Origin of the sequence: Streptomyces sp. NPDC001410 (assembly GCF_042895235.1) — a bacterium.
GTDB lineage: Bacteria > Actinomycetota > Actinomycetes > Streptomycetales > Streptomycetaceae > Streptomyces.
Map to the genome: position 1 here is coordinate 1 of NZ_JBIAWE010000013.1, position 54,859 is coordinate 54,859.

Here is a 54,859-nt window from a genome sequence, read left to right on the forward strand (position 1 = left end):
ATCAACATATCTGGCGTTGATTTTTGGCACGCTGTTGAGTTCTCAAGGAACGGTCGCTTCCTTTGTACTCACCCTCTCGGGCTTTCCTCCGGGCTTCCCTTCGGTGTTTCCGACTCTATCAGATCCTTTCGGCGTCCGATTCCCGGTCGGCGGGTTTGTCTTCCCGGCTGTTGGGCCGTTCCGACGAGTGAGACTTTAGCGGATTCCCGGCTCCCGAGCTAATCGGGGGCTGCGTCCTTTCGAACGCGGATTCCTCATTTCGCAAATATGCACGCCGAAGCACACGACGACGGGTCGCCGATTGCTGGCTGATACTTGCGGAATGGCTGTCCGGGGACCGACCGGAGTCGGCGCTCACGTCGGACAACCCGGAGAACATTACGGATCGGGGAACCCCGTGTCAACTTTGGTCCTGGGGCTTACCCACCGAGCACGTCGGCACGGACGAAGGGGCCGGCTCCCGAGGAGCCGGCCCCTTCTGACCTGCGCGCTTGTTACACGTTGAAGCGGAACTCCACCACGTCCCCGTCCTGCATCACATACTCCTTGCCCTCCATGCGGGCCTTGCCCTTGGCGCGGGCCTCGGCGACCGAGCCCGCTTCGAGCAGGTCGGCGATGGAGATGACCTCGGCCTTGATGAAGCCCTTCTGGAAGTCGGTGTGGATCACACCGGCCGCCTCGGGGGCCGTGGCGCCCTTCTTGATCGTCCAGGCGCGGGACTCCTTGGGGCCGGCCGTCAGGTAGGTCTGCAGGCCGAGGGTGTCGAAGCCGACGCGGGCGAGGGTGGCCAGGCCCGGCTCGTGCTGGCCGACGGACTCCAGCAGCTCAAGGGCCTCCTCCTCGTCCAGCTCGGCGAGGTCGGCCTCCAGCTTGGCGTTCAGGAAGATCGCCTCGGCCGGGGCGACCAGGGCGCGCTGCTCGTTCTTGAAGTCCTCGTCGATCAGCTCGTCCTCGTCGACGTTGAAGACGTAGAGGAAGGGCTTCGTCGTGAGCAGGTGCAGGTCGTGGAGGAGTTCGTTGCGCTCGGTGCCCTGGACGATGCCGTGCGCGAAGAGCGTGTCGCCCTTCTCCAGGATCTCCTTGGCCTCCTCGACGGCCTTGACCTTGGGCGCGACGTCCTTCTTGATCCGCGACTCCTTCTGCAGGCGCGGCAGGACCTTCTCGATGGTCTGGAGGTCGGCGAGGATCAGCTCGGTGTTGATCGTCTCGATGTCCTCCTTGGGCGAGACCCTGCCGTCGACGTGCACGACGTTCTCGTCCTTGAAGGCGCGGATGACCTGGCAGATCGCGTCGGACTCGCGGATGTGCGCGAGGAACTTGTTGCCCAGGCCCTCGCCCTCGGAGGCGCCGCGCACGATGCCGGCGATGTCGACGAAGTCGACCGTGGCCGGAAGGAGTCGCTCGGAGCCGAAGACCGACGCCAGCTGGGCGAGGCGGGGGTCGGGGACGCCGACCACGCCGACGTTCGGCTCGATCGTGGCGAATGGGTAGTTGGCCGCCAGCACGTCGTTCTTGGTCAGGGCGTTGAACAGGGTCGACTTGCCGACATTCGGCAGGCCGACGATTCCGATCGTGAGCGACACGTTGCGACTTCCCGTAGATGAGAGGGGCCAGGGGCTGCCAGGGGCCAGAGACACTGACCGATCCACCAGTCTACGGCGTCGGCGGTGGTGGGCTCACGGGAGCGTCGAACGCCTGGCCAAGCTCTCCTCATCGGCGTGTCTGAGGGGCGATTCGGCACATTAACCGACCTAGGTTGGTCCAGTGGAGTATCACAGGACGCGACCCCCGAACCACGGACCACGCCGCGGCACACCCCGCCCGCCGCTGCCGCCGCAGGCACGGCGGCCGGCTGGTGAGCGCAGGCCCGCGCCGGGTGCGCAGCGGGGGGCGCGGCCGGTACGGACCGCCCGGCCGGTGCCCCCCGGTCCGGTGCCGGGCCCCCGGCTCACCGGGCTCGGCGGGGGGCTGTTCTGCACGGTCGTGATGTTCCTGCTCGGCTTACTGGACCAGCTGCTGTTCGGTTCGTCGCTGACGCTGTACGGGGTGCTGTTCCTGCCGGTGTGCGTGCTGACCGCCCTGTGGGTGCGGGGCAGTGATGTGCTCACCGCGCCCGTTGTCGTACCGATCGCCTTCGCGGTGGGGCTCTTCCCCGCCGTCGACGGCAGCGGGGGTCTGCTCGGCCGGCTGGTGGGGCTGGTCACCGGGCTCGCCACGCAGGCTGGCTGGCTGTACGGGGGGACGCTGATCTCGGGAGTGATCGTGCTCGTGCGCCGGGTGCTGTGGGTGCGGGCCCGCAGGCGCCGCACCTGAGCACCGCTCCGCTATCCCGCGTGGTCGTGCGCCGCGCGCATCGCCGCTCCGACGATCCCCGCGTTGTTCTGCAGCTGGGCGGGCACGATCTCGGCCTGGACGCCGTCGATGAGGTGCAGGAATCTGTCCGCCTTGCGGCTCACCCCGCCGCCGAGGATGAACAGCTCGGGCGAGAAGAGCATCTCGACGTGCGCGAGGTACTTCTGTACGCGGCGGGCCCAGCGCTCCCAGCTCAGCTCGCCGTCCTCCTTGGCCTTGCTGGAGGCCCGCGTCTCGGCGTCGTGGCCGTTCAGCTCCAGGTGGCCCAGTTCGGTGTTGGGCACGAGGGTGCCGTCCATGAAGACGGCGCTGCCGATGCCGGTGCCGAAGGTGAGCAGGATGACGGTGCCCTTGCGGCCCTGGCCGGCGCCGAACTGCATCTCGGCGACGCCCGCCGCGTCCGCGTCGTTGACCACGGTCACCGGCAGGCCGCCCAGCCGGTCGCTGAACAGGGCGCGCGCGTCCGTGTCGATCCAGCTCTTGTCGACGTTGGCCGCCGTACGGACCGTGGCGCCGCCGGTGACCACTCCGGGGAAGGTCAGGCCCACCGGGCCCGTCCAGCCGAAGTGGTCGACGACCTGCTTCACCCCGTCGGCCACGCTCTCGGGCGTCGCCGGGCGCGGGGTGAGCACCTTGCACCGCTCCTGGGCCAGGTCGCCCTTGTCCAGGTCCACGGGAGCGCCCTTGATCCCGGATCCGCCGATGTCCACGCCGAAGATCTGCATGGCTCCACGTTACGTCGGGCGACTGACAGTCACGCCCCGGATGTACGGACGGTCACGCGTCCGACGTACCCGATCCGCCGCGCTCGGCGACCAGGGCGGCCGCCTCGTCGCGCAGCTCACGGCGGAGTTCCTTGGGCAGCGAGAAGGTGATCGACTCCTCGGCCGCCTTGACGATCTCGACGTCGCCGTAGCCCCGCTCGGCGAGCCACTCAAGGACCTCCTCGACCAGGACCTCCGGGACGGAGGCGCCGGAGGTGACGCCGACCGTGGTGACGCCCTCCAGCCAGGCCTCGTCGATCTCGCTGGCGAAGTCCACCAGGAAGGCTTCGCGGGAGCCGGCGAGCTTGGCGACCTCGACGAGCCGCTTGGAGTTGGAGGAGTTGCGCGAGCCGACCACGATGACCAGCTCGGCCTCGGCGCCCATCTGCTTCACGGCGAGCTGGCGGTTCTGGGTGGCGTAGCAGATGTCGTCGCTGGGCGGGGAGACGAGTCCCGGGAACTTCGTCTTCAGGGCGTCGACGGTCTCCATGGTCTCGTCCACGGAGAGGGTGGTCTGGGACAGCCAGACGACCTTTGACTCGTCGCGGACCGTGACCTTGGCGACGTCCTCGGGGCCGTCGACCAGCTGGATGTGGTCGGGGGCCTCGCCGGAGGTGCCGATGACCTCTTCGTGGCCCTCGTGGCCGATCAGGAGGATGTCGTAGTCCTCGCCCGCATAGCGGAGGGCTTCCTTGTGGACCTTGGTGACCAGCGGGCAGGTCGCGTCGATGGTGGTGAGGCGGCCCTGCCTGGCTTCCTCGTGCACGACCGGGGCGACGCCGTGCGCCGAGAACATCACGATGTTGCCCGGCGGCACCTCCTCCGTCCGCTCGACGAAGATGGCGCCCTTCTTCTCCAGGGTCTGCACGACGTACTTGTTGTGGACGATCTCGTGCCGGACGTAGATCGGGGCCCCGTACTGTTCCAGGGCCTTCTCGACGGCGATCACGGCACGGTCCACACCGGCGCAGTAGCCCCGGGGGGCGGCGAGCAGGACACGGCGGCCAGGCGAAGCGGTCATGGGACCCATCGTAAGGGTGCGTTCGGCGGGCCCGAGATCGCGTGCCCGTCCCCTTCAGGGGAAACCGGTCACTATGTCCGACACCGGCACGGCGGTATGTCAGTACCGGCCACTACGCTCGCCGCATGGCTGTGAACACGTCGCCCGAAGCGCCGCTCCCCGTCGGTGAGGTCTCGCGGCTGATCGGGGGCTGGATCGAGCGGCTCGGGGCCGTGTGGGTCGAGGGGCAGATCACGCAGTTGTCGCGGCGGCCGGGTGCCGGGGTCGTGTTCCTGACCCTGCGGGATCCGTCGCACGACATCTCCGTGAGCGTGACCTGCTACCGACAGGTGTTCGACGCGGTCGCCGACGTCGTCGGTGAGGGCGCCCGCGTGGTCGTCCTGGCGAAGCCGGAGTGGTACGCGCCGCGCGGGCAGCTCTCGCTGCGGGCCGCCGAGATAAGGCCCGTGGGCGTCGGTGAACTGCTGGCCCGCCTTGAGCAGCTGAAGAAGACGCTCGCGGCCGAGGGGCTGTTCGCGCCGGAGCGGAAGAAGCCGCTGCCGTTTCTGCCTCAGCTGATCGGGCTGGTCTGCGGACGCGCCTCCGCCGCGGAGCGGGACGTGCTGGAGAACGCCCGCCATCGCTGGCCCGCCGTCCGCTTCGAGGTGCGCAACGTCCCCGTACAGGGCGTGCACGCCGTCCCGCAGGTCGTGCAGGCCGTGAAGGAGCTGGACGCGATCGAGGACGTGGACGTGATCATCGTCGCGCGGGGCGGCGGCAGCGTGGAGGACCTGCTGCCGTTCTCCGACGAGCAGCTCGTACGGGCGGTGGCTCAGTGCCGTACGCCCGTCGTGTCGGCCATCGGGCACGAGCCGGACAACCCGCTGCTCGACCACGTCGCCGACCTGCGCGCCTCCACGCCGACCGACGCGGCCAAGAAGGTCGTACCGGACGTCGGTGAGGAGTTCGAGCGGGTGCGGATGCTGCGGGACCGGGCCCGGCGGTGCGTGGAGGCGTTGGTGGAGCGGGAGCAGCGGGGCCTGGCGCACGCCCTGGCGCGGCCCTCGATAGAGGATCCGCACCGGATGATCGATGAGCGCGCCGACCACGTGGCCTCCCTGCTGGACCGCGGCCGGCGCACCCTCGGCCACCTCCTGGACCGCGCCGACTCGGAGCTGACGCACACGCACGCGCGCGTGGTGGCCCTCTCCCCCGCCGCCACCCTCAAGCGCGGCTACGCGGTGCTGCAGAAGGCCGACGGTCATGTGGTGCGCGACCCGGAGGAGGTCGCGGAGGGCGAGGCGCTGCGGGCGCGGGTCGCCGAGGGTGAGTTCACGGTACGTGTCGATGTCTGATGTCTGATGTCTAGGGATGGGTGGATGACCGGCAAGGTGGATGAGGCGCTCTCGTACGAGCAGGCGCGGGACGAGTTGATCGAGGTCGTGCGGCGGCTGGAGGCGGGCGGCACGACGCTGGAGGAGTCCCTGGCGCTGTGGGAGCGCGGCGAGGAGCTGGCCAAGGTGTGTCGGCGCTGGCTGGAGGGCGCACGGGCCCGGCTGGACGCGGCGCTCGCCGAGGAAGAGGCCCAGGAAGAGGGCGAGTAGGCAAGAGCGGGGTGCTGTGAAGCGGATCACCACACCCCGCTTTTTGTTGAACGTTGAACTTCGCTTGCGTAAGGTCGGGTCCGTCAGCCGGTCACACCCCCGGACCGGACGCGCACCTGAGGAAGTCACGCATGTCTCTCGTTCTTGACCCCACCGCCCAGGACCTGCTGTTCCGCGAGGCCCGTACCGCGAACACCTTCACCGACGAGCCGGTGACCGAGGAGCAGGTCCAGGCGATCTACGACCTGGTCAAGTACGGCCCCACCGCCTTCAACCAGAGCCCGCTGCGCATCACCCTGGTCCGCTCCGCCGAAGCCCGCGAGCGCCTGGTGCAGCACATGGCCGAGGGCAACCAGGCCAAGACCGCCACCGCCCCGCTGGTCGCGATCCTCTCCGCGGACAACGAGTTCCACGAGGAGCTGCCGGCCCTCTTCCCGCACTTCCCGCAGGCCAAGGACGTGTTCTTCAGCGAGCGCCCCGCCCGTGAGGGCGCCGCCGCGCTGAACGCCTCCCTGCAGGCCGCGTACTTCATCATCGGCGTCCGCGCCGCCGGCCTCGCCGCCGGCCCGATGACCGGCCTCGACTTCGAGGGCGTCCGCAAGGAGTTCCTGGACGACGACCACACCCCGCTGATGGTCGTCAACATCGGCCGCCCGGGCCCGGACGCCTGGTTCCCGCGCTCGCCGCGCCTGGCGTACGAGGACGTCGTCACGACCGTCTGAGTCGCCCGAGTACGGCAGGAGGCCCCCAGCAGCGTCGCTGGGGGCCTCCTGCGTGTGCGCTCACGGGCGCGCTCACCGCACCTTCCGCGCGGGCGCGCTCACTGCATCTTCAGCGCCGCCGCCATCTTCGTCAGCTGGTCGAAGGAGGCCGTACCGGCGACCACCGTCGTGGAGCCGGGGGTGCCCTCCAGAACCAGGGCGTCGTAGCGGCCGCCGGTGTAGCGGGTCCAGGTGCGGTCGCCGATCTTCTCGGTCCGCTTGGTCGCCTTGGCGCCCTGCCCTGCCTGGTCGATGAAGTCGGCACGCTTCTTCTGCGTGGACTGCTCGACCTGCACGTACTGCCCGTCGGGGGTCTGGAAGCCGAGGTGCCAGCGGTCGGACTCCTCGCCCTGGTAGCGCACCGAGGTCGCCTTCCAGGTCCCCGGCAGCCCTTCCGGCGCGGCCACCGGGTAGCTCGCCGCGCGGCGCGCCGTGAGCAGCTCGACCCGGTAGTCGACCCGCTTCAGCTCGGGCGCGTGATCGTCGTGCGGGACGAAGAGGTAGATGACCGCCGCCGCGATCCCGATGAGGCCCAGGGAGAGAATCATGTCCCGGACCGTCTTCTGCTTGCCGTTCGAACCTGCCACGCCCCCTATCGTCGCAGGTGCCCGGAGCGCTCATCCGTGGGGTCCCCTGCTCATTTTGTCTACCTAACGATAGAGTCTGAGGCACACCCTCATCCGGCCGTCGTCGTATCAGAAAGGTGCGCTCCGATGACCGAGAATCATCATCTGCCGTCCGAGCTGGACGTTCCCTCCGAAGCCCCCGACCGCAACCTCGCCCTGGAACTCGTCCGGGTGACCGAGGCCGCAGCGATGGCCGCGGGCCGCTGGGTCGGACGCGGCGACAAGAACGGCGCCGACGGCGCCGCGGTGCGCGCCATGCGAACCCTCGTCTCCACCGTGTCGATGAACGGCGTCGTCGTCATCGGCGAGGGTGAGAAGGACGAGGCGCCGATGCTCTTCAACGGCGAACGCGTCGGCGACGGCACCGGACCCGAAGTCGACATCGCCGTCGACCCGATCGACGGCACCACGCTGACGGCGAAGGGCATGCCGAACGCGATCGCCGTCCTCGCGGCCACCGAGCGCGGCGCCATGTTCGACCCGTCCGCCGTCTTCTACATGGACAAGCTGGTCACGGGCCCCGAGGCCGCCGACTTCGTCGACATCGACGCGCCCGTGGCCGTGAACATCCGCCGGATCGCCAAGGCGAAGCGGTCCGCGCCCGAGGACGTCACCGTCGTCATCCTGGACCGGCCGCGGCACGAGGGCATCATCAAGGAGGTCCGGGAGGCCGGCGCGCGCATCAAGCTGATCTCCGACGGCGATGTGGCCGGCTCCATCCTGGCGCTGCGCGAGGGCACGGGCATCGACCTGCTGCTCGGCATCGGCGGCACGCCGGAGGGCATCATCTCGGCCTGTGCCGTGAAGTGCCTGGGCGGCACGATCCAGGGCAAGCTGTGGCCCAAGGACGACGAGGAGCGTGCGCGGGCGATCGACGCCGGGCACGATCTGGACCGGGTGCTGACCACCGAGGACCTGGTGCAGGGAGAGAACGTCTTCTTCGTCGCCACCGGCATCACCGACGGTGAGCTGCTGCGCGGGGTTCGCTACCGGTCCGAGACCGCCACCACCGACTCGATCGTGATGCGGTCGAAGTCCGGGACCGTGCGGCGGATCGACTCCGAGCACCGGCTGAGCAAGCTGCGTGCCTACAGCGCGATCGACTTCGATCGGGCGAAGTAGCACCCGAAGCCTGCAGCAGCAGGCAGAGTCTTGGGCGCCCTCGGTGCGGAGAGGGCGCCCTTGCTCATGCCTGGCCCGCTGTGCGGTTGCCTAGCCCGCTATGCGGTTCGCCGTCGCGCGTGCCGCCTTCTTCAGTTCCACCTCGCGCCTGCGCCGCCTGGCCAGGACCACTCGGCGTTCCGCTGCCGTCAGGCCGCCCCAGACGCCGTACGGTTCGGGCTGGAGGAGGGCGTGTTCGCGGCACTCGACCATGACCGGACAGCGCGCGCAGACGCGCTTGGCCGCCTCCTCGCGGGACAGTCGGGCGGCCGTCGGCTCCTTGGACGGGGCGAAGAAGAGACCGGCCTCGTCCCGCCGGCACACCGCCTCGGTGTGCCAGGGTGCGTCTTGGTCCCGGTCGCGCACGGGCACCCGCTGGGCCGGAACGGCAGCGACCTGCAAGGACGAATGCGGCGGTTGCAGCACGGTCTACTCCTGACGACGGCTTCGCGAGTGAGCGACGATGCAGCAAGGCCTACCCGCTGTGCGCGAGCCTATGCACAGCGTTTCCAACCGCAGGCGCACGGCGGCTTGTTCACGCCCCCGGGCACCTCAGCGGCAGTTCCGCGCCCCTCTGGTCACCGGCGGATTCGCGACCGTCAACGGTCCAGGTGTTTGCGCAGCTTCCTGTCGACCTTGCCCTGGACCCGGTCGAGGATGTCCGCCACGCGCCGGCCGCGCTTGGGCCGCGCCTCGACGTTGCCGAGCACGGCCCACCCGTCGACGTAGACCACGGGCGCGTCGGAGTCGACCGAATCCAGGGTGTCCACCTCGAAGTTGCCCAGTACACCGCCGCCCGTGCCGCGCAGCGAGACGTTCTCGGGGACGCGGATCTGGATGTCACCGAAGACCGAGACGGCCTTGATCACGACCTGCTGGTACTCGAAGATCGCCTCGCTCAGGTCGATCTCGACCGAGCCGAAGACCGAGTACGCGTGCAGCCGGCGGCCCGCGCGCCAGCGGCCCCGGCGCACCGCACTGCTGAAGACGGCCACCACGTTGGCGTCGGCCTCGGCGGGTATCGCGCCCGGTGCGGGGCGCGGCGGGACGGGCGTGTAGGCCGGGGGCGCGGGCTGCTGGTGGGCGGCCGGGAGGTCGCGGATGAAGACCTCCAGCTCGCCGACCGTCTTGGCGTGCAGCACCCCGTCCACGCGCTCGGCGTGCTCGTCCGCGGTCAGCCGGCCCTCGGCCAGGGCCTCGCGGAGGATGTCGGCGACACGGTCACGGTCGGCGTCGGAGGCGCGCAGTTCGGACACGAGCGGCGCGCTGTCCTGGGGCTGGGCGTGCTTCTGAAGGTCCACGACTGCAGCGTACCGAAACGCGATAGATCGCGACTAGGGGGCCGAGGCGACCCGCGTGTCCCGGAACTGAGCCTTACCTCACAGGTTCCGTGTCGGCGGCAGGTTCTACGCTGGGGAGGCCCGCCAGCGTCGGCGGGCAGCCGTCCGTCAGAGTGAGGAATGGGCTGAGATGCCTGAGTTCGCGTACACCGATCTGCTCCCCCAGGGCGAGGACACCACCCCGTACCGGCTGGTGACCTCGGAGGGCGTGTCCACCGTCGAGGGACCGGACGGGCGGACGTTCCTCAAGGTGGAGCCGGAGGCGCTGCGCAAGCTGGCCGAGGAGGCCGTCCACGACATCCAGCACTACCTGCGCCCGGCCCACCTGGCGCAGCTGCGCCGCATCATCGACGACCCGGAGGCGTCGAGCAACGACAAGTTCGTCGCGCTCGACCTGCTGAAGAACGCGAACATCGCGGCGGCGGGCGTACTGCCGATGTGCCAGGACACCGGCACGGCGATCGTCATGGGCAAGCGCGGCCAGAACGTCCTCACCGAAGGTGCGGACGAGAAGCACCTGTCGCACGGCATCTACGACGCCTACACCAAGCTGAACCTGCGCTACTCGCAGATGGCTCCGCTCACCATGTGGGAGGAGAAGAACACCGGCTCCAACCTGCCGGCCCAGATCGAGCTGTACGCGACCGACGGCGGCGCCTACAAGTTCCTGTTCATGGCCAAGGGCGGCGGCTCGGCCAACAAGTCCTTCCTGTACCAGGAGACGAAGGCCGTCCTGAACGAGGCCTCCATGATGAAGTTCCTGGAGGAGAAGATCCGTTCGCTCGGTACGGCCGCCTGCCCGCCGTACCACCTGGCGATCGTCGTCGGCGGTACGAGCGCCGAGTACGCGCTGAAGACCGCGAAGTACGCCTCCGCGCACTACCTGGACGAGATCCCGGCCGAGGGCTCGGAGCTGGGCCACGGCTTCCGGGACAAGGAGCTGGAGCAGAAGGTCTTCGAGCTGACGCAGAAGATCGGCATCGGCGCGCAGTTCGGCGGCAAGTACTTCTGCCACGACGTCCGGGTGGTCCGCCTGCCCCGCCACGGCGCCTCCTGCCCGGTCGCGATCGCCGTCTCCTGCTCGGCCGACCGCCAGGCCGTCGCGAAGATCACCGCCGAGGGCGTGTTCCTGGAGCAGCTGGAGACGGACCCGGCGCGCTTCCTGCCGGAGACCACGGACGAGCACCTCGAGTCGGATGGCGACGTCGTCAAGATCGACCTCAACCAGCCGATGGACACGATCCTCGCCGAGCTGACCAGGTACCCGGTCAAGACCCGCCTCTCCCTCACCGGCCCGCTGGTCGTGGCCCGCGACATCGCGCACGCCAAGATCAAGGAGCGCCTGGACGCGGGCGAGGAGATGCCGCAGTACCTGAAGGACCACCCGGTCTACTACGCGGGCCCGGCCAAGACCCCCGAGGGTTACGCGTCCGGTTCCTTCGGCCCGACCACGGCCGGTCGTATGGACTCCTACGTCGAGCAGTTCCAGGCGGCGGGCGGCTCCAAGGTGATGCTCGCCAAGGGCAACCGCAGCAAGCAGGTCACCGACGCCTGTGGCACGCACGGCGGCTTCTATCTCGGCTCGATCGGCGGCCCGGCCGCCCGGCTCGCCCAGGACTGCATCAAGAAGGTCGAGGTCCTCGAGTACGAGGAGCTGGGCATGGAGGCCGTCTGGAAGATCGAGGTCGAGGACTTCCCGGCGTTCATCGTCGTGGACGACAAGGGCAACGACTTCTTCCAGGACCCGGCGCCCCAGCCGACGTTCACCTCGATTCCGGTGCGGGGGCCGGGGCTGGCCTGATCGGTGGGCCGAGGCCGGACCGGCCTCGGCCCCTGTGTCAGTGGGGTACGCAGCCGAACCAGTTCACCGTGTCGCCTCTGGTGGTGTAGCCCATGCACCTGATGGTTCTGTCGTGCAGCGTCTCGGTCCGGTCGACCGGTCCGTTCAGATAGTCCGTCTTGTGGTGGGGCTGTACGAGGGTGTCGATCTCGACGGTGTACCAGCGGCGCCCGTTGGACGGCATGCTGCAGCCGTGGCCGGTCACGTTGCGGCTGGGATCACCGCTCCAGACGGGCCGTTCGGCGCGGTCGCAGTAGGCCCTGCCTCGGGCGTCGGCGGTGCCGGCGCCCGCACCCAGCAGGGCCGTCGCGCCTATGGATACCGCCGCGGTGGCGCCGAGCAGGCGCTTCGGAGTGAGGTTCATCGATCGGTCCTCCTGCCAGCCGTGGTGACGGCGGGGAGTCGCCATGTCACCTTGGGGTGATAGTCACATTTATCCGTGATGTTCGGCCCGGCAGCCGGTGGAGCTGTCCCCCGACCCGGTGACGTCGGTGGTGCCAATGCAGCAGGCGGCGCTCACCCCAGCCCCATGCGGCCCACGGTCCGGAACAACCGCCGTGCCCCGATCGCTGACACCGGCATGAGCGAATACCGCATCGAGCACGACTCCATGGGTGAGGTCCGGGTCCCCGCCCACGCCAAGTGGCGGGCGCAGACCCAGCGCGCCGTCGAGAACTTCCCCGTCTCCGGGCAGCGGATCGAGCGGGCGCACATCGAGGCGCTGGCCCGGATCAAGGCGGCTGCGGCGCAGGTGAACGCCGAGCTGGGGGTGCTGGACAAGGACGTCGCGGAGGCGATCCAGGAGGCGGCCGCCGAGGTCGCCGGCGGGAAGTGGGACGAGCACTTTCCCGTCGACGTGTTCCAGACCGGGTCCGGGACCTCGTCCAACATGAACACCAACGAGGTGATCGCCACCCTGGCCACCGAGCGGCTCGGCCGGGACGTGCACCCGAACGACCACGTCAACGCCTCGCAGTCGTCCAACGACGTGTTCCCGTCGTCCCTCCACATCGCCGCCACCGGCGCCGTCACCCACGACCTGATCCCGGCGCTGGAGCACCTCGCCGACTCCCTGACCCGCAAGTCCGAGGAGTTCGCGGACGTCGTGAAGTCCGGGCGGACGCATCTGATGGACGCGACGCCGGTGACGCTGGGGCAGGAGTTCGGCGGGTACGCGGCCCAGGTGCGGTACGGCGTCGAGCGGCTGCGCGCCTCGCTGCCCCGGCTGGCCGAACTGCCGCTGGGCGGCACGGCCGTCGGGACCGGGATCAACACGCCGCCCGGGTTCTCCGCCGCGGTGATCAGGGAGGTCGCGCGGGCCACCGGGCTGCCGCTCACCGAGGCCCGGGATCACTTCGAGGCACAGGGTGCCCGGGACGGGATCGTGGAGACCAGCGGGCAGCTGCGCACCATCGCGGTCGGGCTGACGAAGATCGCCAACGATCTGCGGTGGATGGCGTCCGGGCCGCGCACCGGGCTCGCCGAGATCCGGCTGCCCGACCTGCAGCCAGGCTCCTCGATCATGCCGGGCAAGGTCAACCCGGTGATCCCGGAGGCCGTGCTCATGGTCGCGGCCCAGGTGATCGGCAACGACGCGACCATCGCCACCGCCGGCGCCTCCGGGAACTTCGAGCTGAACGTCATGCTCCCGGTCATCGCGAAGAACGTCCTCGAATCCGTGCGGCTGCTCGCCAATGTCTCGCGGCTGCTGGCCGACCGCACCGTCGACGGCATCGTCGCCGACCGCGAACGGGCCCGCGAGTACGCCGAGTCGTCGCCCTCCGTGGTGACCCCGCTGAACAAGTACATCGGCTACGAGGAGGCCGCGAAGGTCGCCAAGAAGTCCCTGGCCGAGCGGAAGACCATCCGCGAGGTCGTGCTGGAGAGCGGTTACGTGGAGCGCGGCGACCTCACCCTGGAGCAGCTGGACGAGGCGCTGGATGTCCTGCGGATGACGCACCCGTAACAAGTGGTGCCGACCCGTTGAACCGTGACGCCCGCCGCAGCGTCGTATGCCTGCGGCACCTAATATCTGTGCATGACGGACGACGGAGCGGTGAGGCGAGTGGCGGCGGGGCCTGCGACGTACTGGACCCCCGGGACCCAGATCCTGTGGCGGTACCGGGAGAACGCCGGTGAGCGCTTCCACATCGCGCGGCCCGTCACCGTCGCCCGGGACGACGAGGAGCTGCTCGCGGTGTGGCTGGCGCCCGGCACCGAGTGCGTCAAGCCGGTGCTGGCCGACGGCACGCCCGTCCATCAGGAGCCGCTGGAGACCCGCTACACCAAGCCGCGTTCGGTGCAGCGGGACCGGTGGTTCGGCACGGGCGTGCTGAAGCTGGCCCGGCCCGGCGAGCCGTGGTCGGTGTGGCTGTTCTGGGAACCGGGCTGGCGCTTCAAGAACTGGTACGTCAACCTGGAGCAGCCGCTGGCCCGTTGGGCGGGCGGTGTGGACTCCGTGGACTACTTCCTGGACATCTCGGTGCACCCGGACCGCAGTTGGCACTGGCGCGACGAGGACGAGTTCGCGCAGGCCCAGCGGGACGGGCTGATGGACGAGGCGACCGCCGAGCGGGTACGGGCGGCCGGCCGGGCCGCGGTGGAGGCCATCGGCGCCTGGGGCCCGCCGTTCCCGGACGGCTGGCAGCACTGGCGCCCGGACCCCTCCTGGGCGGTACCGTCACTCCCCGAGGACTGGGACCGTACGCCCGCGCACGTGTCCTCATGAGACCCTTGATGCGCCCCCGGTCCACAACCGTAGGATCGTCCTCCGCAAGGGGGCGCGACAGTAACTACCGGAGCATGCACCGGGCCTGACCAAACGTCACCGAGGGGCGGCAGGACGTGAGCAAGGGGTACGAGGGCAACACCACCGGGGCCTGCCCTGGCCCGGGCGGGTTCGCCGACGGCACAGGAACGACCTCTGACCACGCCGGAATTCCGTTCCTGGGGCACGTATTCCGGGTATCGGGACTTCGGCGGGACCATCTGCGCGCCCGGCGCGCAGCCCCGGACGGATGGATTCGACACGCGTGACGGAGCACCCCACCTCCTACGAGCGCCCGCAGCCGGGCGCCGACCCCGCGGAGGCCCGCGGGGCGCTCTTGCGTACCCCGAAGCCGCACGGCACCTCGGCCTTACCGGCACAGGCCCGGGCGGACGGACCGCCCTCCGGCCCGGGGACGACCGCGCCCTGCGGCAAGGGGAACAAGGGGAAGGAGCCCCCAGTCAACGGCCCGGAGCACTCCCAGCCCGCCACCGCGGAACCGGACACCCACCGCCCGCGCCCCGCGCCGGAAGCCATTCCGCCGCAGCCGGGCGCCGAGGAGGAGCGGGCGCCGGGCGGCCAGGATCGCCGTACCGGGCGGGGACTACCGCCGGGGCGGCCGATGCCGATGCGGCGCGACGGGGACCGGCTCAGGTTCGTGGGCGCGGCGACCCGGCGGATCGCCCGTGGCATCGATCTGGACGAGATCGTGATGGGGCTGTGCCGCGCCACCGTGCCGACGTTCTCGGACGCGATCCTGGTCTATCTGCGCGACCCGCTGCCGGTCGGTGACGAGCGGCCCACCGGCCCGGTGGTGCTGCGGCTGCGCCGTACCGACCGGATACCGGACGAACGGGACACCGAGGGCCTGCTGCTCCCGCCGTTCCCGGAGCCGGAGCCCGAGTCGTCGGCGCTCTCCGAACTGTCGTCGCTGACGAGCGAGCTGTGCGAGGTGCGCCCGGGCGGCGCCCTGAACGAGGTGCTGCGCGGGGTGCGGCCGGTGTTCGCCGACGCGCCCGCCGCCCGGGCCGCGCTGCCCGAGCTGCTCGGCGAGGGCGGCGAGGCGGTCGTACCGAGCGGACAGCACGCGATCCTCGCGCCGCTGCGCGGCCGGCGCCGGGTGATCGGCGCGGCGCTGTTCCTGCGCCGCCCGGAGCGGCCGGCGTTCGAGGCGGACGACCTGCTGGTGGCCGCCCAGCTCGCCACGCACAGCGCGCTCGGCATCGACAAGGCGGTGCTGTACGGCCGGGAGGCCTACATCGCCGACGAGCTGCAGCGCACCATGCTGCCCGAGACCCTGCCCCGCCCGACCGGGGTGCGGCTGGCCTCGCGCTATCTGCCGGCCGCGGAGACCGCCCGGGTGGGCGGCGACTGGTACGACGCGATCCCGCTGCCCGGCAGCCGGGTCGCGCTGGTGGTCGGCGACGTCATGGGCCACTCCATGACCTCGGCGGCGATCATGGGCCAGCTGCGCACCACGGCCCAGACCCTGGCCGGGCTCGACCTGCCCCCGCAGGAGGTGCTGCACCACCTGGACGAGCAGGCGCAGCGGCTGGGCACGGACCGCATGGCGACCTGCCTGTACGCCGTCTACGACCCGGTCACGCATCGCATCACCATCGCCAACGCCGGTCATCCGCCGCCCGTTCTGCTGCACCTGGGCGGCCGCGCGGAGGTGCTCAGGGTGCCGCCGGGCGCGCCGATCGGCGTCGGCGGGGTGGACTTCGAGGCGGTCGAGCTGGACGCGCCGGCCGGGGCCACGCTGCTGCTGTACACCGACGGCCTGGTGGAGTCCCGGCTGCGGGACGTGTGGACCGGCATAGAGCAACTGCGCGAACGGCTCGCCGCGACCGCCCAGTTGACCGGTCCGGACCATCCGCCGCCCCTTGAGGCCCTGTGCGACGAGGTGCTGGACATGCTCGGCCCGGGCGACCGGGACGACGACATCGCGCTGCTCGCGGCCCGCTTCGACGGGATCGCGCCGAGCGACGTGGCGTACTGGTCCCTGGATCCGGGGGAGACGGCCCCCGGCCAGGCCCGTCGGCTGGCCCGCCGCGCGCTGGCCCGCTGGGACCTGGAGGAGCTGACGGACTCGGTGGAGCTGCTGGTCAGCGAGGTGGTCACGAACGCCGTGCGCTACGCCTCCCGGCCGGTCACGCTCCGCCTGCTGCGCACCGACGTGCTGCGCTGCGAGGTCGGCGACGACGTCCCCCAGCTGCCGCGGCTGCGACAGGCCCGGGCCACGGACGAGAACGGCCGCGGGCTGTACCTGGTCAACCGGCTGGCCCGGCGATGGGGTGCGACCCGGCTGAGCACCGGCAAGGTGGTCTGGTTCGAGCTGAACCGGGTCTGAGGGCCGGTCCGGTACGACGCGAAGGGCGCCCGGGGAGTCCCCGGGCGCCCTTTCCGTGCGCGGACTCTACTGGCCGCCGGTCCCGCCGTTGCCGAGCGGGCCGCCCGTGACGTCGCCCGTCGGCGTCCCGGTGGTCGGGGCCCCGGTCGTCGGGGTCCCCGTGGTCGGGGCGCCGGTGGTCGGCGTCTGGGTCGGCCTCTGCGTCTGCGTCGGCGTCGTGGACGGGGTCGTGGACGTCGGCGGAGCGCTGCTCGGGGTGTTCGACGGGGTCTGGGACGGGCTCTGGCTGTACGTCGGCGTGTCCGTCGGCTGGACGGCCGCGCCCTGAGTGGTGTTCAGGTCGAACTTGGCCTGGTCCGTGACGCCGAAGGTGTACGCCGCCCAGATCTGCGCGGGATAGGTGCCGCCGTTGATCCGACCGGGGGGCAGGAGCAGGCCGGTGGCGCCCATCATGGACACGTGGGCCTTGGTCTTGTTGTCCTCGCCGAACAGGCCGACGGAGGTGACCAGGTCGGGCGTGTAGCCGGTGAACCAGGCTGACTTGTTCTCGTCGGAGGTACCGGTCTTGCCCGCCACCTGCTGGCCGTTGCGCAGCGGGTTGTTCGCCACGTTCCTCTTGGCCGTACCGTCGTCGACCACGCCGGTCAGCACGGAGGTCACCGTGTCGGCGGCCGTGCGGCTGATGACCTGGCTGCCGAGCGGGTCGGGGATGTCGACCGAACGGTCCTTCTGCACCGCCGACTTGAGGATGCCCGGCGTCACCTTGTAGCCGTGGTTGTCGAACGTGGCGTAGATGCCGGCCATCTCCAGCGGGCTGGCCCCCATCGAGCCCAGCGTCTGCGCGGGCACCGCCTGCATGCCGTCGGTGTCCATGCCGAGCTGCTTGGCCGTGTCCATCACCTTGGTCATGCCCACATCGACACCCATCTGGGCGAAGACGGAGTTGACGGACTGGTTCATCGCCTTCTGGACGGTGATGGGTCCGTAGTCGACCTTGTCCTCGTTCGGCGGGCCGAAGCCGACCTTGCTGCCGTGGTCGACGACCTGGCGGCCGCTGGTGCCGTCGTAGACGGTGTTCGCGGCGATCGGCTTGCCGGTCTGCGTGGTGGCGTTGTTCTCCAGCGCGGCGGCGAGGATGACCGGCTTGAACGTCGAGGCGGGCTGGTAGTCGCGGCGCGTCGCGTTGTTGAAGTAGTGCTTGAAGTAGTCCTGACCGCCGTACAGGGCGACGATCTTGCCGTTCTTGGGGTTCACCGAGACGGCGCCGGCCTGGATGTTGCCGTCGACCTTGCGCTTCTTCGCGTTCAGCTTGCTGGTCAGCTGGGACTTGACCGCCTTCTCCAGCGCGGCCTGCTTCTTCCTGTCGATGTTCAGGGTGATGGTCCAGCCGCGGTCCACGACCGCATTCTCCGCCTCGGACTGCGTCAGCCCCTGCTGCTTCATGAGCTGCTGCTCGAGCTGCTGGTTGGCGAGCCGGACCAGGTAGCCCTTCTGGCCCTCTTCACCGGGCGTCCCCTTGGGGTCGTCGGGGATCGCTTCCTTCTTGAAGTTCATCGCCTGCCGCTCGGCGGGGTCGAGCCAGTGCTGCTTGACCATGTTGTCCAGGACGTAGTTCCACCGCTGCTCGACCAACTTCTTGCCCACGGGACCGGCGACCGCCCAGTCGTACTGGCTCGGCGCCTGGAGCAGCGCGGCGAGGTAGGCGCCCTCCTGGACGCTCAGTTCGGCCGCGTCCTTCTGGTAGTAGGCCTGCGCCGCGGCCTGGATGCCGTAGGCGTTGCGGCCGTAGTAGCTGGTGTTGATGTAACCCGCGAGGATCTGGTCCTTGGTCAGCCGGCGGTCCACCTTCAGGGAGATGACCATCTCCCTGAGCTTGCGGGTGACCGTCTGATCCTGGTTGAGGTAGTAGTTCTTGACGTACTGCTGGGTGATCGTCGAGCCGCCCTGGGTGCCCCGGCCGGTCACCGTGTTGACCAGGCCTCGGGCCAGGCCCTTCACGTCGATTCCGGAGTCGTGGTAGAAGGTCTTGTTCTCCGCCGCGACGAAGGTGTGCTGGACCGGCTTGGGCACCTTGTCCAGGTCCACGCTCTCGCGGTTGACCTCGCCCACGCGGGCCAGGACCGAGCCGTCGCTGTACTTGTAGACGTTGCTCTCCTGCTTGGCGGCGGCGTTGCCCTGCGGGACGTCGACGACCAGGTACAGCACGATGAAGCCGCCGATGCCCAGCAGGCACAGGCCCAGGAAGGTGCCGAGCATCTTCTTCCAGGTGAACAGCCGGCGTATTCGACCCTTGGCGGGCTTGGCACCGGCTGCGGGGGCGGAGCGGCGGCGTTTGGGCGACGCCGCGCGGTGACCGCGCTGCCGCGCTCGTCTCTCTTCCGCTCGTCCCATGGCTCTGTACGCTCCGCTTCCTCTCGGGGTCAGCTCAGAAAGCTAACACCCGTCTATATGACAAAGGGCGTCTGATCCGCTCTTTTACGGACGTGACAATCAGCACCCGCCCCAAAGGAACCGACGGTTATCACTGGCCCAAGGTTGCCTTCGGACGTAATGTGATATCACTTAGCTAGACCGAAGCTAGGCATGACCAGAACGGGGGATCCACCCATGTCCGCACATGACGTATCCGCGACCGCCGACGTACCCGAGATGCCCGCGCCACGCGTGCGGGAGTTCCAGGCACACAGCATCGGGGGCGGGCTCGCCCTGCTCCTCGGCCTGGTCGGGCTCGGCACCGCCGCCGCCCTGCTCGCCACCGCCTCGGCGGTCACCGCGCCCGGCGCCAAGGGCGGGCTCATCGCCGGCGGCATCCTCGTCTTCCTCGCCGCGGTCATCGCGATGCGCGGCCTGAACACGGTCGCGCCCGGCGAGGCCCGGGTCGTGCAGCTCTTCGGCCGGTACCGGGGCACGATCCGGCAGGACGGCCTGCGCTGGGTGAACCCCTTCACCTCGCGAACCCGGATCTCCACCCGGGTGCGCAACCACGAGACCGCCGTACTGAAGGTCAACGACGCCTACGGCAACCCGATCGAGCTGGCCGCGGTCGTGGTCTGGAAGGTCCAGGACACCGCCCAGGCGGTGTTCGAGGTGGACGACTACGCCGAGTTCGTCGCCACCCAGACCGAGACGGCCGTCCGGCACATCGCCATCGAGTACCCGTATGACGCCCACGAGGAGGACGGCCTCTCGCTGCGCGGCAACGCCGAGGAGATCACCGAGCGGCTGGCCGTCGAGCTCCAGGCCCGGGTGGAGGCGGCCGGAGTGCGGATCATCGAGTCGCGCTTCACGCATCTCGCGTACTCTCCGGAGATCGCCTCGGCGATGCTCCAGCGGCAGCAGGCCGGTGCGGTGGTCGCGGCCCGGCGGCAGATCGTGGACGGCGCGGTCGGCATGGTGGAGGCGGCGCTCGCCCGGATAGCGGAGCGGGACATCGTGGAGCTGGACGAGGAACGGAAGGCGGCGATGGTGTCCAACCTGATGGTGGTGCTGTGCGGAGACCGTGCCCCCCAGCCGGTCCTGAACACCGGGACCCTCTACCAGTGACGGTTCCCTCCGGGGGTTCAGCCCCTCAGCGTCGGCCTCAGCAGCGCAAGCAGGTGCTGCTGAGGCTGGACCCGTCGGTGTACGAGGCACTGGCGCGGTGGGCCGGGGACGAGCTGCGGTCGGCCAACGCGCAGATCGAGTTCCTACTGCGCAAAGCGTTGGCCGACGCCGGGCGGCTGCCGAAGGAGACGGGGCCGCTGCCGCGCCGCGGCCGGCCGCCCGGGGGCTCCGCCCCCGAACCCCCGTCGGTCTGAACGGTCTCGTCCTCAAACGCCGGACGGGCCGGTTGTCGTTACGGAACCATGACAATCGGCCCCCACCTGCCGTTCCACACCCTTCGCGCACCCCACGCCATGATCTACACACTCCGCGTATACATGGTGCGTATACACCGTGTGTAGAGTGCTGCCATGTCCATCGGTCACACCCTTCTAGGACTCCTGGAGTCCGGCCCCCGGCACGGCTACGACCTGAAGCGGGCCTTCGACGAGAAGTTCGGTCAGGACCGGCCGCTGCACTACGGCCAGGTCTACTCGACGATGTCCCGGCTGCTGAAGAACGGCCTCGTGGAGGTCGACGGGATCGAGACGGGCGGCGGGCCCGAGCGCAAGCGGTACGCCATCACCGACGCCGGCATCACGGACGTCGAGCGGTGGCTCGCGACCCCGGAGAAGCCGGAGGAGTACCTCCAGTCGACCCTCTACACCAAGGTCGTCCTGGCACTGCTGACCCACCGCAACGCGGCCGACGTCCTCGACACCCAGCGCTCCGAGCACCTGCGCAGCATGCGGATCCTGACCGACCGCAAGCGCAAGGGCGACCTCGCGGACCAGCTGATCTGCGACCACGCGCTGTTCCACCTGGAGGCGGACCTGCGCTGGCTGGAGCTGACCGCCGCACGCCTCGACAAGCTCCGTGCGGAGGTGGCCAAGTGATTCCTCCTCCGGGTTCCCTGCTCATAGCCCAGGACCTGCGCAAGGCGTACGGGCCGACCGTCGCGCTCGACGGCGCCGGGTTCTCCATCCACCCCGGCGAGGTCGTCGCCATCATGGGCCCCTCCGGGTCCGGCAAGTCGACGCTGCTGCACTGCCTCGCGGGGATCGTGCCGCCGGACTCGGGCTCGATCACGTACAACGGGCAGGAACTCGCGACGATGAGCGACGCCCAGCGCAGTGCGCTCCGGCGCTCCGAGTTCGGCTTCGTCTTCCAGTTCGGGCAGCTCGTACCGGAGCTGACCTGCGTGGAGAACGTGGCGCTTCCGCTGCGGCTGAACGGGACCTCCCGCAAGGCGGCCGAGCAGACGGCACTGGGCTGGATGGAGCGCCTCGAGGTCGACAACCTCAAGGGCAAGCGGCCCGGTGAGGTCTCCGGCGGTCAGGGACAGCGCGTCGCGGTGGCGCGGGCGCTGGTCACCGGGCCCCGGGTGCTGTTCGCCGACGAGCCGACCGGCGCGCTGGACTCCCTCAACGGCGAGCGCGTGATGGAGCTGCTGACCGACGCGGCCCGTTCGACCAACGCGGCCGTGGTGCTGGTCACGCACGAGGCGCGGGTGGCCGCCTACTCCGACCGCGAGATCGTCGTACGCGACGGGAAGTCCCGCGACATGGAGCGGGCCATATGAACGCCCGCCCGTCGCCCACCACCGCCCTACCCGAGGCGCTTCGCGCCGCCCCTCTTTATTCCAAGTGGTCCAGGGATCTGGCCATGGGGGGCCGGTTCGCCGTCAGCGGCGGACGCGAGGGCTGGGTCCGGGTGCTGCTGACGGCGGTCGGCGTCGGGCTCGGCGTCGCGCTGCTGCTGCTCACGACCGCCATACCGAACGCCCTGGCGGTGCGGCACGAGCGCGACGAGGCCCGCCTGGACTACACCTACGACCGGAAGCACAAGCCGAAGGCCGCCGACACCCTGGTGATCTCGGACGCCAACTCGAACTACCACGGCTCCGACATCCGCGGCCGTCTGGTGGAGCCCGAGGGTCCGCGGGCGCCGCTCGCACCGGGCCTGGCCAAGTACCCGGCACCGGGCGACATGGTCGTCTCCCCGGCGCTGAAGCGGCTGCTCGACTCCTCCGACGGGAAGCTGCTGCGCGGGCGGCTGCCGTACCGGGTGGTCGGGACCATCGGCGAGCCCGGGCTCATCGGCTCGCACGAACTCGCCTACTACGCCGGCGCGAAGAACCTGGCACCGCGCATCGACGGCTGGCAGACGGCCCGGATCAACGCGTTCGGGAATCCGCATCCGAGCCCGCCCGACAAGACGGACCCCGTGCTGATCCTGCTGGTGCTGGTCGTGTTCGTGGTGCTGCTGATGCCGGTCGCCGTGTTCATCGCCGCGGCCGTACGGTTCGGCGGCGAGCGGCGCGACCGCAGGCTGGCCGCGCTGCGGCTGGTCGGCTCCGACAGCCGGATGACCCGGCGGATCGCCGCGGGCGAGGCGCTCGCGGGTTCCCTGGTCGGGCTGGTCTTCGGCACCGTCTTCTTCCTGCTGGGCCGTCATCTCGCGGGTTCGGTCGAGATCCTGGGCATCAGCGTGTTCCCCAGCTATCTCAACCCGACGCCCGCGCTGGCCCTGCTGGTCGCCGTCACCGTCCCGGCGGCAGCGGTGCTGGTCACCCTGTTCGCGATGCGCGGGGTGGTCATCGAGCCGCTCGGCGTGGTCCGCACGGCCAAGCCCTCGCGGCGCCGGCTGTGGTGGCGGCTGCTGCTGCCGCTGGGCGGCCTCGCGATGCTCGCCCCGATGATCGGCCAGGGCCGCTCGAACGGCGACTTCAACCAGTACCTGGTGATCGGCGGCGTCCTGCTGCTGCTCGTCGGCGTGACCGCGCTGCTGCCGTGGGTCGTCGAGGCCGTGGTCGCCCGGCTCGGCACCGGCAATGTCGCCTGGCAACTGGCGGTACGGCGGCTGCAGTTGAACAGCGGCTCGGCGGCCCGCATGGTGAACGGCATCGCGGTCGCGGTGGCCGGTGCGGTCGCCCTGCAGATGCTGTTCTCGGGCGTCGAGAGCGACTACACCAAGGTCACCGGCCAGAACGTCGAGCGGACGCAGATGCAGGTCCAGAATGTGCGGGGCGGCGCGTTCGTCTCGGCCGCAGAGAAGCTCTCCGCCACCAAGGGCGTACGCAAGGCCACCGCGCTCGGCGTCCTCGAAGTCGCCGACCGGAGCTGGAACAGCAAGAGCGGACCCGGCGCCTCCACGAGCGTGACCGTCGGCGACTGCGCCGCGCTGCGCGAGGTGGCGCGGCTGACTTCCTGCCACGACGGGGACGTCTTCGTGGCGCGGGGCGGCGACAAGGGCATGGACGCCGACGCGGCGAAGCTCGCCAGGCCGGGCCGCAAGCTCTACTTCGACACCGGCGACGGCTTCTCCAAGGGCCCGGACTTCGTCTGGTCCGTGCCGAGCGGCCTGAAGCAGGTCCGCGCGACCAAGGGCCCGAACGACTACACGGACAGCGGCTTCCTGATGACCCCCGCCGCCGTGCCGCACCGGATGGCCGGCCTGGTCAGCGGTCAGGTGTACCTGTCGCTGGACGAGTCGGTGCCGGACGTGCACGAGTACGTCCGCAACACGGCGGCCCGGATCGACCCGCTGGCGGACACGATCGTGTGGTCGTCCACCGAGGAGTCCACGAAGTTCACCTCCATCCGGACCGGCCTGCTCGTCGGTGCCACCTGCGTGCTGGTGCTGATCGGCGCGAGCCTGCTGGTGTCCCAGCTGGAGCAGCTGCGCGAGCGCAAGAAGCTGCTGTCGGCACTGGTCGCCTTCGGCACCCGGCGGCGCACCCTGAGCCTGTCGGTGCTGTGGCAGACGGTGATCCCGATCGCGCTCGGCCTGCTGCTCGCCTCGACCGTGGGGCTGACGCTGGGCGCGGTGCTGCTGAAGATGGTGGGCGCGACGGTGGGCGTCGACTGGGCGAGCGTGCTGACGATGAGCGGCATCGGTGCGACGGTCGTCCTCGTGGTCACCCTGCTCAGCCTGCCGCCGCTGTGGCGGCTGATGCGCCCGGAGGGCCTGCGCACCGAGTAGCAGGCCCACCCCATGGGCCCTTCCCCGCCGGGAGGGGCCCATGTCCGCTTCCTCACAGGCTGTGCTCGCGCACCACCCTGCGCGCCTGGGCCAGCAGCATGCCGACGTTCACCGACTTACGGCAGACGACGACCGCGACGACGTCCTGCTGCTCGTTCATCCTGACGAACAGGTGGGTGAGGTTGTCGCTGTTGACGAGGATCTCCTGGAAGAAGTGGGTGTCGCCGGGGGCCCCGCGGCGCTCCTTGAAGATGTCCTCGATCATCACGACCGTACGCCCCTGGAACAGGTCGAGGGTGGCCCCGGCCAGCAGGTCCAGGACCTCGGGCGGGTGGTTGTCCACGGTCTCGTACGACAACAGCATGCCGGTGGACATGTCGACCACGCCGGCTGCGACGCAGTCGGGCGCGTTCGAACGGAGCGTCTTGACCAGGCTCATCACCTGGTCGGAGAAACCCGGGGTCATACGCTTCGTCGCCATCCCTTCACACTCCTTCGGTGGTCTTCTCGGTGAGGATCGAGCCGATGCGGTCGAGGGCCGGCCGGGTCACCTGGTTCAGGCTCTCCAGGTCGAGTCCCTCGTCACCGAGCACGACCATCAGCGCCGTGTCGCCGACGGCGTAGAACGCGGCACAGCCGTGGCTGCCGTAGGCCACCGTCTGCCGCAGCACCCCGCGCGAGGTGGCCTGGGTGGTACGGCGGGCGAGGCCGAGACCGGCCGCGGCGAGCGCCGCGAGCCCCTCCGGGTCTATCGACTCGGCGGTGTCGGCCGCGATGAGCAGGCCGTCGGCGGCCGCGACGGCGGTGTCGGTGATGCCTGTCACCTGTTCCCGAAGCCCGCGCATCTCCAGCGCCAGCGCTTCACGATTCATCTGGTGGAACTCCCTTGTTCTTTGATCGGGTTCAGCCGTCGCGGCGGGCCGTCCGCCCCTCTCACTCGGCGGTTGTGTGCCGTAGCCGGAAGAACCCTTTCCAGCTCGCCCCGTTCTTGGGCGGGGCGAGGGCTTCGGTGATGCCGCTGGCGCCGGGGTCGCGGCGCGGCAGGACGGTGGGCACGGGGGGCGGCTCGGGCGGTGGCTCGCGGTGCCGTACGGCCCGTACCCGTGCCTCCGGGGGCAGCCGGACCGGGATCTCCGCGGGCGCGTCGGCGCATTCCAGGAACCCCTCGGCGAGCATCCGCCCGACCTCCACCGTGACGGTGTAGACGCCCCGGCCGACACAGAAGGCCAGGTCACGTGGGGTGCGGCGGCCGTCGGCGTGGGCGAGCAGCTCCTGTTGCAGCGCGGTGAGCGGGCGGCCGGTCGGTGCGGCGGGCAGCGGGCGTTCCCGGTCGGGGCCGACCGGGTACGGCAGGGTGGCGAGGGCGGCGAGCTTGCGGGCCGCGTCCTGCACCAGCCGGGCCGGGGTCTCGCCGACGGTGACGGGGGCGTGCGGTTCGGTGCCGACGATGCGTTCGCAGCCGTCCACCCGGCCCGCGACGATGGCGAAGGCGGCGTCGTGGAGCGCCATCACGCACACCACCCTGAGCTGAGCGGCCCCGGCGTAGCCGCGGGCGACCAGCGCCGCGGCCGGCCAGCGCGCTCCGTCGGACTCCCGCACCAGCTCGGCCCACCGCTCGGCGCCGATGCGGTCGGTGCGCAGCAACAGCACTTCCGGGCCGGGGGAACCGGGACTCTCGGCAGCCACCACGAGTCCGTCCCGTAGGTGGAAGGTGCCGCCGGGCCGGCCGGACACCCGCAGCTCTCCGGTGAACTCCGCGTGCTCGCAGGCCGTGAGGGCGTGCGCCAGCCGGTCGTAGCCGACACGGCCCAGGGCGTCCCGAACGTCCGACATCACTCCCCTTGGCTCTTCGCACAGACGCGTGACGCGTCGCACTGAGGGGGTATGTGTATCAGTTCGTAGGCATATTCCGGTCAGGCCTTTCCGACCTGTCCCGAGCTGGCGGAAGTTGACGTTTGATGCCGTCCAACTCGCTTTACCGAAAGCTCATTTGATCGATTCGGGGCGGGGACGCCCGGCCCTCAGACACCTCGCTCGCACACCCGCACGGGCAGCGGACGCAGTGCCTCGCGCAGCGCGGTCGCCAGCTCCTCGTACTCCGCGCCGCGGGCCGCGCCGGTGCGCATGGCGAGGGCGACACGGCGGCTCGGGGCGGGCTCCGCGAAGGAGCCGGTGAGCAACTGGCTGCTGCGGGTGGTCTCCAGCTTGAGGGCGGTACGCGGGAGCAGGGTGCAGCCGAGGCCGCCCGCGACGAGCTGGACCAAGGTGGAGAGCCCGGCGGCCGTGGTGCTGACCGGCGCATCCGCCCGCCCCGCCTCCCGGCAGATGTCCAGGGCCTGGTCGCGCAGGCAGTGACCCTCGTCCAGGAGCAGCAGGTTGAGTTCCTTCAGGGCCTCGCGCGGGATCCCCTCGCGGCCGCCGAGCCAGTGGTCCAGCGGAGTGACGAGCACGAAGTCCTCGTCGAACAGCGGGAGTTCCACGACCCCGGGCACACCGAGCGGGACGGCCAGCAACAGCAGGTCGAGCCGGCCGGAGTTGAGGCCGTCGATGAGGTTCGCGGTCTGCTCCTCGTGCACCTGGAGGTCGAGCTGCGGGTACCGCTCGTGCACCAGGCGCAGCACGGTGGGCAGCAGGTACGGCGCGACGGTCGGGATCACCCCGAGCCGCAGCACACCGGTGAACGGCGCCCGGACCGCCTCGGCCTCCTCCAGCAGCGCCCCGACCTCGTCCAGCACCGCCTTCGCCCGTACGGCCAGCCGCTCGCCGGCGGGCGAGAGCAGCACCTTGCGGGTCGTACGCTCAAGGAGGGTCACACCCAGGGTCTCCTCCAGCGCCGAGACCGCGCCGGACAGGGCGGGCTGACTCATCCCGATCGCGGCCGCCGCGTCCCGGAAGTGCAGATGCTCGGCCACGGCGGCGAAGGCACGCAGCTGCGCGAGGCTCGGCTGCCTCCGCTTGCCGTTACTGATGGTCACTGATAACTCCCTCCGATCAACATGACCGAGTGTAGCTATTTCACTAATCAATGCACCCTGTGCCACCATCAGCAGCGTCCAACCCATACGAGAGAACGCCCCCAAAAGGGGCTTTTCTTCGCTGCAAGGAGAGCTAGTGCTCACTGTCGGTGACAAGTTCCCCGAGTTCGAACTGACCGCCTGCGTCTCGCTGGAGAAGGGCAAGGAGTTCGAGACGATCAACCACAAGACCTACGAGGGCAAGTGGAAGATCGTTTTTGCCTGGCCGAAGGACTTCACCTTCGTGTGCCCGACCGAGATCGCGGCGTTCGGCAAGCTGAACGACGAGTTCGCCGACCGTGACGCCCAGGTGCTCGGCTTCTCCGGTGACTCCGAGTTCGTGCACCACGCCTGGCGCAAGGACCACGACGACCTGCGTGACCTGCCGTTCCCGATGATGGCCGACTCCAAGCACGAGCTGATGCGCGACCTGGGCATCGAGGGCGAGGACGGCTTCGCCAAGCGTGCCGTCTTCATCGTCGACCAGAACAACGAGATCCAGTTCTCCATGGTGACCGCCGGCTCCGTCGGCCGTAACCCCAAGGAGGTCCTGCGGGTCCTGGACGCCCTGCAGACCGACGAGCTGTGCCCGTGCAACTGGAGCAAGGGCGACGAGACGCTCGACCCGGTCGCGCTGCTGGCCGGTGAGTGACCCATGTCGCTCGACTCGCTGAAGTCCCGCGTCCCGGACTACGCCAAGGACCTGAAGCTCAACCTGGGCTCGGTCATCGGCAACTCCGACCTGCCCGCGCAGCAGTTGTGGGGCACGGTGCTGGCGACCGCCATCGCCTCCCGTTCCCCCATCGTCCTGCGCGAGCTGGAGCCCGAGGCGAAGGCGAACCTCACGCCGGAGGCGTACACCGCGGCCAAGTCCGCGGCCGCGATCATGGCGATGAACAACGTCTTCTACCGGACGCGTCACCTGCTGTCCGACCACGAGTACGGCACCCTGCGCGCGGGCCTGCGGATGAACGTCATCGGCAACCCGGGCGTGGAGAAGGTCGACTTCGAGCTGTGGTCGTTCGCGGTCTCCGCGATCAACGGCTGCGGAATGTGCCTGGACTCGCACGAGCAGGTGCTGCGCAAGGCCGGGATCGACCGTGAGGTCGTCCAGGAGGCGTTCAAGATCGCCTCTGTGATTCAGGCGGTCGGCGTCACGCTGGACGCGGAGGCGCTGCTCGCTGAGTAGGCCGTCGTGCCGGGGCCTCGCTCACTCCTGGTGGGCGAGGCCCTCCGTGTTTTCCTGGGCGTCCCTGGGGGCTGCGCCCCCGGACCCCCTTTCGACCTCAACGGCCTCGTCCTCAAACTCCCCCAGAGGGGGCACCCCCGGACGGGCTGGTTGTTGCTGGACCTCCAGCGAATACTGGCGCAAGTACCCGACCACCGTGTTCGTGACCGCCACCAGCGGTACGGCGACCACTGCGCCGCCGATGCCCGCCACCATGCCGCCGGCCGCCACCGTGAGGACCACCGCGAGCGGGTGGACACGGACCGCACGGCCGAGGATGAACGGCTGCAGGATGTGCCCCTCGATCTGCTGGACCAGGAGCACCACCACGAGGGTCATGACGCCCACGAAGACGCCCTGGGTCACCAGCGCCACGATCACCGCGAGCGCGCCGGAGGCGACCGCGCCCACGAGCGGGATGAACGAGAACAGGAAGATGAAGACGGCCAGCGGGACGGCCATCGGCACATCCAGCCAGTAGATGCCGACGCCGATGCAGATGGCGTCGATCAGCGCGACCAGGACCGTGCCCCGGACGTAGGCCGTCAGGGTGTTCCAGGCGCGGGGGCCGGCGCCGGCCACGCCGGGGCGGGCCGCGGCGGGCACCAGCTTCAGGAACCACTGCCAGATGCGCTCGCCGTCGTAGAGCAGGAACAGCGTCGAGAAGAACACCAGCAGGATGCCGGTCAGGGCCTCGACGATGACCTGGACGCCCTCCAGGCCGGCCGACGTGATCTGGTCGGCGTTGGCGCCGATCGCCTCGCGGAGGTTCTTGGCGATCTGGTTGATCTGCTTGTCGGTGACGTGGAAGGGGCTCTTCAGCAGCCAGTTGCGCAGGTCGTCGATGCCGCCCTGGATCTGGTTGGAGAGCGTGTCGATGTTCTCCATGACCTGCCAGGTCATGAACCAGCCCATCAGGCCGATGACCACGAAGCCGAGGATGGCGGTCATCGCGGTGGCCAGGCCGCGCGGCACCCCGCGGCGCCTGAGCCGGGCGACCGTCGGCTGGAGCAGCGCGGTGATCAGCAGGGCGATGACGAAGGCGAAGACCACCAGTTGTACGGCGCTGATGACCCGCATGAGGACCCACACGGTGCCGGCGAGGACCAGCAGCCGCCAGCCGGCCTCGGCCGCGACGCGCACGCCCCAGGGCACGGCCTCGGCGGGGTCGGGGCGGGGACCGGACGGGGCGGCCGGCCGGGGCGCGGGCACCACCGGGTCGGGGGCGCGCTCGGCGAGGGCGGGTTCGGGGACGGTGTCCTTCTCCACCTCGGCACGGCGCTCGTGCAGCCGCTCGCTCATCTCGGTCAGCCCGGCGCCGAGTCGGCCGAGCCACCCTGGCACTCGCGACATGATCCGTCCTCTTCCCCCGCGTCCCCGGGTGTCTGCCACCACTCCCCCCTGGAGTCGTTCGGGTACGACCGTACAGGGCGAAAGCCCCTCCCCCTAGGACGGGGAGGGGCTGCGCAGGGTTGAGCGAAAGCCGGGCGGCCTAGTACCAGTGGTTGGCCTGCCAGAACGACCAGGCCTCACAGGGGCTGCCGTACCGGCTGTTCATGTAGTTGAGGCCCCACTTGATCTGCGTGGCCGGGTTGGTCTGCCAGTCGGAGCCGACGGACGACATCTTGGAGCCGGGCAGGGCCTGGAAGAGACCGTAGGCGCCGGAGGAGGCGTTGACGGCCCGGTAGTTCCAGCTGGACTCGTGGTCCACGATGTTGCTGAAGCACTGGAACTGGCCGCTGGCCACCATCTGGCGCGCCATCGCCTGGATCTGCGCGACGCTGTAGCTGCTCTGCACGGGGAAGCTGGAGGAGTCGCGGGTCGACCGGGTGGTCGCCTTCTGCGCCTCCGCGCGAGCCTTGGCTTCCTTCTCGGCCTTCTCGGCGGCAGCCTTCTTGGCGACCGCGGTCTCGGCGGCGGCCTTGCGGGCGGCTGCCTCGGCGTCCTTCTTGGCGCTCGCGTCCGCGGCGATGGCCTGCGAGTCGGCCTGCTGCGTCAGGGATGCGGTCTGCACCTGGGCCTGCTGACCCGCGGGTATGTCCGCGAGGAGCGTGGTGTCGGCTGCCGTCGCCTCGGCGTCGTTGGGCTGCGCGGTGCTGCCCGAGGCAACGCCGACGACGCTTCCGACAGCGGTGACCGCGGTGGCCGAGACCACTGCGAATCCCCGGACCGAAATCCGGCTCACACGGTTTCCTTCCAGCATCGCCCGCTTCGGTGACCCTGGCGGACGCAATCGTGCCCCTGAACACTGGCCTCCCAACTGCGGGGTCACGGGAGGCGCGGGCCCGGTGGGCAACTCCCGCGAGGGGAGTGCCGCGTGGTGCTCGGGCGGCATACGACAACTCTATGGAGTTAGAGGTGGTTCTTCTGTGGTGCCGTACCGCTGGGGGTACAGGTGTGTCGTATGCGGGGCCTGACAGGAGTGAGACTCTGCCGTAACCCGACACCGGGTGGCAATTCTGCGTTGCGTGTGAAAGCTCACACCTCGTTTGCCCCAGGGGATTTCAGGAAACCCCCACACGCCAAGGCGCCGCCCGGCTAGGCTCTTGACCTTTGCCGGACGGCGCCAACGGGCGTCGGGCGTACGTCAGATGTACGTCAGATGTGACCGTCCTCCAGCATTTCGGTCACAAGCGCCGCAATCTGGGACCTCTCGGAACGCGTCAACGTGACGTGCGCGAAGAGGGGATGCCCCTTCAGCTTCTCCACGACGGCGACCACACCGTCGTAGCGGCCTACGCGCAGATTGTCCCGCTGTGCGACGTCGTGGGTCAGAACGACCCGCGAATTCGCGCCGATTCGGGACAGAACGGTCAGCAGGACGTTCCGTTCCAGCGACTGCGCCTCGTCGACGATCACGAACGCGTCGTGCAGGGAGCGGCCCCGGATGTGGGTCAGGGGCAGGACCTCCAGCATCCCGCGCGCGGTGACCTCCTCGATGACGTCGCGGCTGGTGACCGCGGAGAGCGTGTCGAAGACGGCCTGCGCCCAGGGGCTCATCTTCTCCGCCTCGGAGCCCGGCAGATAGCCCAGCTCCTGCCCGCCCACCGCGTACAGCGGCCGGAAGACCATCACCTTCTGGTGCTGGCGACGCTCCAGGACCGCCTCCAGGCCCGCGCACAGCGCGAGCGCCGACTTGCCGGTGCCGGCCCGGCCGCCCATCGAGACGATGCCGACGTCCGGGTCGAGCAACAGGTCGAGCGCGATGCGCTGCTCGGCGCTGCGGCCCTTGATGCCGAACGCCTCCCGGTCGCCGCGCACCAGACGGACGTTGCCCTCGGCGGAGATCCGGCCGAGCGCCTTGCCGCGCTCGGACTGGATGGTCAGGCCAGTGTGCACGGGGAGGTCGGAGACCTCCGGGACGTACACATGCCCTTCCTCGAAGAGGATGTCCACCTGCTCGCCGGCGAGCGTCAGTTCGGACATTCCGGTCCAGCCGGAGTTCTCCGTGATGGCGAGTTCGGCGCGGTACTCCTCGGCCAGCAGACCGACGGAGGAGGCCTTGATCCTGAGCGGCAGGTCCTTCGACACGACGGTGACGTCGTACCCCTCGGCCTGCAGGTTCCGGGCCACCGCGAGGATGCGGGAGTCGTTGTCCCCCAGGCGGTAGCCGGTGGGCAGCACGCTGGGGTCCGAGTGGTTGAGCTCGACACGGATCGTTCCGCCCAGCTCCCCGATCGGGATGGGGGCGTCGAGGCGACCATGCTTGACCCGGTAGTCGTCCAGCAGGCGCAGGGCCTGGCGGGCGAAGTACCCGAGTTCGGGATGGTGCCGCTTGGCCTCCAGCTCCGTGACCACGACGATGGGGAGCACGACCTCGTGCTCGTCGAAGCGGGTCAGGGCGTTCGGATCGGCCAGCAGGACGCTGGTGTCGAGAACATACGTGCGCCGGTCTGACTTGTGGCGCTTTGTGCTGGTCACCACGGAAGGACGTACCCCCTCGGATGAGGTCGGGGAGCGACGAAGTGGAAGCCGGGCCGGGAGGGAGGGAGCATTGCGACCGGTCCCTGGCCCCCGCGGACGGCGGGCCGGACACCGGACCTCCGCGGCTGCTTCCGTGCAGTGACAGCACGGTCGGGCTGGTGCAAAGGGCCTCCCGGGCGGGCGGCCCCGTGCCGCCCGCTGAGATCCGACGCCCGTGGTTCGGGCGTCGACCTGCTTGGCTTATGCCCTCGAACATGCACCGCCATGCAAAAGCGGCCAACAGCGCGCCGGTGAACTCCTTGTTACTTGCGCCCCAACCGGGGTGAACCGAACACCCCGCCGCAGTGGTGACGGGCGCGGTGTTCGAGGCGGATCAGCCGCCGTAACGGCGGTGACGTGCCGCGTAGTCGCGCAGCGCGCGCAGGAAGTCGACCTTGCGGAAGGCGGGCCAGAAGACCTCGCAGAAGTAGTACTCGGAATGTGCGGTCTGCCACAGCATGAATCCGGACAGCCGCTGCTCGCCGCTGGTACGGATCACCAGGTCCGGGTCGGGCTGGGCTCCGGTGTAGAGATGACGGCCGATCATGTCGATGTCGACGGACTCGGCGAGGTCCTCCATCGACACACCCTTGTCCCGGGCGTCGAGGAGCATGGAGCGCACGGCGTCGGCGATCTCCTGGCGGCCGCCGTAGCCGATGGCGACGTTGACCACTATTCCGTCGACGTGGGCCGTGGTCTCCTCGGCCTCCTTGAGGGTGCGCTGCATCCCGGGCGGCAGCAGGTCGAGGGTGCCGACGTGGTGCACCCGCCAGCGGCCGTCGGCGGCGAGGGTGCGGACGACGTCCTCGATGATGCCGAGGAGAGGACCCAGCTCGTCCTGCGGGCGGTCGAAGTTGTCCGTGGACAGCAGCCACAGGGTGACGACCTCGACGTCGGTCTCGCTGCACCAGCCGAGGAACTCCTCGATCTTCTCGGCACCGGCGCGGTGGCCGTGGACCGTCGTGGAGCCGGCGGCCTTCGCCCAGCGGCGGTTGCCGTCCATGATGACGCCGATGTGCTTGGGCACCTGGGCGTGGTCCAGGTGGCCTTCCACCCGGCGTGCGTAGAGCCTGACGAGCAGGCTGCGCAGCGTGTCGCGCACGTTCACGGGACCCTCCGGGGGTTGGGCGGGTTTTGAGCCTACCCCTGCCGTCGGCTCGGCCCGTCAGGTTGGGACGCTCGTCCCTTGTTCTGAAGTTCCGGGAGTTCCCCATGAAAAAACGGGCCGGTCCGTGGGGGGGAGACGGACCGGCCCGAGGGGGGGTTTCCACCATAACCCTTCGTAAGGGATGGTGGGTGCATCGGCGCGATACAACTACTCTCCGGAATCGCCCGACGACGCCCCGACGCACGCGGAACAATGGATTCCGGGGCATTTCATGGCTGATTCACAGCGGAATCCCAGGGGATCGGGGCCCATATGGAGAGATCAAGAGGATTTGGGGCGCCTTGGGGATGGTTCGGCGAGTTGTCCGAGCATCCCTCCGACGGGCTACCGGGCAGCGAACGGTGACTTGACGGTTCCGCTGCGCGTTCGGCTCGGCATCGCAGCACCGCGCAGCCCCCTCCACTGCGCGGTGCCGCCCGCGCAGCTTTGCTCACGCGAATTACCTTGGTCTGAACTTACGTGACGGGTGGGGCGGGTGTGAACCGCCGCCGATAACGATGTGGAAACCGCGAGAGAACTGCGAGTGAACTGGACGGTGAAATGCCCTGAAAGTCCAGTTCGTCAGGGGGTCGGCTTCCGGACGTCGAAGAGATGGCGGGAGCTGTGCGCCACGAACGGCCCCTCCTTCTCGATCCGCTCGTGCAGGGAGCGCAGTTGGGGCGCGTACGCCTCGGCGGTGAAGCCGGGGACCATCCAGACGACCTTGCGCAAGAAGTGCACGACGGCGGCGATGTCATGGAACTCCATCCGCAGCCGCTCCGCCCGCAGGTCCACGACCTCAAGCCCCGCCGCCTCCGCGTCCTTCCGCTCCCGCTCGGGATCACGGCCGCCGCGCACCTCGTCCGGCTGACGCCCGAGGAAGTACTCGACCAGCTCGAACGCACTGCTGGGCCCGACATGCTGGGCGAAGTACGTACCGCCGGGCCGCAGCACCCGGGCGATCTCCGCCCAGTCCGGCCGCACCGGGTGCCGGCTGAGCACCAGGTCGAAGGCCTCGTCGGCGAACGGCAGCGGCGCGTCGTCCGGTGCGGCGACGACCACCACACCGCGCGGCCGCAGCAGGGCGGTGGCCTTGGCGACGTTCGGCGGCCAGCCCTCCGTGGCCGCGACCAGCCTCGGTCCGTCCTCCCCCGCCCGGCCCAGGGCGAAGTCGAGCACCTCACCGCCCCCGGTCTGGATGTCCAGCGCGGCCTCGGCCCGGGCCAGCCGCTCCCCCGCCGACTGTGCGTACCCCCAGGACGGCCGCGCCTCCGTGGCCCGCCCCTCGAACCACGAGAAGTCCCATCCCTCGGTGGGCTCGGCGACGCCCTCGGCCACGAGCTGTTCAAAGGAGCGGTTGTCCGTCATGAACGCCATGGTCGCAGGGCGTTGTCGGTCGGGCCTGCTAATTTCCGCGGACATGACGACCTCGGCAGCCGGCCACACCGCCGGTGAGAAGGACATCCTGCACGCGAGCCTGAACCGGCACCGGGACGCCGTGCTCTGGAAGCTGGACGGGCTGGACGACGAGCAGCTGCGCCGTCCGATGACACCGAGCGGGACGACCCTGCTCGGCCTGGTCAAGCATCTGGCCTCGGTGGAGTACGGCTGGCTCGTGGAGACGTTCGGGCGTGCGGGGGAACCCCTGTGGTTCGACCCGTACAAGGGCGAGGACATGAGCGTGGCCCCCGGTGAGACGACGGAGCAGATCGTCGCCTTCTACGGCCGCGCCCGCGCCGCCGCCGACCGCACGATCGCCGAGTCGCCCCTGGACGCTCCGGGCCGCCCCGCCTGGCGCGACGTCTCCGTCTCCCTGCGCTGGACCCTCGTCCACATGATCGAGGAGACGGCCCGGCACGCCGGCCACATGGACATCCTGCGCGAGCTGATCGACGGGGCGACGGGCGACCACCGCCCGGTCACCGAGGCCTAGGAACCGGGGGCCGTCACCCGCGTTTCTCGGGAGCCCGGCCGCCGAGCACCAGCAGAACGTGCTCGTCCTCCCCGTGCCGGACCGTACCGGCGCGCTCGAAGCCGTGCTTCTCCAGCAGGCGGACGGAGGCGGTGTTGCCGGAGAACGGGTCGGCGTACAGGGGCCGTACCCGCTCCAGCTCCAGGAAGAGGCCGAGGGCGCGGGTGCCGACGCCGCGGGCCCAGTACGGCCGCCCGAGCCAGTAGCCGACGTACCGCTGCCCGTCCTCCGTCCAGGAGACGATGCTGCCGGCCACCTCCCCCTCGACGGTGACCGTCCGCACGAGGCAGTCGGGATCGCCGAGCACGCGCTCCCGCCAGTGTCTGAGGAAGGCGTCCCGCGGCCGGGGGGTGAACCTCGACCGCCGGACGGCTTCCGGGTCCTGCTCGTAGTCGTGGAAGAGGTGGAGGTCGTCGTCCGTCACGTCCCGCAGACGCACGTCGCTGTGTTCGCCGGTCATGCGTGGCAGTGTGGCAGCCGCCACTGACAACACCCCGCGTCTCCCGCGGCCTCCTCCGCTACGGCACCAGGGGCCGAACCTCCTCCGCGACGAAGCGCACGAAGCCCTCCGGGTCGGGCTCGTCCCCCGTCGGCTGCAGGACGACGGTGTCGGCACCGGCCTCGGCCAGCCGCTGCACCGCCTTGGCCACGGCACCCGCGTCCCCCGCGACCCCGAGGTCGGGGACCGACTCCAGCCCCTCGGCGGCGAGTTCGGCGCGCAGCCGGGCTGCGGCGTCGGCTCCGGTGGCGGCCAGCAGATAGACGACGACCCGGTGCGGCTCGGTACGCCCCGCCTCCCGCCGCCCCTCGTCGATGATCCGCCGGGCCTCCCGTACGCCCTCCGGCGAGGTGGAGGCGGTGAGCAGGGTGCCGTCGGCCCTGGCGCCGGAGAGGCGGAGCGTACGGACTCCGGTGGCTCCGGCCAGTACGTCGACCGGCTGCTCCGGCGGCCAGTCGAGGCCGACGTCGTCCAGCCGGACGTACCGTCCGCTCACGCTGAGCCGCTCCCCGCGCAACAGGGCGCGCAGGGCGTCCAGATGCTCACCCAGCAGGGTGAGGGGCGAGGCGGCCCGCGCGCCGACCTGCCCCATCCAGTCCTGCACACCGTGCCCCACGGTCAGGACGGCCCGGCCCGGGAACATCCGCTCCAGTGACGCGGCTTCCATGGCGGTGACGGCCACGTTCCGGAGCGGCACGGGCATCAGCCCGACGCCCACCCGCACCCGCTCGGTCCAGGCGAGAGCGGCGGCGGCCGTGGAAATCCCGCCCTCCCGGAAACAGTCCTCCCACAGCCAGAGTTCTTCGAGCCCTGTGGCATCCGCGATCCGGGCCACCTCGCGAAGCCGCTCGGGGGGAAGTTGGGGTCGGAATACGGCACCAATTCCAGTCATGGACCTTTCCTAGCCATCGACCGGGGTCACGCAAACTCGATCACACGCGCGGCGGGTCACCGGTGGGTGGTGACGGGTACGGTCGCCTCGACCGGGTGAGGGCGGGCGGAGGTGGCCGGCATGGGGCGGCGCTGGCGGGACGGGCGAGGCAAGTTGGTCGTGCAACGGACGGACGGAGCCTCCGTCCCACTCCCCCTGGAGATCGCGACTTCGTACCGCGCCCGGACGAAAGGGCTGCTGGGCCGGGACTCGGTCGACGGGGTGATGCTGCTGTCGCCGGCCAGCGGGGTGCACACCTTCCGGATGCGGATGGCGATCGACGTCGCCTATCTCGATCGCCGGCTGCGGGTCATCGCCGTACGCACGATGAAGCCGGGGCGCATGGGCCTACCCCGGTTCCGTTCCCGGCATGTGCTGGAGGCGGAGGCCGGGGCGATGGCCGGGTGGGGGCTGACGGTGGGGGCGGTGGTCGGCGTCGAAGCGGAGGGCGGTGTGTCCTGAGGGTGGTGTGTCCTGACGGCCGGTCGGTCCGCTGTGGACGCCGCTGTCAGCTGTCGGGCCGTTGTCAGTGGGGCGGCATAGCATCCGGGCATGCGAGCATCTGGGACGTTCAAGGTTGCGGAGTTCACTCCGGCGGAGGTCGCCGGGCCGGTGGTCGAGACGGCGGTGCCCGTCGGGGTGGCCACAATGCGAAAGCAGTACGACGGTGAGATCAGCGGGGTGTCGGCCACGCTGTTCACCGCCGCGTACGACCAGGCCACGGCCACCGGTACCTACGTCGCCATGGAGTCCTTCGAGGGATCCCTCCACGGCGCGGCCGGTTCCTTCAACTTCGCCCACTCGGCGACGACCCTGGGGGAAGGCCGCGAGTCCGAGTTCTTCGTGATCGTGCCGGGGAGCGGGACGGGGGCGCTGGCCGGGATCCGAGGGGCCGGCGGCATGGCGATCGACGCGGACGGCACCCATCGGATCTGGTTCGAGTACGAAGTGGGCGAGTAAGGGAGCGCGTGAGCCCTTCTCTCACGGGCGAGGGGACGTCAACGATTCAGGTCCATGACCCCGACTCCGAGCCCGTCATAGGCCTCCGGCGCGACGGTGGCCACCAGCGCCCCTTCGGGAAGCATCGGATTCGGTCGTGCCACGTGCACCGCTGCCGCGACACCGAAGGCGACACCGTCGCGAAGCAGCTCGGCGACAGTCATGGCCATCGCGTAGTCGTCATCGATGACACGGAGTACGTCCAGCAGCACACCCGCGTGGGCGATGATCCCCACGCGCTCACGCTCAGCCTCCAAGAGGCACAGGACAGGCGCCCACAGGCGCACGTCATCGCTGGACGCCGCAGCATGGATGAGGCCGGAGACCTGCTTGTTGCCGCCCATCACCAGCAGTGTGGGGCTGTCGAGGACGTAGTGTTCGATCTGGTTCAACGGGACGACTCCGCCTCTGCGAGAGCAGCCCGGTGAGCGACGGTGGCCTCCCGCATTTTGCGCCGCATCTCGGTGGATTCCTCGTCCGTCACGTAATGCCCGAACCGCTCGGCGAGCAGAGCGCGGGTGCGATCTGCCCGCTCCTTGATCTGCTCGGGAGTCAGGGTCTGCGCAGCTATCTCCTGCATGAGGGCACGGAGACTGGTCCCACGCGCCTCCGCTACGGCGGCGAGCTGGTCACGGACTTCGGCGGGCACGCGAATCATGACGTCGGACATGCCGCGAGTATACGCGGCGTATACGTCGGCTGTCTTCCACTCCAGTGGATGGCTGCCCGCCCCATCAGCTCTCCGTGCGCGGGAACGAGACCTCCACCCGTCGGTTCTTCTTCCGGCCCTCCTCCGTCGAGTTGTCGGCGATCGGGTACTGCTCGCCGTAGCCGCGTACGTCGAAGGTGATGTCCGGGCTGTTCAGGTCCTGGTCCAGGACCGCCTGCACGGCGTTGGCGCGCTGCTTGGACAGGACGTCGCCGTGGGCCGAGGAGCCGAGGTTGTCGGTGAAGCCGAAGACGCGGACCTGGGTCGCGTTCTGCTTCTTGATCTCCTCGGCGATCGTCGCGATGCGGGCCTTGGCCTCCCCGCCGAGCTTGGCGCTGTCCTTACTGAACAGCACCTCGGCCTGGAGCGCGAACGTCACGTCCGCGTTGGTGTCCTCACGGCGCTCGTCCCCGCTCTGATCTTCCACGACCGACTTGATGTCCAGCACCTTGGGCTGAGCGAGGGTGGCGCCCTCGGGGAGCTTGAGGTCGGGGTCGGTGGGGTCGAGCTTCACGGGGGCGGTCGCGGAGGGTTCCGTGCCCGGGGGGTTGCTGGGGTCGGTGTCGTCGGCGTGGGCGAGGGTGAGGTTGGTGACGGCGAGGAGCGCTGCGGTGGTGAGGGTGAGGGTGAGGCGGGGTGTGGTGGTCACTTTGGCCTCACCCTGAGATCTGGATGGTGGCCGTGGAGAAGCCGGGGAGCTGGAAGTTGACTTCGGATGCGGTGGTCGGAGGGGAGGGGAACTGCATGAACACCGGCAGCGTTTGACCAGCTTTGAGGGATGGCAGGCCTGTTGTGGTGAGTGGCCGTCCGTCTGTATCGCGTAGTACGTAGTAGCGCTTCTTGCCCTTGGAGTCGACGAGCGTGGCCCCACCGAGTGAGCTGCCGTTTCTGATGATCTCCGTCTCGTTGCCGCTGAGATTGGACGGGATCACTGCCGTACTACCGCTGTCGTTCTTCAGGTTTCCGTTCACGGTGACGAATCCGCCGGAGTCGCGCGTGGCGGACATGATCTGAAGGAGCAGCCCGTTCGGGCCCTTCAGTTCCGCCAACGGCTCATCGGACTGGCCCTCCTGAGCACTCGGCTTGGAGCCACCGCTCTTTGAAGCGGATGCCGATGTCTCCGGCTTCTTGGCATCACCACCACCGCCGCAAGCGGCCAGACCGAAAGCCAGACCTGTCGACACTGTGAGCGCGACCAGCCCCCTGCGGGCTTGCGCAGTGAACCGAATGCTCATGACTCTGCTTCCTTCGCTTGTCAGTCGGCCAGGTGAACGTCGAAGAGGTCCTCGGGCTTCGGAAGCCCGGCTTGGTCGTCCGTATTCAGGTCCCATGCCTTGCCATCGCAGGTGAGTTGAGGCAGCACGTTGGCTCCTGCGTCCTCTCCCGGGAGCTTGAACTTGCAGAGCGGCTCGATCTCGGCCGTAGCGGACTTCGACGACTTGATGTTCTCTGTCCCAGGTACGACGGAATGGCCCACCGACTTGTTGGTCGTCACCGTCACCGTGTACTTCAGCGGCTCCAACGGTTCGCAGGTGTCCAACTTGGCGTCGTTCGCCGCAGCGAGCTGTCCGGCACGCCAGCACGGATCGTCAACCGCAACCTTGCCGTCGAAGATGTCCTGCCACTTCGTTGGGTCGAGCAGGTCTTCCAACCACTTACCCGCCAGTTGATCACGGGTGCTCTGGGCGGCGGCCAGTGCAGCCGCATCTGCCGCGGTCTGCGCACCGCTCCGATTCACCGATGCTTGTCCGACGGCAAGGTAGGCCAACGCAAGAAAGAGCAGGCCCGCCACCACTGTGATGTAGATGGGGAAGGCCTGCCCTCGGTCGCTGAACCCGCGCGGGCGCGTCAGGTGATTTCGGTGATCTTTTCCTTGATCTTGTCGAGGATCGTCTGGCCGATGTCCGTACCCGTGATCGCCAACACGATCGCCACCACCACAGCGATGATCCCCAGGTACTCGACCGCGGTCTGCCCCTTGTCGTCGGTGCGCCGCTGCATGGCAACCCAGAACCTCAGAAACAGATCGCTCACGGTGTTCCCCTCCGACTTCGCTTCCGATCCCGGCAACGTAAGGCGAAGGCCGGTGCCCCCCAGAGGGCCCCAGGACCCAACCCCGGACCCAATCCACCTCACCCCACCCCCAACCACTTCGCGGCCGCCTGCGACCTGCTCGTGCTGTGGAGCTTGGCGAAGATGCGGTTGATGTGGTTCTTGACCGTCTTCTCGCTGATGAAGCAGGCCGCGGCGATCTGCTGGTTGGTCATGCCGGACGCGATGAGGTCCATGATCTCCGCCTCCCTGGCACTCAGTTGGAACCGCGACCGAAACGACTGTCCCACATCGGATTGCATGTGCGAAAGCTGTTGCGGCGGAATCACGCCGAGAAGAGTTGAGAGTTCAGGTTCCGCGTGTGCAGGTGCACTCGCCTGAAGGTGAGTCAGCAACGCCTTCGCCGCCCCCGGTGTCACATGCGGCCGCCCCTCCCGCACATCCCGCACCGCCCTCACCAGCTGCTCCGCGGTGAACTCCCCGTGCACCAGATATCCCCCCGCCCCCAGCCGCAAAGCCTCCCGCACGGTCTCCGTCTCGTGGCTGTAGGTGAGCATCATGACGGGAGCCAGCCGGACCAGGTGGGGCAACGCAGAGATTCCATCGACGCCGGGCATGCGGACGTCGAGGAGGATCACGTCGGGGCGGTGTCGCAGTGCCGCCTCGTACGCCTCGCGGCCGTCCGCCGCCTCCGCGACCACCGTGGTGTCCTCGCGGTCGGAAAGAAGGGCGCTGAGGCCGGCGCGGATCACGGGGTTGTCGTCGGCCACCACGAGGCGCAGGGGGGCCGTGGCAGTGGGTGCCGGGAAGTCCAGGCCCGGCGGGTTCCGGTGCTGCATCGGGTGCCTCCTCTCAGGTTTCCCGGGATGAAAGATCGACGGCGAGGACGCGCAGCGGCAGCTCCACCCGAACCTCCGTACCCCGCTCGTGCTCGCCCCGCCCGATACGGATCCGGGCCCCGGCCAAGGCCGCGCGCTCGACCATGCCCAGCAGGCCGAAGTGGCCGGAGTGGCGAAGCCGTTCGAGGGTGGTGCCGGGGGGCAGGCCGCTCCCGTCGTCGTGGATCGTCAGGCGGAGCAGGTCGCCGTCGATCCCCACGGTCAGGTCCACCCGGGTCGCCGACGCGTGGCGGTGGGTGTTCTCCAGCGCCTCCGTGGCGATGGCGAGGAGATCGCGGGCGAAGGGCGGGGGGACGGGCGGGACGGGGATTGCGTTCAGTCGCCGGCAGGACACCGGTATGCCCGTACGGGTCGTGAAGTCCGCCGTGCGTGCGCTCAGTTCCGTCCACAGGTCCGTCGGCCGCGCCGCGGTCGGCGTCTCCTCCCGGCGCAGGTCTTCCAGCAGTTCCCTAGACTCCGCCGCCGCCCTGCGTGCCGAGCGGGACACCAGTTCCGCCTGCTGTCGGATGCGGGCCGGGTCGGGTGCGTCGGCCGATGCCGTCGTCGCCAGGCCGTCGGCCGCCAGGGCTACGCCGTACAGGGTCTTGGCCACCGAGTCGTGCATCTCGCGGGCCAGCCGGGCCCGTTCCGCGTGCACCGCCTCGGTCGCCGCCAGGCGGGCCTGGACCGCCGTGAGGGCCTGGGTGGCCGCGCCGAAGCGGAGCATCAGGTTGCGCAGGGTCGAGCCCATCGCACCGGCGATGACGCACAGGCCGGGCAGGAGGAGGGACTCGGCCACGGCGGTCCGGCCGTCGGACTTCAGGGTCGCGTGGACCAGGAGCAGGATCAGCGACTGCAGGGAGGCGAAACAGGCCGCGCCCCGCCAGCTGTAGACCAGGCCCGCCAGCAGCGGGGTGCACACGCTGACGTAGGCGAGGGTGGTGTCCGGACCCGCCGAGATCAGGAGGAGGGACCCGAAGAGGGTGTCGGCGGCGAGCAGGCTGGGGTGGCGCAGGAGCAGGGGGCCGAAGCGCTCCCAGTCGCGGAAGAGGACGTACGACACCATGAAGGTGACGACCACGGCCGCCCCGACCAGGCGGACACCCAGGCCCGGGGCCGCGTTGAGCAGGGCCGCGGGGGCGGCCACGACGATCATCGCCAGCCGGAAGCCGAAGACCTGACGGCACATCGCCTGCAGGGCCCGTATCTGGATCTTCTCGGAGGGTTCGGGGACGGGAGCATCCGCCTGCGATGCCCTGGACATCCGCACCATCCGGGATATCCGAGGCGGCACCGACAACCGCTTCGGGCGGCCGCACTCGAACCACGCCCGCCACCCCCTCCCCAGCCCCCGGAGGGTCAGGCGCCTGCCCGGCCGTCCTGTCGCTCCCATCGTCGTCATCCGCCGCTCACTTCCCCGTGAGCGAGCCGAAGTCCACGCCGGAGCCGAGCAGCAGGCCCGCGCCCAGCAGGAGCATCGTCGCCGGGACCATGAACGTGGTGATCATCAGCGTGGCCTTGGGGACCGCGCGGGCGGCTTTGCGGCGGGCGTTCTGGGCGTCCGTGCGGCGCATGTCCTTGGCCAGGGAGACGAGCGTGTCGACGATCGGGGCGCCCAGTTCCTCGCCCTGCTGGAGCGCGGTGACGAACATGGCAACCTGCTCCGAGTCGTTGCGGCGGCGCAGTTCCGCGAAGGCCTGGCGACGGCTCATGCCGAGGTCCATCTGACGCAGCGTGATGCGGAGTTCGTCCGCCCAGGGGCCCTCGTAGCGCGAAGCCACCCGGTCCAGGGCCTGGCGGAAGCCCAGTCCGGCGCTGACCACCACCGCCAGCACGTCCAGGAAGTCCGGCAGCGTCCGTTCGATCACGTCCTTGCGGACTCGGATCGCCGACCAGATGCCGACCTCCGTCCAGAACGCGCCGAAAAGTAACAGGAGGAGGGCCACGAACCACTGGCCCCGCAGCAGGAACACCAGGAAGCCGACACCACCGAGGGCGCCGTACACCGCGCGGCGGGCGGCGTAGCGGTCGATGGTCAGGCCACCGGGGTTGCCCGCGAGGTCGATCTTTCGGCGGTACTTGGCGACCAGGCGGGGGCCCATCAGGCGCAGCACCGCGGGGGCGTAGCGCATGCCCATGCGGTCGATGACGGAGCCCACGGCGCCGGTGCGGGTGGCGCCGACCTCCAGGGCGAGCGCCAGGTCGCCGGGGAGTCTGGCGTCCGCGCGGTACATCCGGATACCGGCGAAGACGCCCCAGACACCGAGGCCCATGAGGAGTGCGAACAGGAATCCCATCACGTCAGGCCCCTCACACGTCGATCCGGCTCATACGGCGGATGAGCACGAAGCCGACGGCATACATCGCGAAGGCGATGATCACGCAGGCCTGGCCGACCGGTGAGCCGGTCATCCGCTCCAGGGCGCCGTCCTTGACCCCGTTCATCAGGAACAGGGCGCCGACGCCGAGGACGGGGACGGCGTACGACGTCATGGTCACCTGGGAGAGCTGGGTGCGGATCTCGCGCCGGGTCTCCTTGCGTTCCTCCAGTGTCTCGGTCAGGTTCCGCAGCGCCGAGACCACTTGGCCGCCTGCGCGGTTGGAGAGGACCAGCGTCGTCACGAGGACGACCAGCTCGCGGGAGGGGAGGCGTTCGGCCAGTTCACCGAGAGCGTCGTCCAGGGAGTGGCCGATCGCCAACTGGCTGGACACCTTGGCCAGTTCCTCGCCCGCCGGTGCCTCCAGCTCCTCGGCGGCCATGCCGATCGCGGTGCGCAGGGCGAGCCCTGCCTGCGTGGCGTTGGCCAGGATGCGGGCCAGTTCGGGGAGTTGGTTGATGAAGCGCTCGATGCGTTTCTGGCGCTGCCAGTTGAGGAACTGGACCGCCGCCCAGATGCCGAGCAGTCCGGCGAGCGGGCCGAAGAAGGGGGCCAGGGAGGCCTGGCCGATCAGCCAGAGCGCGGCGACCGCGGCGAGCATGTAGGCGAAGAACTCGCCCGGGGTGACGTCCAGGCCGGTCGCCGCCAGCCGCAGCTCCAGCTTCCGGCCCAGTGCCGTACGGCGCAGACGGCGGTCGAGGTTGCGGAAGCGGCGCCTGCGGCCGGTCGCCGGTGCCTGGCCGGTGGACGACAACCGCTCGACCAGTTCGGCGCGCTGGGCCCGGCCGGCCGCGTAGGTGTGCACTCCGACGACGGCCAGGACGCAGGTCAGCAGCGCGACACCGGTGGTGAGCCGGACGAGAGTGTGGAGTTCCATGGTCCTACCTGGCTTCTCGGGTGGCGAGCTGGTCCGCGGAGTGGGCGACACCGAAGGCCTGCGGGACGGGCTGGCCCGCCATGAAGAGCCGGTCGGCGGTACGGCGTGGCAGCGGGAAGTACTCGAAGGCGCCGTACACCCGGCCGTCGGGCGTCATGGGGCGGGCGTGGAAGCGGGCCACGGACGCCAGCCGGTACGGGTCGCCGCCGTGGCTGTCGAGCAGGGCGATCTCGGTGATGCGGCGGGCGCCGTCGGCGAACCGGGTGAGCTGGACGAGGACGTCGACGGCGCTGTTGATCTGGTCGTGCAGGGCAACGAACGGCACCTCGACGTCGGACATGGAGGCGAGGGTCTGCAGCCGGGTGAGCGCGTCCTCGGCGCTGTTGGCGTGGACCGTGGCAAGGGAGCCGTCGTGGCCCGTGGACATGGCCTGGAGCATGTCGAGGGACTCGCCGCCACGGACCTCACCGACGACGATCCGGTCGGGCCGCATGCGCAGCGAGTTGCGGACCAGGTCGCGGATGGTGACCTGGCCCTTGCCCTCGACGTTCGGCGGCCGTGACTCCAGCCGGACCACATGGGTCTGCTGGAGCTGGAGTTCGGCCGAGTCCTCGATGGTGATGATCCGCTCGTGCGCCGGGATCAGCCCGGAGAGGGCGTTGAGCAGGGTCGTCTTGCCGGTGCCGGTCGCCCCGGAGACGATGATGTTGAACTTCGCCTGCACCAGCCCCGCCAGCAGGTACACCATGTGCTCGTCGAGCGAGCCGAAGCCGATCAGCTCCTGGAGGGTGAAGGAGCGCGGGAAGCGGCGGATGGTGAGGGTGGGGCCCGTCAGCGACAGCGGCGGGATGATGACGTTGACGCGCTCGCCGGAGGGGAGGCGGGCGTCCACCATCGGGTTCGACTCGTCGACCCGGCGGTTGACCGTGGACACGATCCGCTCGATGGTCTGCATCAGCTGGTCCGCCGAGGCGAAGCGGAGCGGCAGCTGCTCGACCCGGCCGCCGCGCTCCACGAAGATCGCGTCGGGTCCGTTCACCATGATCTCGGTGATCGACGCGTCCTCCAGCAGCGGCTCCAGGATGCCGAGGCCGAGTGCCTCGTCCACCACCCGGCGGATCAGCTGGGAGCGTTCGACCGTCGACAGCACCGGGCCCTCGCGGCTGATGATGTGCCCGAGCACCCGCTCCAGCCGCGCCCTGCGTTCGGCGGCGGCCAGCGAGCTCATCTCGGCGAGGTCGATCTCCTCCAGCAGCTTGGCCCGGTAGGAGGCGACCAGGTGCCCGTCCTCGCCCCGGCTGCCGTGCTCCTCGGGGGAGTTGATGCGTGCCCGCAGACTCATGGGTCGGCAACTCCTCGTTCAGTGGTCGAGCGGCATGGTGGCGGTCTTGTGGGCGTCGCCGAAGTCCCAGACGACCTCGGGGATGTGGACGGTGGCGGTGACGGTGACCGAGCCGTCCCCTTCGGCCGACGAGCAGCGCACCGTGATTCCGCCGCTGACCGCCTGCGCACACGCCTGCTGCGCGTCCTGCCGCAGCGACGCGGCCCGCGCCCCCGCCCGGACCGCCGTACCGGCCTGCTCGGCGGCGTAGGCGACGGCCCCGATCTGGATGCCGGCCAGCCCGACGATCAGCAGGACCGGAACGAACCCGAGGTACTCGATGGCGACCTGCCCCGCATCGCGGCGGCGACGGCGTCGGCGCGGCATCCCGGATACCGGAGGCGTCTCAGCTACCGGAGGCATCTCAGCGCTTCACCTCCTCCACGGCACCGGCGTGTCCGTGCACCGTGACGGGGAAGTCGATCGAGCCGGGGAAGAGGACGGGGACCTTCAGCGCCACGTCGGCGGTCACGTAACCGGTCCCCCCGCACTGGTCCACCCTGGCACCCCCTCGCCACGCCCCCGACAGATGCTTCAGCGCGGCTTGCTCACACGCGCCGAACCGCTCGCCCCGAGGCGCCGCCGTCCCCGCCCGTACGCCCTCGTCCGCAGCATTCCCCGCGAGCGTGTACGCGTACCCCACGAGCACGCACTGCCACATGAGCACCAGCGTCAGGATGATCAGCGGAGTCATCCCGAGGAACTCGATGCTGACCTGTCCCCGATCCCCTCCCGGCCGTCCGGTCACCCCTCACTCCTTCCGCCGCCGGAAGCCGACCGCCCCCCGGCCGCTCCCGCGATGGGACCCCTCGGGTGCCTTCGCCAGGCCCAGTTCGCCGGCGAGGGCCCACAGGGCCTGTTTCACCGTGCTCCTGCTGTCGAGTTCGTGCAGGCGCCCCGCGTCCACGACCCCCTGCAGCTCCTTGAAGTTGGCGGGTACGGCGGTACGCGCCACCGCCGTACCGGTGATCCGCTGCACCAGCGCGGGCTGGATCTCCGTGCTCCGGGTGTGCCGGTTGACGACGACCGTCGTCTCCTCGGCCTTGCGGATCTGCAGCCGGTCCCACATGCGCACGGTCCGCTTGGCGGCGCGTACGGCGACCACGTCCGGGGTGGTCACCAGCAGGGCGGTGTCGGCCGACTCCACGACGGCCGCGTTCGCCGCGCCGAGCTGGGCCCCGCAGTCCACCACGACGACCTCGTACCGGGAGCGCAGGACACTCACGATCTGGCGGGCGGCCCGGTCGGTGACCTCCTCGCCGCGCTCGCCCTCGCCGGGGGCGAGGAGCAGGGCGAGGCCGGTGTCGTGGCGGAAGACGGCGTCGGCGAGGACGCGCGGGGAGATGTCGCTGATGGCGGCGAGGTCGACGACCGAGCGGCGGAACTGGACGTCCAGGTAGGAGGCGATGTCGCCGGTCTGCAGGTCGAGATCGACCAGGGCGGTGGACCGGCCGGAGGCCTGGGCGGCGAGCGCGAGCTGGATCGCGGCCAGGGTCGCGCCGACGCCGCCCTTGGCGCCGCTGACCGTGACGACCGTACCGCCGGCCCCGCCGAACACGTCGGCGCCGTGGCCGAGATGGCGGCGTACGCCGGTGGACCACTGGGCGACGGCCTGGACGCGGCTGGCGAGTTCCTCGTACGACAGCGGGAGCGCGACCAGGCCGCGGGCGCCGGAGTCCATGGCGGCGGCGAACAGGCCCGGGCTCGCGTCGGTCGTAACGAGGATGACGCCGACGGCCGGAAAGCGCAGGGCGACCTCGCGGATCAGCTCCAGGGCCGGAACCGGACCGATCCGCTCATGTACGACGACGACCTCGGGCAGTTCGTCCACCGACTCGGCGGCGAGGCGGGCGAGGGTGTCGACCAGCTGGGTGGAGTCACCGACGGGCGGCTGCGGTTCGGCGTCGGGCAGCTGGCTGAGCAGCGTGGTGAGGGAGCGGACGGCGTCCGGGTCCGCGCCGGCCGGGAGAATCCTGGTGGGCATGCGGGCCGCCTCTCACTTGTCCGTCGCGAGTTCGTAGGTGCGGTCCTTGTCCGGGACGCTGGTCTCGGTGCCCGGTGCCACCAGCGCGAGCCGGACCCGCTGGGCGAAGGACTCGGCGTAGGTGATCCGCTGGGCGTCGAGGGTGGACAGCGCGAAGGTGATGGGGACGGCCTCGGTGGGCTGCTGGTTCTTGTCGCGGTCGGGGTCGAGGGCGGTGATCTGGCCGACGTCGAGGACCCGGGCGTTGGTAACGATGATCTTCGACTGATCCGGGTCACCCTCCTTCTTGCCCTCGAAGGTGGCGTACACGTTGACCCGCGACCCGGGGGTGATCTTGCCGGCGACACCGGTCGCCGCGTCGATCATGATGGCGACCTCCTGCTGGCCGGGCTGGAGGGCGGGCTGGTCGACGATCATGTCGGTCTGCAGCAGGGAGCCGGCGCGCAGGGTGGTCACGGCGATCTTGCCCTGGATCTGCCGGAGGTCGGTGACGGCGTTGCCGGACAGCCACCGCTTCGGCATCTTGATCTTCTCGAACTGGCCCGTGTTCAGCGCGGTGTACGGCTTCACGTCGGACCTGACCCGATAGGCGCTGACCTCGGGCCCGACCTTGGACTGGACGTCGTCGACGACGGAGAGCACACCGGCGAACGCGCCGAGAGCGCACAGGACCGACAGGATCAGGAGTATCACGCCGCGGCGCTGACGGGAGTTCATGAACCGTGCAACCTCATTGGGGGAATCGGTCGAGCGGGATGTGAGTGACGTCTGTACGGGTCAGGCGGGCGTTCGTTGTTCCAGAGCACGGGGCGCGGGCGGCTCGTACACGGGCGGGGTGGCCGAGCAGAACACACACAGGTCGCCTATGACGTCGAGGCCGCACCAGTGACATCGGGACTGCCGCACCGAGGTCACCAACTGATACAGGACCGAGAGATCGGCGAGATAGCTGCAGAACTCGACCATCCGCCCGGTCCCCCACCACCGCGAGGACTCCGCGGGCAACGGCGTCTCCCGCAGCCCGTGCGGTCCCCACGCCTCGGCGAGCCCGGCGATCCAGTCCGTCTGGAGCTGCCCCTTGGCGACGAGCATCCACGTACTGAACTCGGGCCCCTTGAGCGTGGCACCCGGGGCGACCTTGACGAGCTGCGGCTCGGGATGGGCGACAACGGCGAACTGACTGCCCGGCACCCACGACTTGGCGTGCGCTTTCAGCCCCACGGGCACCCGGTCGAGCCGGGCGACCGACCCGAGAACGGCACCGGCGTGGATGTAGTGGGTGAGCAGCCGCCCCGCGGAGGCGAGCACCCCCGGGCTGAGGTCACAGGAGGCGAGCTGCCGCAACTGCCGGGCCAGTACGGCTATACCGAGCGGGGGCAGTTCGGGCCGGAAGAAGGCGATGCGATCGCTCTCCAGCAACGACCGCAGGGTGTACAGCCGCCGCACCACGGACTCCGGCGCGGCCTGGGAGCAGACGACCACGACGTACCCGTACTGCTCGATCAGGGCGTGGAGTTCGGTGAGGGCGTGGTCCAACGGGCGCTGGTCGAGATCGCGCAGCACTGCGGCGGGCATGGTCCGTTCGTCCTGCGCCGGCAGTGCCATGTCGGCACTGGTCACGGCAATGACAGTTGGCACGCTCAGCTCCCCGCTCTTCACACCCTTCGGCCCACCGGTGTGACTCCAATGCGCCAGGACGACTTCATTGCGTGACTACCTGAGCACTGTATCCACGCCCCAATGACCGGAGAACAGCGTTTGTGTAGCTCGTGTGGAACTCTCTCGGCACAAGTCCCGCCAAAACAGGACAGGTTGAACACATGAACTTGAGGGCGAGCTCCTGGCGACTTCCGGGCGGGACGGAGATGGTTTTGGTCTGGACCTCTTGACAGTGAGATTGGTCTGGACCAACTTGTAGGCCAACGGTGGCCACCGTCCTAACCCCTCTCCCCTCTCCCCGCAGACTCCCCCACCGGAGGCCCCAGTGGACCGCGCACCAGGCATGCCCAGACGCAGAGGACGGATCGCAATCTGGTCCTCCGCCACCGCCCTCGCCCTCTCACTGGCGGGCCTCGCCGCAACTCCCGCGTCCGCAGCGGACGTCAACAACGTCAAGAACGCCGGCTTCGAGTCGGGCCTGACCAACTGGACGTGCACAGCGGGCAGCGGCACGACGGTCACGTCCCCGGTCCACGGCGGCTCATCGGCCCTGAAGGCGACCCCGGCCGGGATGGACAACGCCCAGTGCACCCAGTCGGTGGCGGTGAAGCCCAACTCCACGTACACGCTGAGCGCGTGGGTGCAGGGCGGCTACTCCTACCTGGGCGTGACGGGCACAGGCACGACGGACGTCTCGACCTGGACCCCGGACTCGTCCTCCTGGAAGCAGCTGTCGACGACGTTCACGACTGGCTCGTCAACGACATCCGTCACGGTGTACACGCACGGCTGGTACGGCCAGGCCGCGTACTACGCCGACGACGTCTCGGTCTACGGCCCGGATGGGGGCGGAGGCGGTGACCCTGCTCCCACTGTGCCGTCCGCACCTGCCGGCCTCTCGGTCTCCGGTACGACGCCCTCATCGGTGTCGCTGTCCTGGTCCGCGGTGTCGGGTGCGACGGGCTACAACGTCTACCGCGACGGCACGAAGGTGACGGCGGTGACGGGCACCTCGGCGACGGTGACCGGCCTGTCGGCCTCGACGTCGTACTCCTTCCAGGTCACGGCGACGAACTCGGCGGGCGAGTCGGGGAAGTCGACGGCGGTGACGGGAACGACGGCCGCCTCCGGGGGCGGAGGCGGAGGGGGCACGCTCCCCAAGCACGCGGTGACCGGCTACTGGCAGAACTTCAACAACGGCGCGACGGTCCAGAAGCTCTCCGACGTCCCGTCCGCGTACGACATCATCGCCGTGGCCTTCGCGGACGCCACCTCCACGCCGGGCGCGGTGTCCTTCAGCCTGGACTCGGCCGGTCTCGGCGGCTACACGGTCGACCAGTTCAAGGCGGACATCAAGGCCAAGCAGGCGGCCGGCAAGAAGGTCATCGTCTCCATCGGCGGCCAGAACGGCACGGTGTCGATCAACGACTCGGCGTCGGCGACGAACTTCGCGAACTCTGTCTACGGGTTGATGCAGACGTACGGCTTCGACGGCGTCGACATCGACCTGGAGAACGGCCTGAACGCGACGTACATGACGCAGGCGCTGCGGTCGTTGTCGTCGAAGGCGGGCTCGTCCCTGATCATCACCATGGCCCCGCAGACGATCGACATGCAGTCGACGTCGAACTCCTACTTCCAGACGGCGTTGAACGTGAAGGACATCCTGACCGTCGTCAACATGCAGTACTACAACAGCGGTTCCATGCTGGGCTGCGACGGCAAGGTGTACAGCCAGGGCTCGGTGGACTTCCTGACGGCCCTCGCCTGCATCCAGCTGGAGGGCGGCCTGTCCCCGTCCCAGGTGGGCCTCGGCCTCCCGGCCTCCACGAGCGCGGCGGGCGGCGGGTATGTGTCGCCGACGGTGGTGAACAACGCGCTGGACTGTCTGGCGAAGGGCACGGGCTGCGGTTCGTTCAAGCCGTCGAAGACGTACCCGGACCTGCGGGGTGCGATGACCTGGTCTACGAACTGGGATGCGGCTTCGGGGAATGCGTGGTCCAACTCGGTGGGGGCACATGTGCACGGGATGCCGTAGCGGGAGGTTCTTGAGCCTCTCTGAGCTTTCCTGAGCCTTCCTGACTTCCGGGCGCCCGGGCCTCTGTGTGAGGTCCGGGCGTCGTCGTCTGCGTGTGTCCCCCTGTATGCCCTTGCGCATCGGCGGACGGACACATTCGGCCAAAGGCCTTCCACTGTGACGAGTACCGCGTTGCTTGGGGCTGCCGCCGGGCGTGACCATGGACGGCATCAACCGGGCGACCGGGGCCAGCGGCGATTACGACCGCATGCCCTCTGGTAGCACTCGATTGGATGTCTCATGTCGACGCGGAATATGCAAGCGGTGCGCGCCCTCAGCAGGTTCGGAGAGCTTGCCTGGTTTAAATCGCCCGTGAAATATAACCCCGTCCACGGCTATCATCAGGTGCCTTACATGGGGTGGCGCTGGCGCTACACGTCTCCCAACGAAGACATCGCACAGCTCATCGAAAATACCGTAGAAGGACTTTCCACTCATGTTGAATGGACCCTTGACAGAACAAGAAGGAACTGGCTCCTACTGCCAAGTCGGATTCTACGCGAAGCGCAAGGGCTAGAGGACCCCGCTTTCTCGAACGTCGTTCACTCCATCACTGTTCAGGACCAGGAATTCTGCCTAAAAGCGCTTTCAGATTTGGACCTCATCATCCTGCGCTTGGAGCAGATTCCGATCCCGAAAAGCTGATCCCATCAGGAACGTTTCTCTACAACAGAAGGACACAGAGTCTCATGGCGTTCGGTCCGCCACCCACAGGTTTCAGGCCTCCTACACCACCTGCCTGGACGGCGCCGACGGACATCGAGCAGACGCTGTTCGAGGCCAAGTCGCGCGAGGACTGGCCCGTGTACTTCGGAACGCTTGCACAGGGCAGGCTGTTCTTCGAGATACAGAAGGACAAGGCGGATGCCACGCCCCCTGCCACGTACGCCGTCTTCGGACACGATCCGCGTGTTGCCGGTGGTCGGATCTGGGCCGTGTACACCGAGGGCATGCTGCCCGCGCCGGAGCCCCACCGGGTGTTCGACTGGAACCACCTCGAATGGTTCGCCAAGGTGTGGCAGCCGACTGATCCAACGGTAATCGTCATCAATCCCGGGAGTCCTTGCGAGGCCTTCCTTCCCTCGGCACCGCCGCATTCGGCGACTTGGGCACAGTACGGGGAACGGGCTCTCGCTCGGAAACGGTCCCTGCGACTGCGTACCCTCCACTTCGGTGGGCCGCTGCAGAGCTCCGTCGCCCACGGCCTCGCCTGCGGAGCGCTCCTGTGTGTCAGCAACGGCTCCGTCTGGAACGCCATGGCCTGGCACGGCGCGGGATATCCGGGTGAACGGAAACGGCTTCGCGAGTGGTGGGGCATCACCGCCCGTGAGGAGTGGCAGTACTACCTCCGCGACCTCCTCGCCTGCGAGCAGCACAGCTCGGTCTGGGATTTCGCCCTCGGGCTGCGCCGGCGTATCGCCCGGGATTTCGGCGGGCACGTCGACCTGGCGTACTGGCGGCAGGCCGCCGCCAACGTCATCCGGGCCAAATCCGAGGGTTCGGTCGTGGTGTCCGAAGACGGCGTCACCACGACCGAGCCCCGACCCGAGTCCGAGGTCGAGGCCCACGTCGAGGGTGTGCAGCGGCTCATCGGGCGCATCACCCGCTACGAGGCCCGGATGCGTGCCGACGGTGTGCTCGACGAGAACCGGTACGTGTCGTCCGTCGACGCCTGGGATCTCGGGCGCGCCTCGAAGATGGCCCGGTGGGGGCTCGGGGCCCGGTTCGGCACCCTTGCGGAGGCCGAGTCCGCCGTCATCCAGGCGGGGCGAGCCGCCTCCCTGTCCTACAAGTCCTGGCAGGACTTCTCCGCCGGCTACATCCTCGGCCGCTGCCTCCACTTCGACGACGAGGAGTTCGGGGACTGGTACCAGGACATGCTTGAGGCCCATCGAATCCTGATGTCAGACCCCGGCAGTCCTTGGCTCAACATCCCCTTTCGGTAGATGAATGAAAGGGTTGTCCCGCGATCGCTCTCCAGGGCAGGCGCGAGCATCCTGCGAAGTGGAACTACAGGGTGATCCGTCCGGTCAACCACCATTCGAGGTACCTGGCCAGGCTCGGAGCGACCCAAGTGCGGCTGTCGTCCTCGTGGTTCCAAGCGAAGACATCGGGGCGGTCCAGCCCGGGGAGGAGCGCGAAGAGGTCTCCGTTTCCCGCGTCCGCGAAGAAGAGCAGCGGCTCGAAGGGCATGTAGAGCGTGGCAAGCTCCTCGTCCCCGCGAAGAGTGGTGTTCTCGGAGGCGATCCGCTCGGCCGACCAGATGAGACCTTCCCCATACTCGCCCTCGATGCCGTTGCTCTCCAGAAGGAGAGCCACAAGGTCCGCAGGCAGCGGATGCCCAAGGGCAGTGGCGCACCTGAGCAGCGATGCCTCCGAGGCTGGCGGCTGGAAGACCGACGGACCAGGCAGGGCGGTGACCAGTTCGGTCCACACGGTGGGTACGACCTCCATGAGATTGCCGTCGATCAAGCGCTCAAGCAGCCAGGTCGGCGTGGGCCGGTGCTTCCTGTGGAGCAGGAAGCACGACTGATCATCGCTCGGACAGTATGGCTCTGGCCCGCGCCGGTCGCTTCACGGCCCCTCACCCTTGCAGGCACGGCACCCGCACTGCTGGTGGCGGTTTGGTGGCCTGGTTGGCCTGGTGCTGGAAGCTGCCGCCCACACGGGGCGCCGATCACCGGGAAGGGGCGTGTGCTGCTTAGCATGTGACGTGGTGAGGGGGTGCGATGCCGACGTTCGGGCTGCTCGGGCCGCTGGTGGTCCATGACGGGACACAGGAGCGACCGCTGGGAAGCGGCAAAGTCCGCGTTCTGTTGGCCGCCCTCCTGATCCACCGCAATCGGACCATCTCGAAGGACGGCCTGAAAGAGGCTCTGTGGGGTCCGAATCCCCCGGCGACCGCCGACGCCTCCCTCGCCAACCATGTGACGCGACTGCGGCGGCAGTTGGCGCTTCTCGGCGACGATCCTCGACG

60 protein-coding genes (1 of these 60 cut by a window edge) are annotated in these 54,859 nt (G+C 69.6%); 24 read left to right on the forward strand and 36 right to left on the reverse strand.

Annotated features, from left to right (window positions below):
- Positions 1 to 199: hypothetical protein (locus tag ACFY3C_RS27355; RefSeq protein WP_390772602.1), on the forward strand; the 199-nt coding region annotated here is incomplete at its 5' end.
- 295 nt (positions 200 to 494) lie between these two features.
- Here ACFY3C_RS27355 and ychF read toward each other — a convergent pair.
- Positions 495 to 1,583, reverse strand: coding sequence for a redox-regulated ATPase YchF (gene ychF / locus ACFY3C_RS27360; protein WP_386582032.1), 1,089 nt, complete (start codon positions 1,581 to 1,583; stop codon positions 495 to 497).
- A 334-nt stretch (positions 1,584 to 1,917) separates the two neighbouring features.
- Between ychF and ACFY3C_RS27365 the strand changes: the two genes are divergently transcribed.
- Entirely contained in the window at positions 1,918 to 2,313 is a 396-nt protein-coding gene (locus ACFY3C_RS27365) for a DUF6542 domain-containing protein (protein ID WP_390772603.1), read from the forward strand.
- 11 nt (positions 2,314 to 2,324) lie between these two features.
- Here the strand turns inward: ACFY3C_RS27365 and ppgK are convergent, their stop codons facing one another.
- Both ppgK and ACFY3C_RS27375 read right to left on the reverse strand, forming a co-directional pair.
- A complete protein-coding gene (gene ppgK / locus ACFY3C_RS27370; protein WP_386582036.1) occupies positions 2,325 to 3,077 on the reverse strand; it encodes a polyphosphate--glucose phosphotransferase in 753 nt (250 codons plus the stop codon).
- A gap of 52 nt (positions 3,078 to 3,129) precedes the next feature.
- On the reverse strand, positions 3,130 to 4,146 hold the full coding sequence (locus tag ACFY3C_RS27375) for a 4-hydroxy-3-methylbut-2-enyl diphosphate reductase (RefSeq protein ID WP_390772604.1): 1,017 nt from the start codon (positions 4,144 to 4,146) through the stop codon (positions 3,130 to 3,132).
- A 116-nt stretch (positions 4,147 to 4,262) separates the two neighbouring features.
- Here ACFY3C_RS27375 and xseA point away from each other — a divergent pair, with 116 nt between their 5' ends.
- The 3 genes from xseA (at position 4,263) to ACFY3C_RS27390 (ending at position 6,442) form a co-directional block, all read left to right on the forward strand.
- Complete coding sequence (gene xseA, locus ACFY3C_RS27380; RefSeq protein ID WP_386582040.1) at positions 4,263 to 5,471, forward strand: exodeoxyribonuclease VII large subunit; 1,209 nt, start codon at positions 4,263 to 4,265, stop codon at positions 5,469 to 5,471.
- Positions 5,472 to 5,495: 24 nt separating this feature from the next.
- The gene (locus ACFY3C_RS27385; protein ID WP_389188090.1) at positions 5,496 to 5,720 is read left to right on the forward strand and encodes an exodeoxyribonuclease VII small subunit; all 225 of its coding nucleotides are present in this window, start codon (positions 5,496 to 5,498) and stop codon (positions 5,718 to 5,720) included.
- Between the two features lie 131 nt (positions 5,721 to 5,851).
- On the forward strand, positions 5,852 to 6,442 hold the full coding sequence (locus ACFY3C_RS27390) for a malonic semialdehyde reductase (protein ID WP_386582044.1): 591 nt from the start codon (positions 5,852 to 5,854) through the stop codon (positions 6,440 to 6,442).
- A gap of 98 nt (positions 6,443 to 6,540) precedes the next feature.
- Here the strand turns inward: ACFY3C_RS27390 and ACFY3C_RS27395 are convergent, their stop codons facing one another.
- The gene (locus tag ACFY3C_RS27395) at positions 6,541 to 7,068 is read right to left on the reverse strand and encodes a DUF4245 domain-containing protein (RefSeq protein WP_386579370.1); all 528 of its coding nucleotides are present in this window, start codon (positions 7,066 to 7,068) and stop codon (positions 6,541 to 6,543) included.
- A 126-nt stretch (positions 7,069 to 7,194) separates the two neighbouring features.
- Here ACFY3C_RS27395 and glpX point away from each other — a divergent pair, with 126 nt between their 5' ends.
- Positions 7,195 to 8,229, forward strand: coding sequence for a class II fructose-bisphosphatase (gene glpX / locus ACFY3C_RS27400; RefSeq protein ID WP_386579368.1), 1,035 nt, complete (start codon positions 7,195 to 7,197; stop codon positions 8,227 to 8,229).
- A 90-nt stretch (positions 8,230 to 8,319) separates the two neighbouring features.
- Here glpX and ACFY3C_RS27405 read toward each other — a convergent pair whose 3' ends face one another.
- Together ACFY3C_RS27405 and ACFY3C_RS27410 are read right to left on the reverse strand one after the other, a co-directional pair.
- Entirely contained in the window at positions 8,320 to 8,694 is a 375-nt protein-coding gene (locus tag ACFY3C_RS27405) for a WhiB family transcriptional regulator (RefSeq protein ID WP_079057750.1), read from the reverse strand.
- Positions 8,695 to 8,867: 173 nt separating this feature from the next.
- On the reverse strand, positions 8,868 to 9,569 hold the full coding sequence (locus tag ACFY3C_RS27410) for a DUF1707 domain-containing protein (RefSeq protein ID WP_390772605.1): 702 nt from the start codon (positions 9,567 to 9,569) through the stop codon (positions 8,868 to 8,870).
- Positions 9,570 to 9,738: 169 nt separating this feature from the next.
- Here ACFY3C_RS27410 and ACFY3C_RS27415 point away from each other — a divergent pair, with 169 nt between their 5' ends.
- The gene (locus tag ACFY3C_RS27415; RefSeq protein WP_390772606.1) at positions 9,739 to 11,409 is read left to right on the forward strand and encodes a fumarate hydratase; all 1,671 of its coding nucleotides are present in this window, start codon (positions 9,739 to 9,741) and stop codon (positions 11,407 to 11,409) included.
- 37 nt (positions 11,410 to 11,446) lie between these two features.
- Here ACFY3C_RS27415 and ACFY3C_RS27420 read toward each other — a convergent pair whose 3' ends face one another.
- Positions 11,447 to 11,812 (reverse strand): hypothetical protein, encoded by a 366-nt coding sequence (locus ACFY3C_RS27420; protein ID WP_390772607.1) that lies wholly within the window; start codon positions 11,810 to 11,812, stop codon positions 11,447 to 11,449.
- Between the two features lie 216 nt (positions 11,813 to 12,028).
- Between ACFY3C_RS27420 and ACFY3C_RS27425 the strand changes: the two genes are divergently transcribed.
- From ACFY3C_RS27425 to ACFY3C_RS27435, 3 genes are all read left to right on the forward strand, one after another.
- Positions 12,029 to 13,414 (forward strand): class II fumarate hydratase, encoded by a 1,386-nt coding sequence (locus ACFY3C_RS27425; RefSeq protein WP_390772780.1) that lies wholly within the window; start codon positions 12,029 to 12,031, stop codon positions 13,412 to 13,414.
- Positions 13,415 to 13,486: 72 nt separating this feature from the next.
- Entirely contained in the window at positions 13,487 to 14,176 is a 690-nt protein-coding gene (locus ACFY3C_RS27430; RefSeq protein ID WP_390772608.1) for a DUF402 domain-containing protein, read from the forward strand.
- Positions 14,177 to 14,465: 289 nt separating this feature from the next.
- Entirely contained in the window at positions 14,466 to 16,568 is a 2,103-nt protein-coding gene (locus tag ACFY3C_RS27435; RefSeq protein ID WP_386579359.1) for a SpoIIE family protein phosphatase, read from the forward strand.
- Between the two features lie 66 nt (positions 16,569 to 16,634).
- Here ACFY3C_RS27435 and ACFY3C_RS27440 read toward each other — a convergent pair whose 3' ends face one another.
- Positions 16,635 to 18,959, reverse strand: coding sequence for a transglycosylase domain-containing protein (locus ACFY3C_RS27440; RefSeq protein ID WP_390772609.1), 2,325 nt, complete (start codon positions 18,957 to 18,959; stop codon positions 16,635 to 16,637).
- A 216-nt stretch (positions 18,960 to 19,175) separates the two neighbouring features.
- On the opposite strand from ACFY3C_RS27440, the gene ACFY3C_RS27445 reads away from it, so the two are divergent.
- The 5 genes from ACFY3C_RS27445 (at position 19,176) to ACFY3C_RS27465 (ending at position 24,134) form a co-directional block, all read left to right on the forward strand.
- Positions 19,176 to 20,111 carry an SPFH domain-containing protein gene (locus tag ACFY3C_RS27445; RefSeq protein WP_390772610.1) on the forward strand — a complete coding sequence of 312 codons (936 nt, stop codon included), beginning with the start codon at positions 19,176 to 19,178 and terminating at the stop codon, positions 20,109 to 20,111.
- Positions 20,108 to 20,365 (forward strand): hypothetical protein, encoded by a 258-nt coding sequence (locus ACFY3C_RS27450; protein ID WP_386579354.1) that lies wholly within the window; start codon positions 20,108 to 20,110, stop codon positions 20,363 to 20,365. Before ACFY3C_RS27445 ends, ACFY3C_RS27450 begins: the two co-directional genes overlap by 4 nt.
- A gap of 156 nt (positions 20,366 to 20,521) precedes the next feature.
- Entirely contained in the window at positions 20,522 to 21,046 is a 525-nt protein-coding gene (locus tag ACFY3C_RS27455) for a PadR family transcriptional regulator (RefSeq protein WP_386579352.1), read from the forward strand.
- A complete protein-coding gene (locus ACFY3C_RS27460; protein WP_386579351.1) occupies positions 21,043 to 21,732 on the forward strand; it encodes an ABC transporter ATP-binding protein in 690 nt (229 codons plus the stop codon). The genes ACFY3C_RS27455 and ACFY3C_RS27460 overlap by 4 nt, the downstream gene beginning before the upstream one ends.
- 83 nt (positions 21,733 to 21,815) lie before the next feature.
- Positions 21,816 to 24,134, forward strand: a complete 2,319-nt coding sequence (locus ACFY3C_RS27465; RefSeq protein WP_390772611.1) for an ABC transporter permease — start codon at positions 21,816 to 21,818, stop codon at positions 24,132 to 24,134.
- Between the two features lie 52 nt (positions 24,135 to 24,186).
- Here the strand turns inward: ACFY3C_RS27465 and ACFY3C_RS27470 are convergent, their stop codons facing one another.
- The 4 genes from ACFY3C_RS27470 to ACFY3C_RS27485 form a co-directional block, all read right to left on the reverse strand.
- Positions 24,187 to 24,615: a hypothetical protein gene (locus ACFY3C_RS27470; protein ID WP_386579347.1), complete on the reverse strand. Its 429-nt coding sequence runs from the start codon at positions 24,613 to 24,615 to the stop codon at positions 24,187 to 24,189.
- A gap of 4 nt (positions 24,616 to 24,619) precedes the next feature.
- Positions 24,620 to 25,006 (reverse strand): roadblock/LC7 domain-containing protein, encoded by a 387-nt coding sequence (locus ACFY3C_RS27475; protein WP_386579345.1) that lies wholly within the window; start codon positions 25,004 to 25,006, stop codon positions 24,620 to 24,622.
- Between the two features lie 61 nt (positions 25,007 to 25,067).
- Positions 25,068 to 25,967, reverse strand: a complete 900-nt coding sequence (locus ACFY3C_RS27480) for a MarR family transcriptional regulator (protein WP_390772612.1) — start codon at positions 25,965 to 25,967, stop codon at positions 25,068 to 25,070.
- A 188-nt stretch (positions 25,968 to 26,155) separates the two neighbouring features.
- Entirely contained in the window at positions 26,156 to 27,109 is a 954-nt protein-coding gene (locus ACFY3C_RS27485) for a LysR substrate-binding domain-containing protein (RefSeq protein ID WP_386579341.1), read from the reverse strand.
- A 136-nt stretch (positions 27,110 to 27,245) separates the two neighbouring features.
- On the opposite strand from ACFY3C_RS27485, the gene ACFY3C_RS27490 reads away from it, so the two are divergent.
- Positions 27,246 to 27,800, forward strand: coding sequence for a peroxiredoxin (locus ACFY3C_RS27490; protein ID WP_149547415.1), 555 nt, complete (start codon positions 27,246 to 27,248; stop codon positions 27,798 to 27,800).
- A 3-nt stretch (positions 27,801 to 27,803) separates the two neighbouring features.
- On the forward strand, positions 27,804 to 28,337 hold the full coding sequence (locus ACFY3C_RS27495; protein ID WP_386579340.1) for an alkyl hydroperoxide reductase: 534 nt from the start codon (positions 27,804 to 27,806) through the stop codon (positions 28,335 to 28,337).
- A 21-nt stretch (positions 28,338 to 28,358) separates the two neighbouring features.
- Here the strand turns inward: ACFY3C_RS27495 and ACFY3C_RS27500 are convergent, their stop codons facing one another.
- The 5 genes from ACFY3C_RS27500 to ACFY3C_RS27520 form a co-directional block, all read right to left on the reverse strand.
- Positions 28,359 to 29,729, reverse strand: coding sequence for an AI-2E family transporter (locus ACFY3C_RS27500; RefSeq protein WP_390772613.1), 1,371 nt, complete (start codon positions 29,727 to 29,729; stop codon positions 28,359 to 28,361).
- A 139-nt stretch (positions 29,730 to 29,868) separates the two neighbouring features.
- Entirely contained in the window at positions 29,869 to 30,561 is a 693-nt protein-coding gene (locus tag ACFY3C_RS27505; protein WP_386579336.1) for a transglycosylase SLT domain-containing protein, read from the reverse strand.
- Between the two features lie 413 nt (positions 30,562 to 30,974).
- Positions 30,975 to 32,300, reverse strand: a complete 1,326-nt coding sequence (locus tag ACFY3C_RS27510) for a PhoH family protein (protein WP_390772614.1) — start codon at positions 32,298 to 32,300, stop codon at positions 30,975 to 30,977.
- Positions 32,301 to 32,673: 373 nt separating this feature from the next.
- Entirely contained in the window at positions 32,674 to 33,447 is a 774-nt protein-coding gene (locus ACFY3C_RS27515) for an isoprenyl transferase (RefSeq protein ID WP_386579332.1), read from the reverse strand.
- 621 nt (positions 33,448 to 34,068) lie between these two features.
- The gene (locus ACFY3C_RS27520) at positions 34,069 to 34,854 is read right to left on the reverse strand and encodes a class I SAM-dependent methyltransferase (RefSeq protein ID WP_390772615.1); all 786 of its coding nucleotides are present in this window, start codon (positions 34,852 to 34,854) and stop codon (positions 34,069 to 34,071) included.
- Between the two features lie 52 nt (positions 34,855 to 34,906).
- Between ACFY3C_RS27520 and ACFY3C_RS27525 the strand changes: the two genes are divergently transcribed.
- Complete coding sequence (locus ACFY3C_RS27525; RefSeq protein ID WP_390772616.1) at positions 34,907 to 35,419, forward strand: DinB family protein; 513 nt, start codon at positions 34,907 to 34,909, stop codon at positions 35,417 to 35,419.
- 13 nt (positions 35,420 to 35,432) lie between these two features.
- Here ACFY3C_RS27525 and ACFY3C_RS27530 read toward each other — a convergent pair whose 3' ends face one another.
- Complete coding sequence (locus tag ACFY3C_RS27530) at positions 35,433 to 35,918, reverse strand: GNAT family N-acetyltransferase (protein ID WP_390772617.1); 486 nt, start codon at positions 35,916 to 35,918, stop codon at positions 35,433 to 35,435.
- 58 nt (positions 35,919 to 35,976) lie between these two features.
- Positions 35,977 to 36,849, reverse strand: coding sequence for an LLM class flavin-dependent oxidoreductase (locus ACFY3C_RS27535; RefSeq protein ID WP_390772618.1), 873 nt, complete (start codon positions 36,847 to 36,849; stop codon positions 35,977 to 35,979).
- 120 nt (positions 36,850 to 36,969) lie between these two features.
- Between ACFY3C_RS27535 and ACFY3C_RS27540 the strand changes: the two genes are divergently transcribed.
- Positions 36,970 to 37,350 (forward strand): DUF192 domain-containing protein, encoded by a 381-nt coding sequence (locus ACFY3C_RS27540; RefSeq protein WP_386579323.1) that lies wholly within the window; start codon positions 36,970 to 36,972, stop codon positions 37,348 to 37,350.
- Between the two features lie 90 nt (positions 37,351 to 37,440).
- The gene (locus ACFY3C_RS27545) at positions 37,441 to 37,848 is read left to right on the forward strand and encodes a DUF3224 domain-containing protein (RefSeq protein ID WP_386579321.1); all 408 of its coding nucleotides are present in this window, start codon (positions 37,441 to 37,443) and stop codon (positions 37,846 to 37,848) included.
- Between the two features lie 38 nt (positions 37,849 to 37,886).
- On the opposite strand, the gene ACFY3C_RS27550 is transcribed toward ACFY3C_RS27545, so the two are convergent.
- The 16 genes from ACFY3C_RS27550 to ACFY3C_RS27625 all read right to left on the reverse strand — a co-directional run bounded on the left by ACFY3C_RS27550 (position 37,887) and on the right by ACFY3C_RS27625 (position 49,766).
- Entirely contained in the window at positions 37,887 to 38,279 is a 393-nt protein-coding gene (locus ACFY3C_RS27550) for a hypothetical protein (protein ID WP_386579320.1), read from the reverse strand.
- Entirely contained in the window at positions 38,276 to 38,557 is a 282-nt protein-coding gene (locus ACFY3C_RS27555) for an Arc family DNA-binding protein (RefSeq protein WP_386579318.1), read from the reverse strand. The genes ACFY3C_RS27550 and ACFY3C_RS27555 overlap by 4 nt, the downstream gene beginning before the upstream one ends.
- Positions 38,558 to 38,621: 64 nt before the next feature.
- A complete protein-coding gene (locus tag ACFY3C_RS27560; RefSeq protein WP_390772619.1) occupies positions 38,622 to 39,245 on the reverse strand; it encodes an OmpA family protein in 624 nt (207 codons plus the stop codon).
- Positions 39,246 to 39,252: 7 nt separating this feature from the next.
- Entirely contained in the window at positions 39,253 to 39,831 is a 579-nt protein-coding gene (locus ACFY3C_RS27565) for a hypothetical protein (protein ID WP_390772620.1), read from the reverse strand.
- Between the two features lie 20 nt (positions 39,832 to 39,851).
- Positions 39,852 to 40,448, reverse strand: a complete 597-nt coding sequence (locus ACFY3C_RS27570; RefSeq protein WP_390772781.1) for a pilus assembly protein TadG-related protein — start codon at positions 40,446 to 40,448, stop codon at positions 39,852 to 39,854.
- Positions 40,445 to 40,630 carry a Flp family type IVb pilin gene (locus ACFY3C_RS27575; RefSeq protein ID WP_390772794.1) on the reverse strand — a complete coding sequence of 62 codons (186 nt, stop codon included), beginning with the start codon at positions 40,628 to 40,630 and terminating at the stop codon, positions 40,445 to 40,447. The genes ACFY3C_RS27570 and ACFY3C_RS27575 overlap by 4 nt, the downstream gene beginning before the upstream one ends.
- Positions 40,631 to 40,728: 98 nt before the next feature.
- On the reverse strand, positions 40,729 to 41,487 hold the full coding sequence (locus ACFY3C_RS27580) for a response regulator (RefSeq protein WP_390772621.1): 759 nt from the start codon (positions 41,485 to 41,487) through the stop codon (positions 40,729 to 40,731).
- A gap of 13 nt (positions 41,488 to 41,500) precedes the next feature.
- Positions 41,501 to 42,790: a sensor histidine kinase gene (locus ACFY3C_RS27585; protein ID WP_390772622.1), complete on the reverse strand. Its 1,290-nt coding sequence runs from the start codon at positions 42,788 to 42,790 to the stop codon at positions 41,501 to 41,503.
- 145 nt (positions 42,791 to 42,935) lie between these two features.
- Positions 42,936 to 43,823, reverse strand: coding sequence for a DUF5936 domain-containing protein (locus ACFY3C_RS27590; RefSeq protein ID WP_390772623.1), 888 nt, complete (start codon positions 43,821 to 43,823; stop codon positions 42,936 to 42,938).
- 13 nt (positions 43,824 to 43,836) lie between these two features.
- The gene (locus ACFY3C_RS27595) at positions 43,837 to 44,781 is read right to left on the reverse strand and encodes a type II secretion system F family protein (RefSeq protein WP_390772624.1); all 945 of its coding nucleotides are present in this window, start codon (positions 44,779 to 44,781) and stop codon (positions 43,837 to 43,839) included.
- A 4-nt stretch (positions 44,782 to 44,785) separates the two neighbouring features.
- Positions 44,786 to 46,123 (reverse strand): CpaF family protein, encoded by a 1,338-nt coding sequence (locus ACFY3C_RS27600; RefSeq protein WP_386579305.1) that lies wholly within the window; start codon positions 46,121 to 46,123, stop codon positions 44,786 to 44,788.
- Positions 46,124 to 46,141: 18 nt separating this feature from the next.
- Entirely contained in the window at positions 46,142 to 46,489 is a 348-nt protein-coding gene (locus ACFY3C_RS27605; RefSeq protein WP_390772625.1) for a TadE family protein, read from the reverse strand.
- Between the two features lie 37 nt (positions 46,490 to 46,526).
- Entirely contained in the window at positions 46,527 to 46,910 is a 384-nt protein-coding gene (locus tag ACFY3C_RS27610) for a TadE family protein (RefSeq protein ID WP_386579301.1), read from the reverse strand.
- 3 nt (positions 46,911 to 46,913) lie between these two features.
- A complete protein-coding gene (locus ACFY3C_RS27615) occupies positions 46,914 to 48,146 on the reverse strand; it encodes a CpaE family protein (RefSeq protein ID WP_390772626.1) in 1,233 nt (410 codons plus the stop codon).
- Positions 48,147 to 48,158: 12 nt separating this feature from the next.
- The gene (cpaB, locus tag ACFY3C_RS27620; protein ID WP_386579298.1) at positions 48,159 to 48,863 is read right to left on the reverse strand and encodes a Flp pilus assembly protein CpaB; all 705 of its coding nucleotides are present in this window, start codon (positions 48,861 to 48,863) and stop codon (positions 48,159 to 48,161) included.
- Positions 48,864 to 48,923: 60 nt separating this feature from the next.
- Complete coding sequence (locus tag ACFY3C_RS27625) at positions 48,924 to 49,766, reverse strand: hypothetical protein (RefSeq protein WP_386579296.1); 843 nt, start codon at positions 49,764 to 49,766, stop codon at positions 48,924 to 48,926.
- A gap of 382 nt (positions 49,767 to 50,148) precedes the next feature.
- Here ACFY3C_RS27625 and ACFY3C_RS27630 point away from each other — a divergent pair, with 382 nt between their 5' ends.
- The 3 genes from ACFY3C_RS27630 (at position 50,149) to ACFY3C_RS27640 (ending at position 53,828) form a co-directional block, all read left to right on the forward strand.
- Positions 50,149 to 51,843, forward strand: coding sequence for a chitinase (locus tag ACFY3C_RS27630; protein ID WP_390772627.1), 1,695 nt, complete (start codon positions 50,149 to 50,151; stop codon positions 51,841 to 51,843).
- A 303-nt stretch (positions 51,844 to 52,146) separates the two neighbouring features.
- The gene (locus ACFY3C_RS27635) at positions 52,147 to 52,527 is read left to right on the forward strand and encodes a hypothetical protein (protein WP_390772628.1); all 381 of its coding nucleotides are present in this window, start codon (positions 52,147 to 52,149) and stop codon (positions 52,525 to 52,527) included.
- A 44-nt stretch (positions 52,528 to 52,571) separates the two neighbouring features.
- The gene (locus ACFY3C_RS27640) at positions 52,572 to 53,828 is read left to right on the forward strand and encodes a DUF1266 domain-containing protein (RefSeq protein ID WP_390772629.1); all 1,257 of its coding nucleotides are present in this window, start codon (positions 52,572 to 52,574) and stop codon (positions 53,826 to 53,828) included.
- A gap of 64 nt (positions 53,829 to 53,892) precedes the next feature.
- Here the strand turns inward: ACFY3C_RS27640 and ACFY3C_RS27645 are convergent, their stop codons facing one another.
- Positions 53,893 to 54,354 (reverse strand): SMI1/KNR4 family protein, encoded by a 462-nt coding sequence (locus ACFY3C_RS27645; RefSeq protein WP_390772630.1) that lies wholly within the window; start codon positions 54,352 to 54,354, stop codon positions 53,893 to 53,895.
- A 257-nt stretch (positions 54,355 to 54,611) separates the two neighbouring features.
- Between ACFY3C_RS27645 and ACFY3C_RS27650 the strand changes: the two genes are divergently transcribed.
- A protein-coding gene (locus ACFY3C_RS27650; RefSeq protein ID WP_390772631.1) for a BTAD domain-containing putative transcriptional regulator crosses the window boundary here: on the forward strand, positions 54,612 to 54,859 show its 5' end (the start). It continues 2,644 nt past the right edge of the window; the window shows 248 of its 2,892 coding nt (coding positions 1–248); its start codon is at positions 54,612 to 54,614; its stop codon lies beyond the right edge, outside the window.

Excerpts from the sequence above, each read along its gene's own strand:
- ACFY3C_RS27525 (WP_390772616.1), top strand. The coding sequence starts at position 34,907 with ATGACGACCTCGGCAGCCGGCCACACCGCCGGTGAGAAGGACATCCTG.
- ACFY3C_RS27540 (WP_386579323.1), top strand. The coding sequence starts at position 36,970 with ATGGGGCGGCGCTGGCGGGACGGGCGAGGCAAGTTGGTCGTGCAACGG.
- ACFY3C_RS27530 (WP_390772617.1), bottom strand. The coding sequence starts at position 35,918 with ATGACCGGCGAACACAGCGACGTGCGTCTGCGGGACGTGACGGACGAC.
- ACFY3C_RS27545 (WP_386579321.1), top strand. The coding sequence starts at position 37,441 with ATGCGAGCATCTGGGACGTTCAAGGTTGCGGAGTTCACTCCGGCGGAG.
- ACFY3C_RS27415 (WP_390772606.1), top strand. The coding sequence starts at position 9,739 with ATGCCTGAGTTCGCGTACACCGATCTGCTCCCCCAGGGCGAGGACACC.
- ACFY3C_RS27375 (WP_390772604.1), bottom strand. The coding sequence starts at position 4,146 with ATGGGTCCCATGACCGCTTCGCCTGGCCGCCGTGTCCTGCTCGCCGCC.
- ACFY3C_RS27500 (WP_390772613.1), bottom strand. The coding sequence starts at position 29,729 with ATGTCGCGAGTGCCAGGGTGGCTCGGCCGACTCGGCGCCGGGCTGACC.
- ACFY3C_RS27565 (WP_390772620.1), bottom strand. The coding sequence starts at position 39,831 with ATGAGCATTCGGTTCACTGCGCAAGCCCGCAGGGGGCTGGTCGCGCTC.
- ACFY3C_RS27465 (WP_390772611.1), top strand. The coding sequence starts at position 21,816 with ATGGGGGGCCGGTTCGCCGTCAGCGGCGGACGCGAGGGCTGGGTCCGG.
- ACFY3C_RS27630 (WP_390772627.1), top strand. The coding sequence starts at position 50,149 with ATGCCCAGACGCAGAGGACGGATCGCAATCTGGTCCTCCGCCACCGCC.
- ACFY3C_RS27390 (WP_386582044.1), top strand. The coding sequence starts at position 5,852 with ATGTCTCTCGTTCTTGACCCCACCGCCCAGGACCTGCTGTTCCGCGAG.
- ACFY3C_RS27535 (WP_390772618.1), bottom strand. The coding sequence starts at position 36,849 with ATGACTGGAATTGGTGCCGTATTCCGACCCCAACTTCCCCCCGAGCGG.
- ACFY3C_RS27580 (WP_390772621.1), bottom strand. The coding sequence starts at position 41,487 with ATGCAGCACCGGAACCCGCCGGGCCTGGACTTCCCGGCACCCACTGCC.
- ACFY3C_RS27615 (WP_390772626.1), bottom strand. The coding sequence starts at position 48,146 with ATGCCCACCAGGATTCTCCCGGCCGGCGCGGACCCGGACGCCGTCCGC.
- ACFY3C_RS27640 (WP_390772629.1), top strand. The coding sequence starts at position 52,572 with ATGGCGTTCGGTCCGCCACCCACAGGTTTCAGGCCTCCTACACCACCT.
- ACFY3C_RS27480 (WP_390772612.1), bottom strand. The coding sequence starts at position 25,967 with ATGTCGGACGTTCGGGACGCCCTGGGCCGTGTCGGCTACGACCGGCTG.
- ACFY3C_RS27595 (WP_390772624.1), bottom strand. The coding sequence starts at position 44,781 with ATGGAACTCCACACTCTCGTCCGGCTCACCACCGGTGTCGCGCTGCTG.
- ppgK (WP_386582036.1), bottom strand. The coding sequence starts at position 3,077 with ATGCAGATCTTCGGCGTGGACATCGGCGGATCCGGGATCAAGGGCGCT.
- ACFY3C_RS27455 (WP_386579352.1), top strand. The coding sequence starts at position 20,522 with ATGTCCATCGGTCACACCCTTCTAGGACTCCTGGAGTCCGGCCCCCGG.
- ACFY3C_RS27385 (WP_389188090.1), top strand. The coding sequence starts at position 5,496 with ATGACCGGCAAGGTGGATGAGGCGCTCTCGTACGAGCAGGCGCGGGAC.
- ACFY3C_RS27435 (WP_386579359.1), top strand. The coding sequence starts at position 14,466 with ATGGATTCGACACGCGTGACGGAGCACCCCACCTCCTACGAGCGCCCG.
- ACFY3C_RS27495 (WP_386579340.1), top strand. The coding sequence starts at position 27,804 with ATGTCGCTCGACTCGCTGAAGTCCCGCGTCCCGGACTACGCCAAGGAC.
- ACFY3C_RS27470 (WP_386579347.1), bottom strand. The coding sequence starts at position 24,615 with ATGGCGACGAAGCGTATGACCCCGGGTTTCTCCGACCAGGTGATGAGC.
- ACFY3C_RS27420 (WP_390772607.1), bottom strand. The coding sequence starts at position 11,812 with ATGAACCTCACTCCGAAGCGCCTGCTCGGCGCCACCGCGGCGGTATCC.
- glpX (WP_386579368.1), top strand. The coding sequence starts at position 7,195 with ATGACCGAGAATCATCATCTGCCGTCCGAGCTGGACGTTCCCTCCGAA.
- ACFY3C_RS27475 (WP_386579345.1), bottom strand. The coding sequence starts at position 25,006 with ATGAATCGTGAAGCGCTGGCGCTGGAGATGCGCGGGCTTCGGGAACAG.
- ACFY3C_RS27585 (WP_390772622.1), bottom strand. The coding sequence starts at position 42,790 with ATGTCCAGGGCATCGCAGGCGGATGCTCCCGTCCCCGAACCCTCCGAG.
- xseA (WP_386582040.1), top strand. The coding sequence starts at position 4,263 with ATGGCTGTGAACACGTCGCCCGAAGCGCCGCTCCCCGTCGGTGAGGTC.
- ACFY3C_RS27590 (WP_390772623.1), bottom strand. The coding sequence starts at position 43,823 with ATGGGATTCCTGTTCGCACTCCTCATGGGCCTCGGTGTCTGGGGCGTC.
- ACFY3C_RS27445 (WP_390772610.1), top strand. The coding sequence starts at position 19,176 with ATGTCCGCACATGACGTATCCGCGACCGCCGACGTACCCGAGATGCCC.
- ACFY3C_RS27440 (WP_390772609.1), bottom strand. The coding sequence starts at position 18,959 with ATGGGACGAGCGGAAGAGAGACGAGCGCGGCAGCGCGGTCACCGCGCG.
- ACFY3C_RS27520 (WP_390772615.1), bottom strand. The coding sequence starts at position 34,854 with ATGACGGACAACCGCTCCTTTGAACAGCTCGTGGCCGAGGGCGTCGCC.
- ACFY3C_RS27600 (WP_386579305.1), bottom strand. The coding sequence starts at position 46,123 with ATGAGTCTGCGGGCACGCATCAACTCCCCCGAGGAGCACGGCAGCCGG.
- ACFY3C_RS27555 (WP_386579318.1), bottom strand. The coding sequence starts at position 38,557 with ATGTCCGACGTCATGATTCGCGTGCCCGCCGAAGTCCGTGACCAGCTC.
- ACFY3C_RS27430 (WP_390772608.1), top strand. The coding sequence starts at position 13,487 with ATGACGGACGACGGAGCGGTGAGGCGAGTGGCGGCGGGGCCTGCGACG.
- cpaB (WP_386579298.1), bottom strand. The coding sequence starts at position 48,863 with ATGAACTCCCGTCAGCGCCGCGGCGTGATACTCCTGATCCTGTCGGTC.
- ACFY3C_RS27605 (WP_390772625.1), bottom strand. The coding sequence starts at position 46,489 with ATGCCGCGCCGACGCCGTCGCCGCCGCGATGCGGGGCAGGTCGCCATC.
- ACFY3C_RS27425 (WP_390772780.1), top strand. The coding sequence starts at position 12,029 with ATGAGCGAATACCGCATCGAGCACGACTCCATGGGTGAGGTCCGGGTC.